The sequence below is a fragment of the uncultured Methylophaga sp. genome (assembly GCF_947259025.1).
Taxonomy (GTDB): Bacteria; Pseudomonadota; Gammaproteobacteria; order Nitrosococcales; family Methylophagaceae; genus Methylophaga.
Genome location: NZ_CAMYKO010000004.1, coordinates 453,745 through 509,581 on the forward strand (window position 1 = coordinate 453,745; position 55,837 = coordinate 509,581).

Here is a 55,837-nt window from a genome sequence, read left to right on the forward strand (position 1 = left end):
AGTACAAAGGCAGTGTGACCAATGCCGTGAAAGACTGGCATACTTCCTGGCCCCGTGTTTTGCCCATGCCACATCCCAGTCCCCGCAATCGGCGCTGGCTCAAACAGCATCCCTGGTTTGAGCAACAGGTGCTGCCCGTACTCAGACAGCGTGTTTCATTCATTTTGCATCACGATTAAGCATGGCGCTGTTCCAATCTGGCGCACGAAACCCTCATCTGCACCTATTCAGTTCATTAATCCTGCCCAATCTACGCCATAAAACCTAATAAGTTATTGATTAAAAGATAAAAAAAGAAATGGCATAAGTCTTTCATGGTTTCCTTGGGGTAAATTAAATTTCTTATTTAGCAACAGGAGCCAATAATGAAAATAGTGACTGCCATTATTCGCCCTCATGCCTTGGAAGTTGTGCGTTCGGCATTGCAGGAAGCCGGCGTTCAGGGGATGACGGTGACTGAAGTCAGGGGGTTTGGCCGGCAAAAAGGCCACCCGGCGCTTTATCGTGGTGCGGAATACAAGGTGGCATTCCAACCCAGAATTCAACTTGAGCTTGCGGTGGACGACGCGCGACTGGATGAAGTGACTGAGATTATTGCGACGCAGGCACGAACCGGTGAAGTCGGGGACGGCAAAATCTTTATTACCAGTCTGGACTCGGTGACCCGAATCCGTACCGGTGAAACCGGTATTGAAGCAATTTAAAGGAGTGGAAGATGGATACGATGGTGATTGAAGTCGGCTACGCACTGGATACTTTTTACTTCCTGATGTGTACCGCCTTAGTGATGTGGATGGCCGCTGGCTTTGCGATGCTGGAGTCCGGTCTGGTCCGTAGTAAAAATACGGTTGAGATCCTCAACAAAAATGCCCTGCTTTACGGCGTGGCCTGTATTGTCTACCTGCTGGTGGGCTACAACGTGATGTACCCCGGTGACCCGGTGAGTTCGGTGATTCCTGGCATTGATTTTCTGCTGGGAGGGGATAATAGCGTTGAGGCGGTCACTGCCGGTGGTGAGGGGGCGCCTTATTATTCGAGCATGGCTGACTTTATCTTCCAGGCTGTGTTTGCGGCAGCAACCATGTCGATTGTTTCCGGTGCAGTGGCGGAAAGAATGCGTCTGTGGCCATTCCTGATTTTTGCTGTCTTTATGGTCGGTTTTATTTATCCAGTAGAAGGTTACTGGAAATGGGGCGGTGGTTTCCTTGACCAGTTGGGCTTCCAGGACTTTGCCGGTTCCGTTGTTGTGCACATGGCGGGCGCCGCTGCGGCATTGGCTGCCGTGTTGATTATCGGCCCGCGCAAGGGTAAATACGGTAAAAACGGTGAAGTTCATGCGATTCCAGGCGCTAACCTGCCGATGGCGACACTGGGTATGTTTATCCTCTGGATGGGCTGGTTTGGTTTTAACGGCGGCTCTGAGCTCAAGATCGCCAACGTGGATGAAGCCAATGCGGTGGCGAAGATTTTCGTGAATACCAACGCGGCTGCCGCTGCAGGTATGGTTGCCGCAGCGTTGTTTTCTCGCTTTTGGTTTGGAAAAACCGACTTGACCATGACTATTAACGGGGCGCTGGCCGGCCTGGTGGCCATTACTGCTGAACCACTGATGCCAAGTGCTGGTGTCGCTTCACTGATTGGTCTTGGTGGTGGCCTGGTCGTGGTCTTGTCCGTGGTTGGTCTGGACAAGCTTAAAATCGACGATCCCGTGGGCGCGATTTCGGTACATGGTACCGCTGGTATCTGGGGTATATTTGCTGTGATGTTTACTAATCCGGCAGCGACCTTCACCGGTCAGCTGATCGGTACTGCAGTAACCTTTGCCTGGATGTTCGGTGTGTCGTTTATTGTGCTGACGGTGATTAACAAGATCATTAAACTGCGCGTCAGCGAGGAAGAAGAACAGGAAGGTATGGATGTCAACGAATGCGGCATGACAGCCTATCCAGAGTTCACCCCTGATAAGTAAATTCAGGTTCCGATCGCAGGGAAACGCCGGCTTTTGCCGGCGTTTTTCTTTGTCAGGTTCAGAAAAGCGTATGATAAGAACTACCCTGGTCGAATCCGAGGATTTATGCGTGACGCAGTTCGTATTACCCTGAGAGACTATTGTGAGGCAGATATTGATGCGATTCATCAGTTACTCAATAACTACGATGTAAGCCGTTTCCTTTCTTCCCGTATTCCTTTTCCCTACACCCGCGAAGATGCTGTCTGGTGGGTGAATACCGGCAGTCAAAACGAGATCACCCGCGTTATCGAGTTCAATCAGCAACTGGCTGGCATTATTGGTGTCGCTCGTGGCCCGCATGAGAATTATCGTTGCGGTGAACTCGGTTACTGGCTGGGCGAACCTTTCTGGGGCAGAGGCCTGGCAACGCTGGCTGTCAGCCGGATGACCGAGATGATCTTCAATGAGACCGATATCGTGCGCCTGTTTGCCCCGATCTACGACTGTAATAAAGCTTCGATGCGGGTTGTGGAAAAATGCGGCTACAAACTGGAGGGCGTTGCTAAAACGTCTATATTCAAAGACGGCCGTTTCTACGATGAACATATTTATGCCCGCCTGAAAGCAGATATTAAGCCTTAAGCAAGCGCTGTAGGTGATTAGCCAAGCCCCTTCACTAAGGGGAGTGTCACTAATTTTAGGGTGAAATAATCCCGTGATTAGCGGATTTGTCAGCCTCAACCTTTATAAGTAACTGATAAACAAAGATATGCCTTATATCTGAAGCCTTTCCTGTTTACAAGAATTTCACATATCCGGGCAAAATCTGTGTTCAGGAGGCTGCCCATGAAATTGAAGCGATACACCTTTATCACCATCACGCTGGCAGGATTGTGCCTGGCTGGTTGCGGCGAGGATGAGTTTTCTGAGTCGGGTTTCCAGCGAGATGATGGCGACTATACTGCTGTCGCCCCGGTCCCGGCAGACTTGCAGTCAGGCATGCCAGCAGAAAGACCCAAGGAAATGTTATCAGTGGCTGATCCGACGCCCCCTGAAGCCTGGTTGTTGTCGCTCTACCAGAAACGCGCTGATCATGATCCCGAACGGGATGTTTTCTATTACCAGGCATTGCTGGAAAAAGTCCTGGCTCACGTTCATGAGGATAAGCGCGTGGTGACGAACCGCCTAGTTCAGGTGACACGGCAGTTGGCGGATAAGGGTATTGAATCCGATCAGGAGCGCTTGTTAACAGACTTTGCAGCCTTGCTGCCCGAGGTCGATGAGACTTATGTCTTTGGCGAATTGACTGCCAATTACAGCAATCTCAGGCAGCAGAACATCGGCCACGAGCAGGCGATGCAGCAGCTGTTTGAAGATATCTGAGTGCAGGAGGAAAGCCATGGAAGCTTTAATACAAAGTCTGTTTGTCTGGGCGCTCACGCTGACCGCTTATCCGGATCCGGGCTCGCTGCCGAAAATCAGTGCCATCAGTCACGACACCCTGGCTAACAGTGTATGTGACTCCGATTACTGTACGGCTGTCGCCTATTACGATAAGGACACCGAAACCATTTTTTATGATAAGCGGATGGCGCTCAAGACCGACCATGGAGCCCGTGGCTTTGTTTTGCATGAAATGGTGCATTTTCTGCAGCATCAAAACGGTGAGCTGGATCAGCCTGAGCTTGATTGTGAGACCAGAATTGAAATTGAACGTGAAGCCTATCGCGTTCAGCAGTTTTTCCTGAAAGAGCATCAACAGGATACTTTTCAGATTGACCTTGCTGTTGCCGTCTTACCCAGCTTATGTGCTGAACATCAGCATTAAGCGTCGGCTTCGCTTTTTGCTGATGGCCATTTGGCACGAAACGGATAGTAACAATAGGCCAGCAGCAGTAAAGCCAGTGCGGCAGCAATAAAATTCAGCTGGGTCGGTTGTATCTGGCGTTCAACAAAGATGTCTTGTTTCATCGCCCTGGCCAGCCCGGCATTATCCTGCAAATGATGATAATTCATTTTCGCCAGCTCACCCAGTTTTTTCAGGTACTCTTCTCTGACATTGGAGAGGTGTTCAGTGCCGACCGCTTTCGATGTTCCCCAGGGGCCATTGCGCGGCACATAGCCTTCGATCTTGCTGGGATCGGCCGGTAGTCCGAATCGACTGGCATGGGGGACATCCTCAGCTTTGTAGTAGCCGATTTGCACACCATCTTCATTAAACTTGGGGATCTTGCTTTTATTATGCTGGCCGACGCCAACTATCAGGCCGTTGCGCCAGCTATCCTGCTTGTCTTTCAGTATTTCCAGGTAGCTGTAATCCGGTGCATAGCGAGGGTTAACCGGAGGCGCTTCATGGCCATCGGTAAAAAATACCAGCTTGGTGTCGTTCAGCACTTTGCCTGCCATGATTTCCAGAATGTTATACAGCGCCTGGCTGATGTTGCTGTCTGCCACCCAGGCCATACGCCAGTCCAGTTCATTGATGCTGGCTTCCAGCACCGGATAATCCTTGCACACATCAATCGGTGAATAGAGCAGGGCCGGACTGCGCTCAGTGAAAACCCCCAGGCCTACCCGTGAACCGCATGGCAGGCTGCGTGCCGCAGCCAGCATGGCGGCTTTACTGCGTTCCAGTCGGCTGATGGCACCACCATCGGCATCGCTGTAATCCTGTACATTCATGCTGCGGGTGATATCCAGCATATAGACAAAATCATAGGTTTTCGCCGGGAATGGCAAAGGCGGCATCACTATGGCGATTAAAGCCAATACTGCTGCGGCTATCAAGCTGACCAGTCGAGCCATGTCGTTACTCCTATGGCAGACCCAGTGGGAAACCAGGCATGGCGGACCAGAGTTCTTCCGAGCTTTCTTCAGCGCCACCGGATTCACGCAGCTCCCCCAGTGGTAGATCACGGGATAAGCGCTGGGCTGCTTCCAGGTTGTATTTAGCGGCCCAGAACTCGGGATCCTGCTGCAATGCCGTTTTGTACAAGTCCTTGGCGACATCAGCCAGCGCCGTGGCGCGATCGACGCCCATTTGCTCAGCGACCTCTATCGCCTGCTCCAGATAAAGGTTGCCCATGTTGTAATGCACAATTTTCTTTTTATCCGCAGCAACCACGCGTTCAGCTCTGCCATAAGCATCGACGGCTTGTTCAAACAGGCCCTGATGGTGCAGATGATAGGCATAGGCAAACTGGTTTTCAGGCTGGCTCAGATCAACATCTTCAGCATCAATAAACCGCCCGGTCTGTAATTGCTGCCAGGTCTGGTTAATGCCCGACAGTCGCTGTCTTTCCAGCACGGTCATTGTCAACATGACCAGCAGTACCAGTAACACCAGAATAAGCAAAGCGCGGATATGCGTACGCCGCAGAATCATGATTTTTTCTCCAGCAGTTTGACGGCAAGCAGCAAAAGAATGCTGAAAAATGCCAGGCTATATAACCAGGGTGACAGGCTTTGCCGCGGGATTTTTTCTTCGTAAATCAGGGGTAGGCTTTCTAGTTCATCCAACTCAGCAATGGATGCCTGCAGAGACTCGACGGTATCAACTTCGTAAGCGTGGTAAGGCACAGAGAGTGTGTTGAAGAACTGATGCAAATGGCGCTCGGGCATGACCCGCGGATTATCATCCTGGCTGGACTCCGGTTCACTGTAAATGCCCAGACCGTTTTCTGTTCTCAGGAAAAACCAGTAAAGGCTGACGCGATAGCGCTCAAACCACTCTCTGAGGGTCTTCTGAGCCCGATGATCGAGAGAAGCAGCGCCATCGGATACCAGTACAATCACCCGCGAACCGGTGTGCGGCTGATCCTTGAAATAACTCAGCCCCATACCCAGCCCCTTGGCCACATTGGTGAAAGCCAGACCCGGTGTTTCCATACTGTTAATAGCGGCCTGAATTGCGGTTTTGTGTTCTGTCAGCGGGCTGATATAAAACGGCTGGGTGCTGAAGCCAGCGACGCCAAACAAATCATGAGGGCGGTTGCTGACAAACTCGGATAACAGTCTTCTCGCTGCCTCAGCCTTGGACTGTTCGTTTTCACCCGGTGTTTTACCGCCAAAGGTTTCATTCATGCTGGCACTACGATCCAGTACAAAGACGATATGCGCGCCTTGCCCGGTGCGGGTCACGGTCTGTTCCAGAATATGCAGCCCCGCCATACCGGTGACCAGGCTGGCAATGGCCAGTACGGCAAAAATCCGGATAAGCCGGTTTAGCCAGCGGGTGGCGGTATTGAGGGCAATCAAGTTGCCACAAGCTGCGGCATTGCGCTCAAACAGACTGGCTGCCAGCGGCAGCAGGCAGAGTGGCAGCAGCAATAATAACCAGGGATGTGAAAATGCCAGATTCATTTGACGGCACTGACCTTATCTGCGGCAGCCAGTTGGCGGCATAAATTGAGGCAGTCACTGATGACTGAATCCCCGGGCCGTTTATCCATAAAAAAGGCGTCACGGGACAACTCAAAAAAGCGAGCCAGCTCCGGTTTTAAGCCGGCAAACTGGGGGAACTGTTCAATAAATTGTTCCAGTTGACTGGCAAACACCGTACCGTCGGCACGTTTGTTAATCGCTTTGTGCACTGCCTGAATAGAGGCAAGGTAGTCATCACCCTTCGCCTTGCTGCGTTTGATACGGCGGATTTCTCTGGCAGCCCGGGTAAATGGTGACAGACCCAGTTTGGGCAACATACCCTGCAGCCACAGCAACAACAGCAAAATCATAATGCTCGCTACAGCCAACAGGCTTGTCTGCTGGTTGAGTTCATTCAGGGAGAATTGTCTGGGGGCGATAGCCGGCTTCATAAACGCTTCAACCTGGTTGTCATGACCAACGCCGCGAGGAGTGATTTCCTTGATCGGTGACATGGTGAACTCCCACTTGGGCAGACTGAGCTGCGTCCGCTGTTCACCGGCCGAGAAATCAAGCGGGATAGCGGGAATTTCCAGCGCCCGCACATCAAGCGGCGCATAAAATGTCTGGTAACTCAGATCAATCAGATACAGGGTCCTGTCGTCGGCCTCTCTGCTGGTGACTGAGATATCACGCAGTTCCAGCCAGTAGGTCAGGTCACCGGGCTGTGGCAGTGAGGACTGAATAATGGTGTAAGGGTCGTCTACGGCTACCAGGAAGCGATGATGAATCTTATCGCCGACCATCACACCAAAACTGCGGCCCTGATCCTGTTGTAGAATTTTGGCTGGCGCATTTGCTTCATTAGCCACCAGGCTGCCTGAGCCCAGCAGCCAGATTGCCAACACGCTGAAAAATAGTCGCATTTTCATGATTCTGCCTCAGGCCGATGTTGCAAAATATTGATTCATTTGCGCCGCATCATAGTGATCCACTAACCAGAACGGTCGCTGATTGAAAGCACGGCATTGGGTATTCAGGTATTCCCGCCGCTGCTGATAGCGCTTTTTCAACAATTGGCGCTGGCTGCGGGTGACAAAAACCAGAGCGCTCTTGCCAGTTTCCAGATCGGTCATTTCTACGAAACGCCAGAGTGGATAGTCTTCATATTCGCGGCTTTGCCAGGTAATGACCGGCACAACCCGATGTGCTGACATCGCGGTCAACAGGCCATGAAGCTGTGTCTCCGGCCAGTGAAAGTCTGATATCAGAAAGATCAGAGACGGTCTGCCGGGCAAAGTTCGCTGAATGTCGGTGTAAGCGGATGCCCGGTTATGTTCCGGCGTGACAGAGCTGAACGCCTTTTTTAAAGATGCCGTGCTGTCGAGTGGACGTAATTGATCACTGATAAAAAACGCCGACATGTCATCGCCAGCTGCTTCAACGGAGCGGCAAATACTGTCGAAAAGCTGCGTCGTCAAAGCGACTTTATTGTCGTAAAGCATCGATGATGAGCCATCGACCAATACCACAATATCCAGTTTGCTGCGTTGGCGGTAGCTACGAACCTGAAGGTTTTCGAAAGGATCGGTGAGGCTGGCATTCAGATCGATCCGTGAAGGGTCGGGCTCATCCAGAAAATGCGTCTTGCGGTAAAAGTCTGATCCCGGGCCACGTTGGCGGCTTTTATGCCCACCCGGCATCAGGCTGCTGACCAATGCAGCCGTTTTGTAGTCGAACAACTGGCTCATGGTGAAGCGACGTTATCCAGGGCGGCCTCGATCAGGGTGTCGATAATTTCATCCCGGTTATAGTCATAAACCGGGTTCAGGAAGATACGGTGCTTGGCAATCTGTTTGAGAATAACGTGGAAGTCTTCCGGGATAATGGCTTCCCGTTGATTAAGCCAGGCGTTAACGCGGGCACCGCGGGCGAGATAACTGATGCCACGCGGCCCCATACCACCTTTAATCATCTTGTCGACCTCGACATCACTGATTTTGATGCCGTATTCAGCCGGTTCACGCAAAGCCCGGCACAGATGAAAACCATAGTCCTGTAATGTTGAACTGGCTTTAACCTGCTCCTGTATTAATGCGGCCACATCATTGAGCTGATCATAGGGCACGACCGCCTTATCAGCGCTGTCGACCAGTTTATCGGCATCGTGGAAGCGGGTATTGAACATCAAATCCTTGAGCTGTGCTTCAGCCTTAGGCTGTTCAACATGCAACTCCATCATAAAGCGATCCCGGGCTGCGGCCGGCAGTTCGAAGGTTTCGTCCTTTTCAATACGATTGCGATCAGCAAAAACCTGCAGGTGCGGGAAGTAATGGGTTTCATTAAAAGCATGCACACTGCGCTCGGCCATGATACGCAATAATAGCGAGTGTACCTGGGGCCGGGCACGGTTAATCTCATTGAAAAAGAAGATAGACAGGGCATCGCCATGTTTGAGCACAGGCCCTGCACTAACGCCCGGTTTGCCGTTTTCAGCGATGTAGGTGTAGTAAACCAGGTCATGTGGCATCAGGTCGATGGTACCCTCGATGCGTTCAAAATTACCGCCCAGTGTTTCAGCGACGGTTTTAAGCAAAGTGGTTTTACCGACGCCAACGTCACCTTCCAGCAGGATATGACCTCTGGACAGTGTCGCGATGACCATTTGTCTGACGATGGTTTCCTGACCCAGGATAGTCTGGTTAATGCTCTGTTCCATTTTCGCGATCAGATCATGCCAGTCTGACATGGCTGGAATCTGGCTATTAGCGGGCTGATTCATATAACTTTCCGGGCTTTAGAAAAAGGAAGACCGGCCTACAAGAGGCCGGTCACCACAGCGAGAGAATAGATTAATATTCCCATTTACCTGTTTTTTTGAAGTTAGCAACACGTTCTGCGTTACGTTGTTCCATTTCGTCCAGCGCAGTTTGTTGTTTATTCAGTTCTTTTTCACTGTGTTTAGGATCGTACTTAGTACCTTTGATTTTTTCAGGAAAACCTGGTTTTGCTTCCCAGCAGTCACCGGGTTTTTCACAGTTAGTACCATCATAAGCCATCACGGTTGCGCCACCTGACATCATCATCAGTGCAGAGCATGTGACTGCGATTGTTTTGAGTTTCATTTTTCTCTCCTTTTATTGCGACGACATAATGAATTGATGCGTTATCAGGGTGACAACGCATCACCCATTAATCTCTTGGTTATTTTTTAAAGTTTTCCAGCGCTTCTTTGTAGTCATCCGGAATCGGTGCCGGGGTAAAGTTGGCTTTCTGCTCTTCAGACAGCCATTCCGCTTTTTCAGGGTCACCCCAGTAGACACTGCGGATCCACGCCATGATTTCCAGCATTTCATCGATCGTCAGGTTGTTGTACTGCGGCCCCATCATGCTGCGGGCACCACCATAAATGGTTTCAAACAGACCCTTGTCCGTAGCGTTTTTGGGATAAGTATAATAATCATCCCCCAGCGCCGGACCCAGCTTGCCTTCAGCGTGGTGGCCATGACAGCCCGAGCAGGCGGTCATGAACAGGCTTTCACCATTGTGAATGGCCTCTTCATCTTCGTTGTAGAGATTTTCGCCGGTGTTTTTGAAGTGCTTGACGGCTTCAGTCTCTTTACCTTTTTTACCGAAAGAGAAATCCAGCACATCACCGGTTACCGTGTTACGGAACATCAGCTGTGACTGAACCACCGGAATCAGCGATATGGACAGCACTGAGGCTAGGAGCACCGCAGCTGTAGTGCGTGTTTTTTTCGGTAAGCGTTTTGTATCAGTCATGGTCTTAAATCTTTCCTGTTATTGTTCATCAAGCCAGGCTTACAGAAGGGGAACACCTTCATCTTTTAGAATGGCTTTCATTTCTGGTTCAGCCTTTTTCAGGGCTTTGTTGATTTCTTTGAGCAGTTTTTTATCATCACTGCGAACCGCAATGGACTGCGGGTAATGTTGCTTAACGCCTTCGCCATCACCGGTATCAGCAATTTCCTCTGACACCACCATCTCCAGTGGGACGGATGCAGATTTCACATAGCGTGCGGCTTCCGGTGCCCAGATATGAGCAATATCGGCTTTGCCGGAAACGACTTCAGAAACCAACAGATCGGGCGCGTAACGTACATATTGGTTACGTCTGGATTTGAAGCCAATCAGTGACATCGTGTAGTTGAAGTTGCCTTCGTACTTATCGATTTCACGCAACATGACTTCGGAGGGACTGCCCGGGACGACGGCAAATTTCGTCATATCCTGCAGGGCAGGGCTTTTCCATGTTTGGATATCCAGGCCTTTATTGGCCGGATAAATAAAGGCATAGCCTGATGTGTAATAGGGATCACTGGTGGCAACACGTGGGTCGTCCTGATCCACACCCATTACTACGTCACATTCGTTCTTGAGCAGTTTTTCGGTGACCAGAAAAATGGCGGCTTTGTCTGACCAGGTATATTGCAGGTCACGGTCCATTTCTTCTGCCAGTACTTCTGCCAGCTTGTTTTCGAAACCTTCCTGGTTCTGGTTTGAGTAGGGCATTTCGTCAGCGGCGGCGCAGACACGCAAAGTGTCGCTGGCTGCGTTGGCTGAACTGCTTAACATGATGCCGGTACCAATCAGCAGGCTCAGTGCTGATTTCAGTGTTTTGCTGCTTTGAATGTTCATTCTCATGGTGCTTCACTCTTTGATGGAAGGCCGGCAGCCAGATGACTGCCGGCCAGATTTCACAACGATTAAGCTTTTAGTGAATCGTTTGTAAGCAAGGCTTACATTTCGTATTCACCAACGCTCAGGTCGCTGGTATATGGGCTCTTACCATCAAGTGAGAAGACCATGACACCACCACCCATTTGGGTAGTTTTAGCCAGTTCTTTAAAGGCACCAACAGCGCCCAGACCGGCAGATGGGTCATTCAGGTCAAACACCAGACCAACCGCTGGCCAACCACCTACACCATAGTTGATAGCAACGTATTGCGTACCTTCATGAGTGTAAGTCATAGGGTGACCGATAGCGCCTGATGGCAGTTTGAATTTCCACAGCAGATCACCGTTGTCAGCGTCACGTGCTTTAATGAAGCCGTCCAGTGTGCCGTAGAACACAACGCCACCTTTAGTGACCATGGTGCCGCCCCAGATAGAGAATTTCTCCATTTTTTCCCAGGCGAAATCACCGGAAATGGCATTGTAAGCTTTGACTTGGCCAGAGCCGATACCATTTTGGCGGTCACCTTTAGGACCAGGGTAAGACCAAACGTTCGCACCTACGAAGAACTGACCTGCACGGTATGGCAGCATGAATGGCTCCCAGTCCATGCACAGGTGGTTCAGACCGAGGTAGAACAGTTCACGTTCTGGATCATACGAGTCGAAACCTTGGTTGTGGAAACCCATGGCTGACGGACATACGTCACGTGAACGGTGGCCCATACGTGTGCTGTACTCAGGGTCACGAATTGGCAGACCGGTTTCCAGGTCAACTTTTTTCACCCAGTTAGCGGTGTCATCCATTTTGTTGGCTGAAACCAGATCACCGGTTTCACGATCCAGCGTGTAAACGATACCGTTACGGTCAGGGTGAGTCAGCAGCTTGCGCATTTTGCCATCTTTGTCTTTCTGTTCAGAAAGCATCATGACGTTTACACCCGCATAGTCCCACTCATCGTGCGGTGTTTTCTGGTAACCGAACTTAGCCAGACCGGTGTCCAGATCACGACCCCAGATGGTCATGGTCCATTTGTTATCACCCGGACGCATGGTTTCGTTCCATGGTGCTGGGTTACCTGAACCGTAGTAGAACATGTTCAGATCAGGGTCATAGGCATACCAACCCCAGTTGGTACCACCACCGATTTTCCATGCATCATCTTCCCAGGTAGAAGTACCCAGGCCTTTTTGACCATAGTGTGGGTTTTCGCTGTTGAAGTTATCAGCCAGACCGACATCGCTGTCAGGACCGGTTGCATACCAGCGCCATGCCATTTCACCTGTGTGAATGTCATAAGCGGTGACATAACCACGAACACCCAGCTCAGCACCAGAAGAACCCTGGATAACCAGGTCTTTAGCAACGAATGGTGCAGCAGTTTCAGTTTGACCTACGCTGATGTCGGCATTTTCCACTTTCCAGTGAACTTCACCAGTTTCAGCATTCAGAGTGACAACGTGACCATCCAGCTGACTTTTTACGATCATAGCAGGGGTGTTTTCGTCACCAGGCCAGTAAGCCAGACCACGGTTAACCACGTCACAACAAGCAACAGCACGTGCTGCTGGATCTTGTTTTGGTTTATGTTCCCATACGATATCGCCTGGGTTATCCAGATCGATAGCGAAGGTGTTGTTCGGGAACGGCGTGTGGATGTACATCATGCCATCAACTACCAGCGGCGCACCCTCGTGGCCGTTCAGAACACCGGTAGAGAATGACCATGCAACACGCAGGTCTTCAACGTTTTTCTTGTTGATTTGAGCTTGCGTGCTGTAGTGAGTACCAGAGAAGTCCTTACCCTGCATGACCCAGTTTTCGTTGTTTTGCTGCAACTCAACCAGTTTGTCGTTTGCCATGGCAGTGCCGGAAATCATGCTAATTGCGGATGAAACAGCAAGCGCAGTTCCGACTTTGGACCATCGGCTAATATGCGTTTCTCTCATATATCCTCCTAATTGTTTTGAGTGTCAGCCGAAGCTGACTTTTTGGTGCTGCACCGAATACGTAACCCGGCTTAAAGCACGATTGCCATGATGCTGCTTTTGCAAAAGCGAAGGATAGAGAGAGAAGACTGAAAAGGTGCGGGAAGTTGTCCCAATTCATAAGGGGAGCGGGAAAGATATCCCGACTCCCCCAGCTGCGGTGTCAGGCAGGGGGGGACTGGATTAGCCCAGACTTCTGGGCCATGTAGATGATTTCTGCCAGATTACTGGTGCCCAGCTTTCGCATCATATTGGTTTTGTAGTTGGAGACGGTCTTGGGCGCCAGCGCCAGACTCTCTGCCATCTCATTGATGCTCTTGCCCTCCGCGACCATACGGAATACGGCAAACTCCTGATGAGATAAGGCGCTGACTTTCTGGTCACCGTTAACCAGCTTATCCATGGCGATAGCGCGGGCAATTTCGGTACTCAGGTAATGGCCCTTGTTGGCTATGGTTCTGACTGCCTCAATCAAGACCGATGAAGGACAGGATTTAGTGATATAGCCTCTTGCACCCATATCCATTGCCCGCATTGCCAGCGTTGAATCATCGTGCATGGTACAGACCAGAATGCGCGCTTTGCTGTCACGGGAACAGATACGGCGGATACACTCCAGTCCCCCGGCCCCCGGCATGCTGATATCGATAATGCAGACATCGGGATTGAGGTTCAGATACTGGCGGTAACCTTCCTCCGAATTGCTGGCCTGGGCGACCACACGGAAGCCGGCAGAATTCAATAGTTGCTGATAACCATCGCGGAGGATGGCGTGATCATCAATAAGCAGTACGGTGGGTTCTTGCATAATCGTCGCTTCAGTTTGAGGAGTTAAAAGGGAGGGTGATGGTCAACTGCGCGCCTCTGGGCTTGCGATTGCCGATCTCGAATCGGCCGCCAAGCGCATGACTGCGCTCGCGGATGCCAACCAGTCCCAAGCCACTGCCGGGACTCTGTTGCTGCTCGGGCAGTCCACGGCCGTTATCTTTAAGAGTCAGGTTGACCATCGCACTAGCGTTTTCCTGGCTGGACCAGAGCCGTATTTCCGCCATGCTGGCTTCCGCGTGGCGAGCAATATTGACCAGGCCTTCCTGCAAGGCCCGGTAGATCGCAAGCGACACCGCTTCGCAGGGCTGCTGATCGTCAAGCTCAATATCCATCTCGATCTCAATATCATCGTAGGTTTGCTGCCAGTCACTGACCAGTTCACGGACCGCGCCCGAGAGGCCGATGCTGTTGAGTGAGGGGGGCTTGAGCTGCCGCAGCTTGTTGCGTGTCAGTTCACGCAAATGTGTGGTGCTACTGATCACCGAATCCAGCACTTGCTGAAAGTTCTCATTATTGCCGGAGGCCAGATGCTTGGCGACGGTCAGATTGGCATCCATCGCCGCCAGATGCTGACCGAAGACATCATGCAATTCGGTGGCGAGGTAATGGCGCTCGGACTCACGCACCTCGGTCATATGATTAATCAGTGCCTGGTTTTCCTGTAGCAGACGACTGATATCGTTGTTGGTCTCACGCAGTGCCTGCTGCATCGTGATATTTTTCTGCAGCGTCGCTGCCTGCTCGCGCTGACGGCGGATACTGAACCAGATGAGTCCCAGGCAGCCCGCCAATAACACAAAGACAATTTCATCCAGCTGATAGATTTCCCCAAGCGCCGTCCAGTCGATATAACGTTCGGCCAGCTCGAAGTAGCCGGCGACCAGGTAAGTGGTCAGCGTCACTAACAGCACCACGATGGCATCGGCATAGACCCGCTGTTGTTTGCTGGTCTTATGCTGTGCCGCCGATCCGGTGTCGGGGTTTGTCTGGTCGGACGCTGTCATAAGCCTCATTGCATAGCGGTCAAAAACGAGAGTATTAACCAGTCACCGCTATCAATACAGGGGGGCGAGGCATAACGGGAGAATTTCACGCTAGCAAAAGTGAGCCTGTCCTGAGCAAATCCGCGGATAACTCTCTAACCCTGAAATCCCAGGCCTGCGTAGGATGATTAAGTTATCAACGAGAGGACAAACGAATGAAATTAATTTCCACTTTTTTCCTGCTGGCACTGACAGTCAGCGCCTCGGCTTTTGCACAGCAAAACCCTGCGCAGACCTATGAGGAACTGCCGTTTCTCAAAGAGTTCGCCGGCAAGAATGCTGAGTATATCCAGACCAAACTGGGTGAACCGGATTCCATTGTGAAAAAGGAAAACCAGGGCGGCACCGTTGAATTCTGGGTCTACCACGATCTGGTTCAACAAGGCAGCTCAGACAAGGTTTACCGTTTTACCCAGATCGGCATCGTCAATGATGCGGTTGAAACCCTGGGTCACACCAATCGCCAACCCCAATAAGCATCAAATCATAAATTAAGAGGTAAAGAATGAAGAAATTGGCAACCGTCTTCGTGGCCGGTCAAATCGCATTGACCAGTCTGGCTTTCGCACATGGCCCTACGCCGCAGAAAATCGATGAAACAGTGGTGATTTCTGCGCCGGTTGATGCAGTGTGGAACAAGGTCAGTGATTTCAGCACTATTGCTGATTGGCATCCAATGGTGGAAAAGGTGGAAGTACCCGAGGAAGGTACCCGTATCCTGACGCTCAAGGACAAAGGCAATATCACGGAAAGCCTGGATGATATGAATGCCGATGCGTACAGCATGAGCTATCGTCTTTATGAAGAAGATATCGAAGTCTTTCCAGTGAGCTTTTACAGTGTCAGTATTGAGCTGTCAGAAGGGGCTGAAGGCACTGAAATGAACTGGAAAGGTCGTTTCTACCGCGCCGATACCGGTAACTTTCCGCCTGAGCACTACAGCGATGAAGCGGCAGTGGCTGCGATGACAGAATTTGCCACGACCGGAATGGAATCACTGAAAACCCAGCTTGAAGGTCATAAGTAAGTGAAGCCGGTTCTGCGAAACATTTGTTCTGCGATGCTGCTGCTGACGGCTTTGCCGTTGGCAGCAGAGAGGGCCATCCTCAGTCACCAGGCGGTGGATACGGTCTCTGTCATCGATGTTGAAACGGCTAAGACGCTGGCGACTGTTCCGGTTGCGGCTGCGCCTGTGGGCGTCGCTTACGATCCCTTGCGTCATCGCATTTACAGTACACATCCGGAAAAAGGCCTGATCACGGTTATCGACAGTGAAACCTATGAAAAAATCGGTGAGATCAAGACCGGTGGTCAGCCTTTCGGCATCGTGGTCGATGACTCGGGTAAGCGTCAGGTCTTTGTCACTGACTGGGAGCGTGATGCGCTGCTGGTGATTAATGCCGAATCAATGCTGGTGGTCGACCTGCTGGCGGTCGGCAGCAAACCGGCTGGCATTGCGCTCGACAGCAAAGCCCGGCGGCTTTATATCGCAAACCGCGAATCCGACAGTGTGACGGTGCTGGATGCCGATACGCCGGATCAGTATGCCGAGGTAAAAACAGGCAAAGCGCCTTATGCAGTGGCTGTCAGTGAAGATGGCCAGCAGGTTTTCGTGGCCGGTATTCAGGACGATACGTTAACTGTTATTGAAACCGAGGAATATACGGTCAAAACTACGCTGAAGGTGGGTGATAAGCCCTATGGTGTCACCACTAGTCAGGATAACAAACATCTGTTAGTGGCCAACCAGGGTAGTAACGACGTGTGGTTGTTTGACCAGCAAAGCCTCAAGGAAATTGCCCGCATCAAAGTTGGAGAGATGCCGGAGAGTGTTTCTGTTTCCGCAGACAGCGAGCATGCTTATGTTACCAACTGGTTCAGTAACGATGTCTCAGTGATTGATTTACAGCAACGCAAAGAGACCAGCCGCTGGCCAGTCGCTGAAGCGCCACGCAGTCTGGGTAACTTTATCGCTGACTGAATCTTCATCCGGTTTTCAGCCGCGCTTTAGTCTGATTGAAGCGCGGCTGGATTCTGACCCGCCGAATACGCTCCCTCAATGGCCTGTCTGGCCACATAAACTCATTCACCTTTAACAAGGCATTCAGACTGGGCTGAGAGGCTTTAAGGCCGTGCCGGTTTAACTATCAGCGGTACGGGCACCGGGAAAACCCAGTTGCTGCCACGCCTGGTAAAGAATAATGCCGGTGGCGTTAGACAGGTTGAGGCTGCGACTGTCAGGCAGCATGGGGATGCGGATCTTATACTCATCCTCCAGCTCGTCAAGGATCGCACCAGGCAGGCCACGTGATTCAGGGCCGAACAACAGGACATCCTCATCCCGGTATTGCACTTGGTGATGGTGCTGACGAGCTTTGGTGGTACAGGCAAACACCCGACGTTGGTCTAGCCATTGGAGGAACGTCGGCCAGTCCTGGTGAGTCTCTACGTCGGCAAACTCATGATAATCCAGTCCGGCACGGCGCAGTCTTTTGTCATCGACGTCGAAACCCAATGGTTCGATCAAATGCAGACGCGCACCGCTGTTGGCGCAGAGACGAATGATGTTGCCGGTATTGGGCGGGATTTCCGGCTCGAACAAGGCGATATGCAGCACGCTGTCTCAGGTTTCTTCGAGGTACAGCCTCAGGTTCTGGCCGGGTTGAAGCATAGCGCGGTCACTAAGGCCATTCCATTCACGAACCTGGGCCACGCTGACATTGAACTTACGCGAGATGGCCCACAGTGAGTCACCGTTTTTGATGGTGTAACTGACTGATTTACGTTGTTCGGGCTGCGACCACAACACCAGTTGCTGGCCGGGTTGCAGCGTATCCTGAGCGGTCTTCTGGTTCCAGTCTGCTAAGGTTTGCACGTCGAGACCATGCTGACGGGCAATATCCCACCAGGTATCGCCTGACTGAACGGTATAAACCTGCTTTTGCCCCTCACCCTGAGCGGGTTCAGCGACTGCGGCGAGCCTGCCGGACTCTCCTGAGGCGACAGGGATCAGCAGATGATGGCCGGCGCGGATTTGATTATTACGCAGGTTGTTGGCTTGTTTCACCACTGCCACCGTGGTGTTGTAGTTGGTAGCAATGACGCTCAGCGACTCACCGCGACGAATTTTGTGCCGCGCCCATTGCACCCGTTTATTGGCAGGTAGTTCAGCCAAGGCGAGTTTGAAGCCTTCAATTTTATCCAACGGCAGCACCAGTTGGTGAGGCCCGTGAGGGGCCGTGGCCCAGCGGTTGAAGGCCGGATTGAGTTGGTGCAGCTCATCTTCGCTGATTTGCGCCATTTCCGCAGCCACAGCCAGATCGATTTGTGAGCCGATATCAACAACGCCGATATAGGCTTTGTTATCCACCGGGCTCAGGCTGATGTCATAGCGCTCGGGAAATTTCACCATATGACTGACGGCCATCAGCTTGGGCACATAGGCAGAGGTTTCTCTGGGCAGATCCAGAGACCAGAAGTCGGTGGGTTTGCCTGCCACTTGGTTGCGTTTTATGGCGCGACCAACCGTGCCTTCACCACAATTATAGGCTGCCAGCGCCAACTGCCAGTCACCAAAGTCATTATGCAGCTTTTCCAGGTAATCGAGCGCAGCGCGGGTTGACTGCACTACATCACGGCGGCCGTCATACCACCAGTTCTGATCCAGGCCATAGACTTTACCGGTGCCGGGTATAAACTGCCAGAGCCCGGCTGCATGACTGGGAGAATACGCATGCGGTTTGAATCCGCTCTCAACGACCGGCAGCAAAGCGACTTCCAGTGGCATGCCACGTTTAGTCACTTCCTCTACAATGTGATAAAGATAAGGGCGCGCGCGTTCAACAACCCGGTCAACATAAGCAGGGTGATCGATAAACCAGCGCAGGTGTTGTTGGGTATCCGCATGTAAGGTTTCATAATCAGAAATCTGAAAGCCGCTGCGTATACGGTCCCAGACATCGGTAATCTCTTCGGGAGCCGGGTCTTGTTTGCTTGCTTTACGGGGCGCAACAAGGTCTGGTTTGTGAGCTGCATGAGCCTGTTTTTTGCGCTGTGGACGCCAGTTTTGTGCCTGGGCTTTTTCCGCTTTACTGGCTTTGACCGACGGCGGCGTCGGCGTCGTCTCAGCGGCCTTGTCCGGCGTGCTGCTACATGATGCGACCAGTAACATTGTGGCTGCTACCAGCCCTGATTTGAAAAGGGCATTTTTTTGCATAATTCGAGCTATTATAAGGAAGGGAAAAGCGTCTGTCTTTGTTTTATTTAACAATAATGTCATTAGTCTCATGTCGGAAATAACAACAAACTGGTGGGGCCACTTTGAGCTGGCCGCAGAAGGACAGCGTCTGTTGCGCTGTGCTGACTTGTGTCTGCATATAAAAGCTCGCTCGCATCAATGGTGGCTGGGTTATGAGTGGCAAAATGAAGTCAATCAGTTCCTGCCGGTGCTGGAGCAGGTCGAAAAAGAGGCCGATAAGGAAAACGAACAGCGCTTTGTGTTTGAGTCGCTGCCTCAGGCGATGATTGTGCAGCCAGCACTGGCCGACCGGCCGGTGGTGTGCAGACCGGAAGTGTCAGTCACATTGCTGCCATTTCAGGAAGTCACCCTGTTTGTCTGCCTGCCGCTTTGGATCAAGCTGGGAACCAGTGAAAGTGAGGATATTGTGTTGGATATTCCGACGGTTCGTGTCTGTGATTCCTGGTTCGGGCCCAACACCCGTGAAGGGGTGATCAGTTATGCCTCTCAGGTCAGCGAACAACTGGACGTCATTCCCATCGCCAACAACAGAGCGCGGGCAGCAATAGAGGTACGAATCCAGAATCAATCCGATCAAAAATTAACGCTCGATAAAATCAGTGTGCCGGCACCCAACCTGAACCTTTATGCCGATCAGCAGGGCCAGTTGTGGACACCAAGGATCACGCTGGTTCGTCGCGATAACGAGGATGCCATCCTCAGTATTGATGAAGTGATGAGTGGCGGACTGGATGAAAAAGATCTGACGCTGGTTTGCGGTGCCCGCGAGGATATCGGCCGCAGCAAGATCACCAAGGCGATTTCCGCCCTGTTCGGTTGAGGAGAACACAGCATGAATGAATGGTTGGCAAAAATTGATGCAGCTCTGGTGACCTCGATTGCAGAAGCCTTGATCTATTTTATTGTGGGTCTGATTCTGGCGCGTCTTGCCAGTCGCGGCATCAAGCGCTGGAGCCGACACCGCTTTGATGTTCACCGTCAGCTGTTAATGGCACGGGTTGCCACTTATCTGGTGCTGCTGGTGTTTGTGGTGATGGGGCTGAATGCCATTGGTTTCAATCTGGGCGTGCTGATTGGCGCCGCCGGTATTTTATCAGTGGCTATCGGCTTTGCTTCGCAAACCTCGGCTTCCAATATCATCAGTGGACTGTTCCTGGTGGCGGAAAGACCGTTCTCAGTGGGGGACTTGATCCGGGTCGGTACCACGACCGGTGAGGTACTGTCGATTGACTTGCTGTCAGTGAAGTTGCGCACTTTTGATAATCTTTTTGTGCGCATTCCCAACGAGACGCTGATTAAATCGGAAGTGACCACGTTGACACGCTTTCCGATCCGACGCATCGATCTGGCGATTGGTGTGGCCTATAAGGAAGACATTAAAAATGTGCGTCAGGTGCTGGAACAGGTGGCCGGCGCTAACCCCCTGTGTCTGGACGAGCCCAAGCCCATTTTTGTATTTCTGGGTTTTGGCGAATCGTCACTGGATATGCAGTTTTCGGTCTGGGTCAAAAGGGAAAACTTTATCGATCTCAAAAACAGCATTCACGAGGAAATCAAGGAAGCTTTCGATGCCGAAGGCATCGAGATTCCGTTCCCGCACCGTTCGCTCTATACCGGCTCGGTGACTGAGCCTTTTCCCATCCGTATTATCGACGAGACAACCCAAAGCCAGTGAACTGCCCGGCGGCATGCGCTAACATAGCCCAGTTAAAGCTAATACCGAGGTAAATCGTGACAGTAATCAGCGGACAGCTGACCAAGATGGCCGTCTCCCTGGAGGAGAATCAGGCACAGTATGCAATGCGGCTGGGGGAGCAGCAGATGGCGATGAATCCGCTGCTGGGCGAACAATTCACCCTGCGCTTTTTGGGTGAGATCAACTGCCTTTACTGCAACCGCAAAACCAGGAAAAGCTACAGCGGCGGCTATTGCTTCCCCTGTGCCCAGCGCCTGGCTCGCTGTGATATCTGTTTTGTAAAACCTGAGCTATGCCACTTTGAACAGGGCACCTGTCGCGAACCGGACTGGGGTGAATCGGTGTGTATGCAGGATCACATTGTTTATCTCGCCAACAGTTCGGGGCTGAAAGTCGGTATTACCCGTATTAACCAGATCCCGACCCGCTGGATTGACCAGGGCGCGACTCAGGCCCTTCCCATTTTTCGGGTGAAGAGCCGTTACCAGTCAGGGCTTGTCGAAGTGTTGTTTAAAGACCATGTTTCTGACCGCACTGACTGGCAGAAAATGCTCAAAGGCGAGGCTGAGCCCATGGACCTGGCCGCCGAGCGTGATCGGCTGCAGGCCCAGTGTGAAGCTCAGGTTGCAGAGCTTAAACAGCAGTTCGGCGATGATGCTATCAGGCTGTTGCCTGCCGAAAGTATGCAGACAATAACTTACCCGGTGGAACAATACCCAGCCAAAGTTTCATCGTTAAACTTTGATAAAACGCCGGAAATCACCGGGCAGTTGCAGGGCATCAAGGGCCAGTACCTGATATTTGATAAAGGCGTGATTAACATGCGTAAATTCAGTGGCTATCAAGTGGAGATGGAGATTTGAAACAGCTTTATCGCTTATTGCGGAACCTGATGTTCCGTCTCGACGGGGAAAAATCCCACCACCTCGGACTCAATGCGCTCAAGCTGATGGAGATGACCGGATTGTCCTGGCTCTTGTATCACAAGATAGCGGCACGGCCGGTCCGGGTGATGGGGCTTGAGTTTCCCAATGCCGTAGGCCTGGCCGCGGGCCTGGACAAGAACGGTGATTATATCGAGGCGATGTCAGCTTTGGGTTTCGGCTTTGTGGAAGTGGGGACGGTCACGCCGCGACCGCAGCCCGGCAATCCCAAACCACGTTTGTTCCGGGTGCCGGAGGCGCAGGGCATCATCAATCGAATGGGCTTTAATAATCTGGGTGTGGCACACCTGGTAGAGCAGGTACGGGCCGCGGATAGTAAAAGTCTGATTGGCATAAACATTGGCAAAAACTTTGACACCCCGGTGGAAAACGCCGTTGATGATTACCTGCTGGGGCTCAATCGGGTCTATCCTTACGCCGATTACGTGACCATCAATATCTCTTCGCCCAACACGCCGGGGCTGCGTACGTTACAGTTTGGCGAGTCGCTGGATGCGCTCTTATCAGCATTGAAACAGGAGCAGGCCAAGCTCACCGAACAGTATCAGCGTTATGTGCCCATGGCAGTCAAAGTGGCGCCGGATTTGAGTGAAGAGGAAGTACAGCAACTGGCGCAGGCCTTTAGCACCCATCATATCGATGCCGTGATTGCTACCAATACCACGATGTCGCGTGAGGATGTTGAGGGGCTGCCCAATGCCGATGAGGCGGGCGGTCTGAGTGGTGCGCCGGTATTTGAAAAATCGACCGAGATTGTCCGCCAGTTCCGTGCGCAGTTGCCGGAAGACTTGCCGATCATCGCGGCAGGTGGAATTATGTCAGCTGAGGATGCCCTGGCGAAACTGGATGCCGGGGCTGCTTTGGTGCAACTATACAGTGGCCTGATTTACCAGGGACCGTCTCTGGTAAAAGAAGTTATCGAAACTATCGCAAAGAGGAGTTGATATGGAAACTACAAGCCTGGTCGGGTTCTGGCTGATGAATATCTTGTATGCCGCCCTGATCGTTCTGGTCGGTCGCGTGGTGGTGAAATGGCTGGTCAAGTTGTCGCGCAAACTGATGGTGCGCTCCAACCTGGATCCGATGCTGATTAATTTCCTCAGCGTCATTGCCAATGCGGTACTGATGCTGTTTGTGTTGATTGCTGCGCTGGATCAGCTGGGTGTCGATACCACCTCAATGATTGCTGTACTGGGTGCTGCTGGTCTGGCTGTCGGTCTGGCATTGAAAGATTCTCTGCAGAATTTTGCCGCCGGTGTAATGCTGGTCATGTTCCGCCCGTTCAAAATCGGTGACTTCGTTGATGCCGCTGGCGTGATGGGTATTGTCGAACACATCAGCATCTTCAACACCATTATGAAAACCGGTGATAACCGCGAAGTGATTGTGCCTAACGGGCAAATCTATTCAGACACCATCACCAATTATTCGGCCCGTGATACCCGCCGTATTGATATGAGTTTCGGCATTGGTTATGGCGATGATCTGCTCAAGGCCAAAAACCTGCTGACTGAAATTGTGACCGGTCATGAGAAAGTGATGGCTGATCCGGCACCAGTGATTCGTGTGTCGGAACTGGCTGACAGTAGTGTCAATTTTGACGTGCGTCCTTGGGTCAATGCCGATGATTACTGGCCGGTACGTTCAGAGCTGATTGAAACCATCAAACTGGCCTTTGACGAAAACGGTATTTCCATCCCATTCCCGCAAATGGATGTGCACCTGGATAAACCGGAAAACTGATTTATTGTGTAGCGGATGACGGCTTTAAAAGCCGTCTTTCCAGCTGCGCAGTGCGGTGAATACCGCCTCGTCATTCAGCAAAGGGCGGCCGGCATATTGTTCGGCCGCCTTTTTTATCTGCGGCAGATCACTGCGTAGAAACGGGTTAGTGGCCAGTTCCTCACTCATCACCGATGGAACCGTTGCCTTTTGGGCATCGCGCAATTGCTCTACCTTGCGAATACGCCGCTGCAGCGCCTCGCTATCGGCTTCAACGGCATTCGCAAAACACAGATTGGCCTGTGTGTATTCATGGGCGCAATAGATTTCAGTATCGGCTGGCAATTGTTTCAGCTTTTGCAGAGACTGGAACAACGCTGGCGCCGTGCCTCCCAGCAAGCGGCCGCAGCCACCGGCAAACAGGGTATCGCCGCAAAACAGTTTGTTTTCCGTCAGGTAGCAGATATGGCCCGGAGTATGGCCCGGTGTGTCGATGACTTTAAACAGCGGAAAGTCCGGTTCCACCATCAGGCTTTCGGTTTCTGTCAGTGGATCGGTAAGCGCCGGAATCGTCTCGCTGGCGGGACCGAATACCGGCACGGGATAGCGTTCAAGCAAGTCGCTGACCCCGCCGACATGATCGGCATGATGATGGGTGATCAGGATTGCGGCAGGTGTTAGCTCAAGCTGCTTAAGATGCTGGAGAACCGGATCGGCATCACCGGGATCGACAATCAGCACTTTGCGGCTGTTTTCAGACTGAACCAGCCAGATATAATTATCCTTAAATGCCGGTACCGCATGAACCTTGAGCATAAAACCTCCCATAGGACGAAAACATGAATCAGCATAACGGCAGGGAAATGGAAAACTGGTGGCAATCGCCACCGGGACTACATTTGCTGGCCAGCGAGCGTGACATCATCAGCCAGCTGAATACGCCGCTGATTGGCTATTTCTACCTCCAGCTGGGCGGTAATGAGTTGTGTCTGCCTGCCGCTAAACGCGCCGCCAGCCATTGCTTGGTCTCAGCATCGGGCAATATCAACGCCAATCCAGAAGCGCTACCGTTTAAGTCTCATAGTATAGACAATATGCTGATCCTGCATGTTCTGGAGCAGGCCCGTGACCCGCACCAGCTATTGCGCGAAACCGAACGGGTACTGGCGGCAGACGGTAAATTGATCCTTTGTAGCTTCAACCCGTTCAGCCTCTGGGGGTTACGGCGACTGCTTTCCTGGCAGGATAAGGCACCATGGGATGGTATGTTTTTCAGCCAGACCCGGATTCGCGACTGGCTGGCTTTGCTTAATTTTGAAGTGGTAGAACAACACAAAATTTTCTTCCGACCGCCCCTCAAACACGCCCGCTGGCTTGAGCGCAGCCGCTTCATGGAGCGCTGGGGCCGACGCTTGTGGCCTTGGTTGGGCGGCGTTTCTGTTATGGTAGCCTGCAAACGCACCATCCCGCTGACGCCGGTCAGGGAAAGCTGGCGTAAACGCCGTTTATTTCCTACGCCCGGTCTGGTGAATAAACCCCTGACCCGAGAACACAAAGATGCAACACGTTGAAATTTTTACCGATGGCGCCTGCAGTGGCAATCCCGGGCCCGGTGGCTGGGGTGCGATATTGCGTGCCCAGGACAAGGAAAAAGAACTCTCCGGCAGTGAAAAACAGACCACCAATAACCGCATGGAACTGATGGCCGTCATTGCCTCGCTGGAAGCCTTGAAACGGCCCTGCCGTGTTACGATTACTACCGATTCCCAGTACGTCATGAAAGGTATGACCGAATGGCTGCCGGGCTGGAAAAAGCGTAACTGGAAAACCGCCGCTAAAAAGCCGGTTAAGAATGTCGAACTCTGGCAACGGCTGGAAAAGGCCATTGCCGGCCATGAAGTCGATTGGCAATGGGTTCGGGGACACAGCGGCCATCCGGAAAATGAACGGGCTGACGAACTGGCAGTGGCGGCCAGAGAAAATATTGCAGGTTAAATTGAGATGGCGGATATAAAGCAGAAAAGACAGGTCGTGCTCGATACCGAAACCACCGGTATCAGTACCGCGGATGATCACCGTATTATCGAGATCGGCTGCGTGGAAATGGTGGGCCGCCGGCTGACCGGGCAGACTTTTCATCAGTATATTAATCCCGAACGCGATATCGATGACGGCGCGATCGAAGTGCACGGCATTACCAATGAATTTCTGGCCGATAAGCCGCTGTTTGCCGATATCGCCCAGGACTTTCTGCAATTTATCGATGGCGCCGAGCTGATTATCCACAACGCGCCATTCGACGTTGGCTTTATTGACCACGAACTGGCCAAGCTGGAAGGTGAGAGCCGCCGTACCGACACCATCGCCACGGTGCTTGATACCCTGCAAATGGCGCGGGAGAAACACCGCGGCCAGAAAAACAGCCTCGATGCTTTATGTAAGCGCTACGATGTTGATAATTCCAACCGTGAACTCCACGGCGCATTGCTTGATGCCGAGATCCTCGCCGATGTCTATTTAGCCATGACCGGCGGTCAGGTCAGTCTGACCCTGACTGCTGAAGAGACAGCAACCGTATCCGACAAAACCAGCGATGCCGATCTGGGCAAGCTGGAACGTCAGCCTTTAACCGTGTTGAAAGCCACAGATGAAGAACTGGCGGCGCATGAAGCCATGCTGGAGAAAGTTAACAAAGCCAGTGATGGCAATTGTGTCTGGTTGAAAGGTTCTGTTAACGAGGCTGCTGAATAAGATTCCGCCCCGCCCAATCTTTTTGGGCAATCGCGCTGCCGCTGGGCGTTCATTTATTTTGCGTGCCCAAAATAAACGAACCAAACAAAAGGGCAGCCCATGCTCGCCCTTCGGGTTCCCTGCGCTTCTCAAATAATTCGGGCATGACGAAACTCGCTGCGCTCACACAGCCGTCATGCTTGATCCGAATCATTTTCCGATGCTCGGCATCGCATCAGGGCACTATGGCCTGATCCACAGCGGCGTTTAGCCTTGTTGATTAATAATTACTTTTTCCCCTTGAAAACCATTTTTTTAACCCCAAATTGGGGTTCTGTTAGAAGCAAACCGGAATGATGACATCATGAGCAACGAAGAAATCGAAAAGCCTGAAGACACTCAGGAAGCGGTCAACGATGCTGAAGAGCCGCAAGCACAAGCTGAGCCTGAACAGGACAGTGAAAAGCTGCTTGAGGATGCACGCAACAAAGCCGATGAGCACTGGAATGAGCTGCTGCTCGCCCGTGCCGATCTGGAGAATATGCGTCGTCGTCATGCTCGGGATCTGGAAAATGCGCACAAGCATTCTCTGGATAAATTCGTCAATGAATTGCTGCCCATCTGCGACAGTCTGGAACTGGGCCTGAGCGCAGCACATAAAGACGAGGCCACGCTGGAAACCGTGCGTGAAGGCATGGATATGACGCTGAAAATGCTGCTCGGCAATATCGGCAAACTGGGTTTGGAGCAGATCAACCCGGAAGGTGAGACCTTTGATCCGGAACTGCACCAGGCGGTGTCCATGCAGCCGGCCGAAGGCACTGAAGCCAATACCGTGATCAGCGTGATGCAGAAAGGCTACAGCTTTAACGGCCGCGTTATCCGCCCCGCCATGGTGGTGGTCGCGCAATAAATCCTCGGGCGGACTTGAATTTTTCAATTTGTCCCCCAATTAATCAGTCAAGGGCTAGAAACAGCCAGCAAGCTATAAGAATGATGGAGTGATAACTATGGGTAAAATTATTGGTATCGACCTGGGGACCACCAACTCCTGTGTCGCAGTAATGGAAGACGGTAAGCCACGCGTAATTGAAAACAGCGAAGGCGACCGCACCACACCTTCAATCGTTGCCTTTACCAAGGACGACGAAGTTTTGGTCGGCCAGTCTGCCAAACGTCAGGCGGTCACCAACCCCAGCAATACCCTGTACGGTATTAAGCGTCTGATCGGCCGTAAATTCAAAGAGAAAGTCGTTCAGCGTGATATCGACATGGTGCCTTACAAAATTATCGAAGCTGATAACGGCGATGCCTGGGTATCAGTGAATGATAAGAAAATGGCGCCGCCGGAAATTTCTGCCCGCGTTCTGATGAAAATGAAGAAAACTGCGGAAGAATTTTTGGGCGAAGAAGTCACCGAGGCGGTCGTGACCGTACCGGCTTACTTCAACGACTCACAGCGTCAGGCGACTAAAGACGCCGGTAAGATCGCGGGTCTGGAAGTCAAACGTATTATCAACGAGCCGACTGCGGCCGCACTGGCCTACGGCATGGACAAAAAACGCGGTGACTCAACCGTTGTGGTTTATGACCTGGGTGGTGGTACTTTCGACGTATCAATCATCGAAATCGCCGACATCGAAGGTGAGCATCAGTTCGAAGTACTGGCGACCAACGGTGATACTTTCCTGGGTGGTGAAGACTTTGATCAACGCATCATCGACCACCTGGTAGAACAGTTCAAGAAAGATCAGGGCGTCGACCTGGGTAAAGATCCTCTGGCGCTGCAACGTCTGAAAGACGCGGCAGAAAAAGCCAAGATCGAGCTGTCATCAAGCCAGCAGACCGATATCAACCTGCCGTATATCACGGCTGATCAGAGCGGTCCCAAACATATGGAACTGCGCCTGACTCGTGCCAAGCTGGAATCTTTGGTCGAAGACCTGATTACCCGCAGCATGGAACCCTGCAAAATGGCACTGAAAGACGCCGGCCTTTCGACCTCGGAAATTGACGACGTGATTCTGGTCGGTGGTCAGACCCGTATGCCGAAAGTGCAGGAAGCGGTGAAGGACATGTTCGGCAAAGAGCCGCGCAAAGACGTTAACCCTGACGAAGCGGTTGCTTTGGGTGCTTCTATCCAGGCTGCGGTACTGGCCGGTGACGTTAAAGACGTGCTGCTGCTAGACGTAACCCCACTGAGCCTGGGTATCGAAACTATGGGCGGTGTCATGACTAAGCTGGTCGACAAGAACACCACCATCCCAACCAAGGCCAACCAGGTGTTCTCGACTGCCGAAGACAATCAGCCTGCGGTAACCATCCATGTACTTCAGGGTGAACGTGAAATGGCGTCAGCGAATAAATCTCTGGGTCGTTTCGACCTGGCTGATATTCCGCCAGCACCACGTGGCGTGCCGCAGATTGAAGTGACCTTCAATATCGACGCCAACGGTATCCTGCACGTGTCGGCTAAAGATAAGGCGACCGGCAAGGAACAGTCTATCGTCATCAAGGCTTCAAGTGGCCTGAGCGACGACGAAGTTGAGCAAATGGTGAAAGATGCGGAAGCCCACGCCGAGGAAGATAAGAAATTCCACGAGCTGGTCACCGCCCGTAACCAGGCTGACGCGCTGATCCACGCGACCAATAAGTCGCTGAAAGATCTGGGCGATAAAGTCGAAGACGACGAGAAAGCCAATATCGAATCAGCTGTCGAAGCCCTGCAGGAAGCCATTAAGGGTGAAGACAAAGACGATATCGACGCCAAGACTCAGGCGCTGAGCGAAGCGTCTGCCAAACTGGCTGAGCGGGCTTATGCTGAAAACGCAGAAGCCGGTGAAGGTGCTGCCGCTGAAGACAGTGCCCAGTCAGGCGACGATGTGGTTGACGCCGAGTTCGAAGAAGTCGACGAAGACAACAAAAAATAATACCCGACAGGGGTATGCGTAACGAGGCAAACAGGCGTCAGGTCACACCGGCGCCTGTTTTGTCGTTTCAGAAGTTGGGATAATGACAACAATGGCCAAAAGAGACTTTTACGAGGTTTTAGGTATCTCGAAAACGGCGACTGAAGCCGAAATTAAGAAAGCCTATCGTCGCATGGCGATGAAATATCACCCGGATCGCAACCCGGATGACACCGAAGCAGAAACCAAGTTCAAGGAAGCCAAAGAAGCCTACGAGATCCTCTCCGACAGCCAGAAGCGGGCCGCTTACGATCAGTTCGGCCATGATGGCGTCGATCAATCCATGGGTGGCGGCTTCGGCCGCGGTGCAGGCGCCGGTGGTTTCAGCGATATTTTCGGCGATGTTTTCAACGATATCTTCGGTGGCGGCGGTGCCCGTCAGCAGGCTTTCCGTGGTGCTGATCTCCGTTACCGGCTGGAACTGTCTCTGGAAGAAGCCGTTGCCGGTACCACGGCGAAAATCCGTATCCCGGTCAATATCGAATGTGAAACCTGTGATGGCAGTGGTGCCAAGAAAGGCACTGAACCAGTTACCTGTACCACCTGTGGTGGCCATGGTCAGGTCCGCATCCAGCAGGGCTTTTTCACCATGCAACAGGCTTGTCCGCATTGTCGCGGTACCGGCAAGATGATCAAAGATCCTTGCCCGGACTGTCACGGCGAAGGATTAGTACAGGAACACAAAACCCTGTCGGTCAAAGTCCCGGCCGGTGTCGATACCGGCGATCGCATTCGTCTGCAGGGCGAGGGCGAACCGGGCATGAATGGCGCGCCTGCAGGTGATTTGTTTGTTGAAGTGGCGGTCAAACGCCATGACGTCTTTACCCGTGACGGCACCAACCTGTTCTGCGATGTGCCATTGGGTTTTGTCACTGCAGCACTCGGTGGTGAAGTCGAAGTGCCAACGCTTGAAGGTAAAGCCAGTCTCAAGATCCCTGAAGGCACGCAAACCGGCCAGCAGTTCCGCCTGCGCGGTAAAGGCGTCACTTCGGTACGTGGCGGTGCAACCGGTGATTTGATGTGCCGCGTCATTATCGAAACCCCGGTCAAACTCTCCAAGAAACAAAAAGAACTGCTGCAACAATTTGATGATGATATCGAGGGCAGTGGCACCAAGCACAGTCCCAAGCGCTCATCGTGGCTGGATGCGGTCAAGCGTTTTTTTGAGTAATCTTGACGGCTGAACCGGCTCGAAAGCGGGCGAGATAACAAAACGTAAGAAGGAAGGCAGATGACAATCAATATCGCGATTAACGGGGCCGCCGGCCGAATGGGCCGTTGTCTGATTCAGGCCGTGGAACAGACCGAAGGATTGGCGCTGAGCGCCGCGATTGATCGGGCCGAATCATCGCTGATTGGCGCCGATGCCGGTGAACTGGCCGGCGTCGGTAAACTTGATGTCACTATCAGCAGCGATGTGGAACAGGCCACTAAAAACAGCGATATCATCATTGATTTCACTTTGCCCGAAGTCACCATGGCCCTGTTGCCGCATTGCGTGGCGAACAACTGCCGGCCGGTGATTGGCACCACCGGTTATGATGAGTCGCAGAAGCAGGCCATTACCGAAGCCGCCGACAGAGTGGCCACCGTGCTGGCACCCAATATGAGCGTCGGCGTCAATCTGTCGCTGAAACTGCTGGATATTGCTGCCCGCGTTTTGGGTGATGATGTCGATATCGAGATTGTCGAAGCTCACCACCGCCATAAAGTGGATGCGCCATCCGGTACTGCTTTGCGTATGGGTGAAGTGGTGGCCGATGCCCTGGGCCGCGATTTGAAACAATGTGCTGTCTACGGCCGTGAAGGCCGTACCGGCGAACGGGACCGTGACACGATTGGTTTTGCCACCGTGCGCGCCGGCGATATCGTTGGCGATCACACCGTGATGTTTGCCGCCGAAGGTGAACGCGTCGAAGTCACGCATAAAGCCTCAAGCCGCATGACCTTTGCTTTTGGTGCGATGCGCGCATCAAAATGGCTGATGCAGCACGATAGCGGTCTGTTCGATATGCAGGACGTATTAGGGCTTTGAGCCTAAGCTATCCCCTGACTACCCGCTTTAAGCTTAATTAATAGCGGGCAGCCTTGTCATTGGCGGCCTGTGAGCCAGCGGGATCGCCGGCGCGCAGCCGGATTTTGGCCAGCAGGTTCCACAGGCGTTTCAGCTCTGTGTTATTGCCCTGTGCGACGGACACGCCCTTGAGTGCAACCTGCTCCGCCAGCTCATAGTCTTCCAGCTCCATATGCGTTAAAGCCAGCGAATAGTATACTTCCGCGTCTCTGGGATCGATGCGCTGGGCGCGTTGCAGACTACCTTGGGCGCCACGGTAGTCGCCTTGTGCCCGTGACTGTTCCGCATTGCTCAGCAAGGCCAGCACCGCGGGTTTTTGTCTGCTTTCGGCTCTGGGAGCGGGCTGCGGCGAAGACGGCGCCGGTTCAGCGCTAGGCCCCGAGTCGGGTAGAGGCGTAGCCACGGCAGGTTCAGAGGATTCGGGGTCGGCAGCAGGTGGTGGTGCGGGCTCGGCGCTGGCACCGCGATCATCTACCGGCGGTTGTGGCGCCTGGGTCGGGGCAATACTACAGCCTGCCATGACTGCCATTAATGCAGCCATTAGCAGGAATCGTGTTGAAGATAAAAGCATAAGCCTTCCTTATTGAAACCAGTCCTTGATCCAGTCAATTGAGCGCGTCACCGGGTCATCTCCCTCATCGGCCTGATAACAGTCGGCAGTCTGTTGCGGCGCAGTGCCTTCAACAAACGGCAGTTGCCGGGCATTATCACATTGTGCTGCCGATAATTTGCCATTGTCGCGGTTTACCCACAGCCATTCAACGTCTTCCGGCGTCGGGGCATCAAAGCTCTGTAATGGCTGATTGTCCATAAACCGGGTCCAGGCTCTTAAAGCACCGCCGGAGCCGGTAAAGGGCAAAGGTGAGTTGTCATCCTGTCCCATCCAGACCACGGCAAGACGGTTATGGCTGAAACCGGCAAACCAGCTGTCGCGCTGATCATCGGAAGTACCGGTCTTGCCGGCAACATTGATATGGGCAGGCAGAGAGCGGTAAATACTGGCGGCAGTACCCCGGCGGGTGACTTCCTGCATGGCGGTCTGCAGCAGGAAAACATCGTCGGCATTAACGGTTTGCTTGAGCTGGAACGGATAACTGGACAAGGCTTCGCCGGCACTATCGGTGACCGTGCGGATAGCACGGGCCGGCATCTGGAAGCCATTGGCCGCGATAGTCTGATACATAGTGGCGACTTCCAGCGGTGATAAACCCTGCGCGCCCAGTAATAAGGAAGGATAAGGATCCAGTTTGCGGCGCACACCCAGCCGCACCAGGGTATCGATCACATTATCCAGTCCGACATCCATCCCCAGCCTGGCGGTGGAAATATTATAGGAATGGGTCAGACCCTCAATCAGGGTCACCTCATCATGGGACTGTTTATCAAAGTTCTGCGGTTGCCAGGTCTGACCATTGGGCAAAGACAAGGAATAAGGCGAGTCGTCCAGCGGCGAGCTCAGGGTGTAGCCCTGTTCCAAAGCGGCCAGGTAGACCGCGGGCTTCACCAGTGAGCCGATTGGCCGCAGAGCATCCAGTGCCCGGTTAAAGCCCTTGTAACGAGTATTGCGGTCGCCGATCACGGCCATAACCTCACCGGTCTGCGGATCGGTTACCACCATACTGCCCTGCAACTTGTCGACCCCTTGGTAACCCTGCTCCAGGCTGTCGATGGTTTGTGTCAGCGCCTGCTCAGCCTGGTTCTGCACAATCGGATCGAGGCTGGTAAACACCCGCAGACCTTCTGAGCTAAGATCTTCATCACGGTAGTGACGACGAAGTTGACGCTTAACCAGATCCAGATAGGCCGGATAGGCCTCTTTAAGCAGGGTGCCTTTTTTCACCACATCCAGCGGCGCGGTTGAGGCCTGCTGGTATTGCTGCTGTGAAATCTGGCCTTGATCCAGTAACACTCTCAGTACCAGGTTCCGGCGTCGGGTGGCCCGCTCCGGATGTCGGCGCGGATCATAATAAGAAGGGCCTTTGACCATGCCGGCCATCAAGGCCACCTGATGCAGCTTGAGTTCCTGTATCGGTTGGGCAAAGAAATAGTGGGCGCCAAGTCCGAAGCCGTGTATGGCACGCGAACCGTCCTGCCCCAGATAGACCTCGTTGAGATAAGCTTCAAGGATTTCATCTTTGCTGTAATGCAGCTCCAGCAGCATCGCCATCGGCATTTCCAGCAGCTTGCGGATCAGCGTTCGGTCAGAGGTCAGGTAAAAGTTTTTGATCAATTGTTGGGTCAGTGTACTGCCGCCCTGCACAAATCCGCCGGCCTTGATATTGGCGACCATGGCGCGGGCAATCCCCTTGGGAGAGATGCCTAAGTGATCATAAAAGTCACGGTCTTCTATGGCGATCAGCGCTGCCACCAGACTGTCAGGGGCATCTTCCAACTGAATCAGATCGCGATCTTCATTGTTGAGCGGATAAATGCCGCCGATCAGCACCGGCTCCAGACGCACCAGGGCCAGTTCGTTACCCTGGTAGTCACTGATACCGGAAATGCCTTCGCGGTTGAAGTCGAGCACCAGTCGCCGGGCGGGTTCCGAACCATCGGTGAACTCAAACCCGCGACTGGCAATAATGGCACGCGAGGCCGAAAACGCCGCCTGCCCGGGCTTGGAGGCACGACTGACAAACTGGTAACCAAGCCCACGCAGTTCGACTTTCAGATCCTGCATTGATAACGGCGAACCGGCATAAAGCTCCAGCGGACGCGCATAGACTTTGGCCGGTACCGCCCAGCGCTTACCTTCAAACTGGTGACGAATCTGCACATCAAGGAACAGCAACAACAAACCCAGCAAGACCAGCGCGGTAAAGAGAATTTTGAACAGCGTCGCTTTGCTGATAAAACCACGATGGTTTTTGGGGCTATTACGGCGTTGCCGGCGCTTGGCCGGGGTGGCTTTTTTGGTGGTTTTGCTGGTTTTTTTACGGGCCATATATAATGTTGTCTGGGTTGAATTCTGGTGGAACGGACGAAACAATAAAGCATCCGCCGACTGATTTCTGTTAATCAGCTTGCAGGCTGATGGATTCAGTGGACACTAGTCTCAGCGTCATCACCATAAAGCCAGTATTATGCGCCAGCAGACATTTTTTTGCTTGTTGCTGCCCTTAACACCAACGCGATCTCAGCAGGCTGCGGGCATGCATTGCAGCGATGGTTTTTTGACTTGATACAAAGACCTGCGCGAGTTGGACTGAGTCTGCGGCCTGATTTCGCATTATGCAAATTGTCTGGTAATATGCTCAACTCCAAACGGGTTTCATGCGTTTTTTTGCAGCTGAAACCGCGAGAAAAGCAACTGAAGTGAGCGTTTATGGCTTTAGAGACCCCAGTCTGTGATTTCGGCCAGCCTGCCATCGATTTTTCGCTGCCAGGCACAGACGGCAAAATCTGGACATTGGATGATTGTCGCGGTGAAAATGGCCTGCTGGTCATGTTCATCTGCAACCATTGTCCCTATGTGCAGGCGGTACTCGATCGACTGGTTCGCGACACCGCCGAACTCAAGCAACTCGGCATCAACGCGGTTGCCATCATGGCCAATGATGTGGATGACTATCCGGAAGACTCGTTCGACAATATGCAAAAGCTTGCCGAGCAGCAGGGGTTTTCCTTTCCTTATTTATATGACGAAACACAACAGGTTGCCCAGGCCTACGGGGCAGTCTGTACACCTGACTTTTTCGGGTATAACAAAGACCTGCAACTGCATTACCGTGGTCGTCTGGATGCCAGCCGCAAGCAGGCGGCAGAGCCGGATGTCAGGCGGGACCTGTTTGAAGCAATGAAACAGGTCGCTGAAACAGGCCACGGCCCGGAAAATCAAATACCTAGTATGGGTTGCTCGATCAAGTGGCGAGCGGCTTAATTTTTTTTAATAGGAGAATGTAGAAAATGGCTACACGTAGACATTTAGCTAATGCAATCCGTGCCTTGAGTATGGATGCAGTACAAAAGGCGAATTCTGGTCACCCGGGTGCGCCTATGGGTATGGCGGATATCGCCGAAGTCCTGTGGAACGATCACCTGAAACACAATCCTAACAACCCGGAATGGGCTGACCGTGATCGCTTTATCCTGTCTAACGGCCACGGTTCTATGCTGATTTATTCATTGCTGCACCTGACCGGTTACGACCTGCCAATGGATCAAATCAAGACATTCCGTCAGCTGCACTCTCAATGTGCCGGTCACCCTGAATACGGTTATGCGCCGGGCATCGAAACCACCACTGGTCCTCTGGGTCAGGGCATCACCAACGGTGTCGGTTTCGCCATGGCTGAAAAACTGATGGCTGACCAATTCAACAAACCAGGTCACGACATCGTTAACCACCACACCTATGTGTTCATGGGCGACGGCTGCCTGATGGAAGGCGTGTCTCACGAAGCTTGCGCGCTGGCTGGTACCTGGGGTCTGGGTAACCTGATCGCATTCTGGGATGACAACAACATCTCTATCGACGGTCACATCGATGGCTGGTACACCGATGACACTGCCAAGCGTTTCGAAGCTTACGGCTGGCACGTAGTCTCTGTTGACGGTCACGATTCTGACGCTATCAATAAAGCGATCGAAGAAGCCAAGTCGGTTAAAGACAAGCCTTCTCTGATCTGCTGTAAAACCATTATCGGTTTCGGTTCACCTAACAAATCAGCCAGCCACGACTGCCACGGTGCAGCACTGGGTGAAGAAGAAGTGGCACTGACCCGTAAAGAACTGGGTTGGGATGCTGAGCCATTTGTTATCCCAGAAGACGTTTATGAAGGTTGGGATGCCAAGGCTAAAGGTGAAGCGGCTGAAGCAGAATGGAACAAGAAGTTCGACGCTTATGCAGCGGAATACCCAGCAGAGGCGGCTGAGTTCAAACGCCGTATGGCCGGCGAACTGCCAGCTAACTGGAAAGAAGCCACTGACAAGATGATCGCTGATATCAACGACGAAGCACCAAGCGTGGCTTCTCGTAAAGCATCTCAACAAGTCATTTCTGCGCTGGCTCCAACCCTGCCGGAATTCCTGGGCGGTTCTGCAGACCTGACCGGTTCTAACCTGACCAGCTGTTCAAGTTTCAAACACGTTTCCGGTAAAGAGCCAGGTAACTACATCTCTTACGGTGTCCGTGAATTCGGTATGTTTGCCATCATGAACGGTATGGCGCTGCACGGTGGTCTGCTGCCATTCGGCGGTACTTTCCACATGTTCTCTGACTATGCCAAAAACGCGCTGCGTATGGCGTCACTGATGAAGCAGCGCACCATCGCTGTTTTGACTCATGACTCTATTGGTCAGGGTGAAGATGGTCCGACTCACCAACCTATCGAACAGTCTGCCGGTCTGCGTTACATCCCGAATATGGATGTGTGGCGTCCGTCTGATGCCACCGAGGTTGCCGTGGCCTGGACTGCTGCCATTGAACGTAACGATGGTCCTTCAAGCCTGGTGTTCAGTCGTCAGGGTATCCCGGGTCGTAAACACGACGCAGCTGACTTTGACGCCATCCGTAAAGGCGGCTACGTGCTGTCTGAAGCTGAAGGCGGCGACGCTGACGTTATCCTGATTGCGACCGGTTCAGAAGTGGATCTGGCTGCGAAAGCTCAGGAAGCGCTGAAAGCCGACGGTATCAAGGCACGCGTTGTTTCCATGCCTTCTACCACTGTGTTTGACCGTCAGGACCAAGCATACAAAGACAGCATCCTGACACCAGGTGTCAAACGTGTGTCTGTTGAAGCGGGTGTAACTGACTTCTGGCGTAAGTATGTCGGCCTGGAAGGCGGCACTGTGGGTATCGATACCTTCGGTGAATCTGCTAAAGGTCCCGACCTGTTTGAACACTTCGGCTTTACTGTCGATAACGTGGTCAAAACTGTTAAAGCAACCCTGTAATCGGATTGATTTAATAGTACCGAAAATGACCAGCGGGCTTCTGCCCGCTGGTTTTTTTTCGCCTGAGACTTTAAAGTTTAAGAAGTAATTGCTTGCGCACGAGTTTTTAGTTCTTAAACAGCTATTCAGTTCAGAGAGGAAATCGTATGACTATTAAAGTAGGTATCAATGGATTCGGCCGTATCGGTCGTATGGCTTTTCGTGCCGCGGTCAAGGACTTTGCCGATATTGAAGTGGTCGCCATCAATGATCTGCTTGACCCAAAATACCTGGCCTACATGCTGAAATACGATTCGGTTCATGGCCGCTTTGACGGTGAAGTGGATGTTAAAGACGGCAACCTGGTGGTCAATGGCAAAACTATCCGCGTGACCGCAGAGCGCAACCCCGCCGATCTCAAATGGGATGAAGTGGAGGCCGAGCTGGTGATTGAGTGTACCGGCTTTTTCCTAACTGAAGACAGCTGCCAGGCTCACCTTGAGGCCGGTGCCAAAAAAGTCGTGCAATCGGCCCCCTCAAAAGATCACACACCGATGTTTGTCTATGGCGTCAATCACAAAGACTACAGTGGTGAGGCGATTGTCTCCGCCGCTTCCTGCACCACCAATGCGCTGGCGCCTGTGGCCAAAGTGCTGCATGACAGCTTCGGCATCAAGCGTGGCTTGATGACCACCGTGCATGCCGCGACTGCGACTCAGAAAACTGTTGATGGCCCATCGATGAAAGACTGGCGCGGTGGCCGCGGTATCCTGGAAAACATTATTCCATCGTCAACCGGTGCCGCCAAAGCAGTGGGTAAAGTCCTGCCTGATCTGAACGGCAAGCTGACCGGCATGGCGTTCCGCGTCCCCACCTCGGATGTGTCAGTGGTCGATCTCACGGCGGAGCTCAACAAAGGTGCCAGTTATGATGAAATCTGCACGGCAATGAAAGCCGCTGCTGGCGGTGAACTACAAGGTGTGTTGGGATACACCGATGAAAGCGTGGTATCGACCGACTTCCGTGGTCACACCGCACCATCCAACTTTGATGCCGGCGCTGGCATCGCGCTCGATAGCACATTCGTCAAAGTGGTCGCCTGGTATGACAATGAATATGGATATACCTGCAACATGATGCGCATGGTGCAGCATGTGGGACAGTAATCGTACCTTCACAAATTGAGGGCACAATCAAAAGGCCTCCTCTGGTCGGGAGGCCTTTTTTATGCCTGCAACGCTATACTGGTGTTGATGCACAAGCATTAAAAAAGAGAGGAAATCTGCATGTCCGTAATCAAGATGGCTGATTTAGACCTGGCCGGTAAACGGGTCTTAATTCGACAGGATCTCAACGTGCCCCTAAAAAGAGGCGTCGTCGCCGACGGCACACGTATTCATGCCTCATTGCCGACCATTAAAATGGCACTTGAGAAAGGCGCCAAGGTCATGATTATGTCGCATCTTGGCCGTCCTACCGAGGGCGAATACGTGCATCAGTATTCAATGGCGCCGGTTGCTAACTATCTGTCGGCCTTGCTCGAACAACCGGTCAGGCTTGAGCAGAACTGGCTGGAGCCGGACTTCATTCCGGTCGAAGACGGTGAAGTCGTGCTCTGTGAAAACGTTCGCTTCAATATTGGTGAAAAGAAAAACGACGATGCCTTGTCACAACGTATGGCGAAAATGTGCGATGTGTATGTAATGGATGCGTTTGGCACCGCCCATCGCGCCCAGGCATCGACTCATGGTGTAGCAAAATATGCTCCGATCGCCTGTGCCGGCCCTCTGCTGGCGGGTGAGCTGGAAGCATTGGGTAAAGCGCTGGATAATCCGGCCCGTCCTATGATCGCCATTGTCGGTGGCTCCAAGGTTTCAACCAAACTGACCGTGCTGGAAACGCTGTCCAAACAGGTTGATCAACTGATTGTCGGTGGGGGGATCGCCAATACCTTTATTGCTGCCGAGGGTCATAACGTCGGTAAGTCACTTTATGAAGATGATTTGATCGACACCTGTAAAGGCCTGCGCGCTGCTGCCCAGTCCAAGGGCGGCGATATCCCGGTGCCCAGTGATGTGGTCTGTGGTAAGGAATTTGCCGAAAACGCCGAGGCCGAAACCAAGAGGGTTTCCGAGGTCGAAGACGATGATATGATATTTGATATTGGCCCCAAAACGGCTGAGCAACTCGCCGAGATTCTCAAATCGGCGGGCACCATCGTCTGGAACGGCCCGGTCGGTGTGTTTGAGTTCAGCCAGTTTGGTGAAGGCACCAAGGAGATCGCGATGGCGATAGCCGAATCCGATGCTTTCTCTATCGCCGGCGGTGGCGACACGCTGGCGGCAGTGTCCAAGTACAAAATCTGCGACGATATTTCTTATATTTCCACTGGTGGCGGTGCTTTCCTGGAGTTCCTGGAAGGCAAAAAGCTGCCTGCGGTTGAAATACTGGAGCAACGCGCATTAGGTTAAATCAGGCTTAACAAAAAGGGAGTGCTTTGTGACGGCCATTCGACGCACCAAAATTGTGGCAACACTGGGACCGGCTTCACATAGCACGGAAGTGCTGGACGCGATGTTCGAAGCCGGCATGAATGTAGTCAGGCTGAACTTCTCACACGGCGAACCCTCGGCCCATATCAGCCTGGCGGGCCGGGTCAGGGAGCGAGCCCGTATCTGTCACAAACCAGTCGGTGTACTGGCGGACTTGCAAGGCCCCAAGATCCGTATCGCACGCTTTTATCAAGGCAAGGTGCTGCTGGAACCCGGACACAGCTTTGTGCTTGATGCCGGACTGGGTGCTGATGACGGTGATGAGCATCAGGTCGGGATTGATTACAAGGCCTTGCCAAGTGATGTGGCGGCGGAAGATACTTTATTGCTGGATGATGGCCGTATCATTCTGCGGGTCGAGTATGTAGAAGAACAACGCATCATGACCCGAGTCATCGTCGGCGGGTTGTTGTCCAATAACAAAGGCATTAATCGACAGGGCGGCGGTTTATCGGCCGGCGCGCTGACCGATAAGGACAAGAAGGATATTATTACTGCCGCCCGCATGCAGGCCGATTACCTGGCAGTGTCATTTCCACGCAGCGCTGCCGATATTGAAAAGGCCCGCTATCTGTTGCGCGCCGCCGGTGGTCATGGCGCTATTGTGGCCAAGATCGAGCGTGCGGAAGCGGTTGAAGCCATTGATGAAATCATTGAAGCTGCTGATGCCATCATGATCGCCCGCGGTGATCTGGGGGTGGAAATGGGCGATGCCGCCCTGCCGCCAATCCAGAAACGCATTATCAGCGAGGCGCGGCGCAGAAACCGGGTCACCATCACCGCGACGCAAATGATGGAATCGATGATTGAAAACCCGATTCCGACCCGGGCTGAAGTGTTTGATGTGGCCAATGCCGTGCTTGATGGCACTGACGCCGTCATGTTGTCGGGCGAGACCGCGATGGGCAAGAACCCCATCAAAACCATTGCCGCCATGCACCGTATTTGTCTGCAGGCCGAACAGGAACGGGAAATCCGGGTTTCGCGACATCGCATTGATTCCCATTTTGAGCGAATGGATGAAGCCATTGCGATGGGAGCGATGTATATGGCCAATCATCTGAATGTCAAAGCTATCGCAGCGCTGACTGAATCAGGGGCGACTGTGTTATCGATGTCGCGGATCAGTTCCGGTATTCCGATCTTTGCCCTTACGCCACATGAAGACACCGCCCGGCTGGTCACGCTTTACCGGGGCGTCTATCCGATAAAATTCACCGGCGGCCAGGGTGACCATGCCGCGCTGAATCGGGAAATGGTGGCGGAACTGGCACGTCGCGGTGTCGTCAGTGATGGTGATATAGTGATTATTACCAAGGGCGATCTGGAGGCCGCCGGCAGTACCAATGCACTCAAGCTGGTTCGTGTCGGAGATATGGTCTAGCCCGGGTCAATGGTCAAAGCTGTGAATTAGGCAGCGCTCAGGCTTGCGTTAGCGCCTTCGTTATGACTGATAAAGCATCAAACAAGGCGTAATATATGCTCTGTAGAATGACTACATCGCGTGCTCTCCATGCTTGCGAGGTAAAAAGTCCTCAAGCCGTGGCGGAGAGAAAAGCAAGCCCTAATAAAGGAGAGGAATTATGGCTCTCATTTCATTACGTCAATTACTGGATTATGCGGCTGAAAATGAATTCGGTGTGCCGTCATTCAACGTCAATAACCTGGAACAGGTACAGGCGATTATGGATGCGGCCGTGGCAGCAGACAGCCCGGTTATTATGCAAGCCAGCGCCGGTGCCAGAAGTTATGCCGGTGAGCCGTTTCTCAGACATCTGATTCTGGCCGCTTTGGAAACCTATCCGGATATTCCGGTGGTCTTGCACCAGGATCATGGTGCCTCACCCAGTGTCTGTGCCCGATCGATCCAATCCGGCTTCAGCTCGGTGATGATGGACGGTTCGCTGCAGGAGGATATGAAAACCCCGGCAGAATATGAATATAACGTCAGAGTCACCCGTGAAGTCGTTGATATGGCCCATGCCTGCGGCGTCTCGGTCGAGGGCGAACTGGGCTGCCTTGGCTCGCTTGAGTCTGGCATGATGGGCGAAGAAGATGGACATGGTGCTGAAGGCAAGCTGGACCGAGAGAAACTGCTCACCGATCCGGACGAGGCAGTGGACTTTGTTAAACGCACCGAAGTTGATGCGCTCGCAGTGGCGATCGGTACCAGTCATGGTGCCTACAAATTCACCCGGCCGCCGACCGGGGAGATTCTGGCTATCGATCGTATTCGCGAATTACGTCAGAAACTGCCCAATACCCATTTTGTCATGCACGGCTCCAGCTCGGTGCCGCAGGACTGGCTGAAGATCATCAATACCCACGGCGGTGACCTCGGTGAAACCTACGGGGTACCGGTGGAAGAAATTGTCGAAGGCATCAAGTCCGGTGTGCGCAAAGTCAATATCGATACTGACCTGCGTATGGCCTCAACCGGGGCAATACGACAGTTTATGACTGATGAAAAAAACAAGTCGGTATTTGACCCACGCAAATTTCTCAAAGCCTCAACAGCAGCGATGCAGGCCATTTGCCAGGCTCGCTACGAGGCCTTTGGCAGTGCGGGCCATGCAGGCCGGATCAAGCCGATACCGTTAAGTAAAATGGTTGACCGTTATCAGAGCGGTGAGCTGAAACCGGTCTTATCCTGAGCATTGCACATGGCGGCCGCCATACCGCCTTTTTTGTCTCAAACCAATCAGTTGCGAGCTAAAGGCCGGAATGCGGTAAACTACAGGTTTTGGTTATAGGGACAGGCTAGTGCAGCAACTGGTAGCGATTGCAATTGGCGGTGCCGTGGGGGCCGTGCTCAGGTTCAGCGTTTCCACCGGTGTTCACCGCATGATGGGCAAAGACTTTCCCTATGGCACATTAACTGTTAACGTGCTCGGTTCGCTGCTGATGGGGTTTTTCTTCATTATGCTGGTGGAGCGCCAGATCAGCTCTGTTGAATTGAGATCGGGCATTTTGTTCGGGGTGCTGGGGGCGTTCACTACTTTTTCCTCATTCTCGTTTGAGACACTGGCGTTACTGGAAAGCGGCGACTGGGGCAAAGCGCTTATCAATGTCTTTTTGAGCGTAAGCTGCTGTCTGCTGGCTACCTGGATAGGCTTAAGCATAGGAAGACAGTTATGAGTCAGGCTGTAACCATGGCACGCATCTACCTGATTGAGGGTAGAGACGATATCAATAAAATCATTACCCGGCTGGTAGATCTGAAAGCAAACGGTTTTACCGTTTTTAAAGGTGTTGCCGGCCTGGGCAGTGATCACCGGTTGCACAAGGCATCTTTACTGGCATTGTCATCGGAGCTGCCGATTATCATCGAGTTTTTCGACAAGCCCGAGCGCGTCACCGAGATTATTGAACAACTGGGAGATTTGGTGAAGCCCGAGCTGGTAATCAGCTGGTCTGCACAATCTGGAATTTGAGAACAACATGTTAGATCCGAAGTTACTGAGAAACGATACTGAACAAGTGGCGCAACAACTGGCGCGCCGTGGATTTGAACTGGACCTGGAACAACTGGCGCAACTGGAGCAGGAACGCAAGCAGGCGCAGCAGCAAGCCCAGGAGTTGCAGACTGAGCGAAACAGCCGTTCTAAAAATATTGGTAAAGCCAAGGCGGCCGGCGAAGACATCACCCCGCTGCTGAAAGAGATTGAAGATCTGGGCGATCGCCATAAAGCAGCCGAAGCCCGGCTGGCGGAAGTGCTGGAAAAGCTCAATGATATCGCGCTGGGTATCCCCAACCTGCCTCAGGATGACGTGCCTGCCGGTCAGGATGAATCTGAAAACGAGGAAGTGTCTCGCTGGGGCGAGCCACGCCAGTTTGATTTTGAGCCTAAAGATCACGTTGATCTGGGGGCAGCGCTGAATGGCATGGACTTTGAGACCGCAGCCAAAATCAGTGCCGCGCGTTTTGTCACGCTCAGCGGTCCGCTGGCCCGGCTGCAACGGGCTTTAACCCAATTTATGCTCGATATGCACAGTGAGCAACACGGCTATACCGAAACCTATGTGCCCTTTCTGGTGAATGCGGATTCACTGCAGGGCACCGGTCAGTTACCCAAGTTTGAAGAAGATCTGTTCAAGGTCGACGATGGCCAGTTTTATCTGATACCGACCGCAGAGGTCCCGGTCACCAATATTGTTCGTGACCATATCAGCGAAGCTGCTGAGCTGCCGCTCAAGTTTGTAGCGCATACGCCCTGTTTCCGCAGTGAAGCCGGCTCTCATGGCCGGGATGTGCGCGGCCTCATTCGCCAGCATCAGTTTGAAAAGGTAGAGCTGGTACAGGTCGTCAAACCACAGGACAGCAATGCGGCGCATGAGGAGCTCACCGCGCATGCCGAAAAAATTCTGCAACTGCTGGAGCTGCCTTACCGCAAGGTTAATTTGTGTACCGGTGATCTGGGCTTTTCTTCCACCAAGACTTACGATCTGGAAGTCTGGCTACCCAGCCAGCAGACCTATCGCGAGATTTCTTCCTGCAGTAACTTTGGCGATTTTCAGGCGCGTCGCTTGCGGGCCCGCTGGCGTAACCCGGAAACCGGTAAACCGGAACTGGTGCATACCCTCAATGGTTCCGGGCTGGCAGTCGGCCGCACCTTGCTGGCATTGATGGAAAATCACCAGCAGGCTGATGGAACCATCGCCATTCCCGAAGCTTTACGGCCGTATCTGGGTGGTCAGGATCTGATCAGTGCTTGAATTCAGTCTGGTCCAGAAGATTATTATCTGGGCGATTCCGGTTCTGTTTGCCATCACCGTGCATGAAGTGGCCCATGGCTGGGTGGCGCTCAAGCTCGGCGACCGTACCGCACAGATGATGGGACGGCTGACGTTGAATCCCTTTAAACACATCGATCCCGTCGGCACCTTGCTGGTGCCGGGGATATTACTGGTACTGGGCGGCTTTATTTTTGGCTGGGCCAAGCCGGTGCCGGTCAGCTTTCAGAACCTGCGCAGGCCCAAGGCTGATATGGCCTGGGTAGCTTTGGCCGGGCCCATGGCGAATCTGATCATGGCCTTGATTTGGGCACTGGTGGCCAAAATCGGTTTATCGCTGGCGCAGACCGGCAGTGGCATCGGTGAACCCATGCTTTTTATGGGCGTGGCCGGCATTTTGATTAATGCCATGCTGATGATGCTGAACCTGTTACCGTTGCCGCCGCTCGATGGCGGACGGGTGCTGGTCAGCGTGTTGCCCGGTCCGCTTAGCTGGCAGGTCAGCCGGCTTGAACCTTATGGTTTCGTCATTTTACTGGCGTTATTGTTCTTCGGTCTGCTGGGGCTTATTCTGTGGCCGTTGGTCAGTGCCTTGCTTAATGTGCTGGCATGGGGCTTTAATCTGCCACCGCAAATATTCAGTATTTTATCAACAGCTTGATAGCCAATATCGGGAGATCACTTTGGATACGGTAGCTTTACAGTCACGACGCATTGTTTCAGGCATGCGCCCCACCGGGCAATTGCACCTGGGGCATTACCACGGCGTGCTGAAAAACTGGGTCAAATTACAGCATGAGTTCGATTGCTTCTTTTTTGTCGCGGACTGGCATGCCCTGACCACCCACTACGAAGACAGCGGTGTGATCGAAGACAGTGTCTGGGAAATGGTGATTGACTGGCTGGCTGCCGGCATTGAACCTTCTGCCGCATCGTTGTTTTTGCAGTCCAAGGTCCCTGAACATGCTGAGCTGCACCTGCTGCTGTCGATGATGACGCCGCTGTCATGGCTGGAAAGAGTGCCGACCTACAAGGATCAGCAGGAAAAACTCAAAGAGAAAGATCTCTCAACCTATGGCTTTCTCGGTTATCCACTGCTGCAAAGTGCCGATATTCTGATTTACCGTGCCGGTCAGGTGCCGGTGGGTGAAGATCAGGTGGCTCACGTTGAACTGACCCGCGAGGTCGCACGTCGCTTTAATCATCTTTACGGTCGCGAGAAAGACTTTGAAGAAAAGGCGACCGCTGCCATTAAGAAAATGGGTAAGAAAAACGCCAAGCTCTACAACAACCTGCGTAAATCCTACCAGGAACAGGGGGACGCAGAAGCACTGGCGACCGCCCGTGAACTGCTGAAAAACCAGCAAAATCTGGCTTTAGGCGATATGGAACGCCTGTTTGGCTACCTGGAAGGGGCCGGTAAGGTGATTCTGCCCGAACCCACTTCATTACTGACACCGGCTTCAAAAATGCCGGGGCTGGATGGCCAGAAAATGTCCAAATCCTATGGCAATACAATTTCATTGCGTGAGCCGGAAGATTCACTGGCTGACAAAATCAAGCGTATGCCCACGGATACCAACCGGGTGCGGCGCAGTGACCCTGGTGATCCTGACCGCTGTCCGGTGTGGCAGTTGCACGAGGTCTATGCCGATGAAGATCAAAAACAATGGGTGCAGGAAGGCTGCCGCAGTGCGGGTATTGGCTGCCTGGACTGTAAAGGGCCATTGATCGACGCGGTCAGTGCTGAATTACGGCCGATGCGTGAGCGCGCCAATGATCTCAGTGAACATCCCGAAGACGTGCGCCGTATTATCGATGACGGCACGGCCAAAGCCCGTGAGGTCGCGCAGGAAACCCTGACTGAAGTCAGAACGGCCATGGGCCTCACCTACAAGTAAACAACAGGTTTTATATGGCAGAACGTATTCAAAAAGTCCTGGCCCGTGCCGGTTACGGCTCGCGCCGCCAGGTTGAAGCCTGGATCAAGGAAGGGCGGGTCAGTTGCAACGGCGAGACCGCAAGTCTGGGTGACCAGATCAGTGAGGGTGATCGTCTGCGTCTCGACAACAAACCGTTGTCGCCCAAACGTTTGTGGCAACAACCGCAGCAGGTGATCCTCTACAACAAGCCGATGGGTGAGGTCTGTACCCGCCGTGATCCGGAAGGCCGTCGCACCATTTTCCAGTCTCTGCCCAAGCCTGAACAGGGGCGCTGGGTCAGCGTTGGTCGTCTGGATTTGAATACCAGTGGTCTGATTATTCTGACCACTGATGGCGAACTCGCTAACCGTCTGATGCATCCGGCCAATGAAATGGATCGGGAATACGCAGTGCGGGTTTTGGGGGATGTCAGCAAGGAAATGATGCAGACCCTGCGTGACGGCGTCATGCTCGACGATGGTGAAGCCAAGTTTAACGATATCCAGGAAGCCGGCGGTGATGGGGCCAATAAATGGTTCCATGTCGTCATCCAGGAAGGCCGTAACCGCGAAGTGCGCCGCTTATGGGAAAGCCAGGGCGTGCAGGTCAGCCGCCTGATGCGGGTGCGTTACGGACCGATCATCATGCCGCAGAATCTGCGCATTGGTCACTGGACTAAATTGGAAGGTGGTGATCTGGATTATCTCTACGAACAGGCCGGCATGAAGCCGCAATCGTCAGCGAAAAGAGGCGCGCCTTCGGCTAAGTCACCCCAGTCTCAGGCCAATGCCAAGAAAGATAGCGGTAGTAAAAAAGCCGCTTCACCTTATAAAGGCAAACAGACCAGTGCGGAAAAACCGGGCCGCCGGCCCCGCATTCGCGGACGCTAGGCTAAAATCGCGCGAGCAGTGCTGGCGAGAAAAACAGGCAGCCTTAGTCAGCTAGAGTAATGCCGGCCGGTGCGCAGACTGTGACATTACGACCGGTTTGTTTAGCCCGGTACAGTGCCATATCAGCACGCTCAAACAAATGGTAGCTTTGCTCATCGGCCTGAAGCTGTGCCAGGCCCAGACTGATGGTGAAGTTAAAGCCATGTTTGCCGTCGTGGCAGAGTGTTTCCGCCACCGCAACACGCAGTCGCTCAGCGACCATACCGGCAGCTCCAATGTCGGTATTGCTGAGCAGCAATACAAACTCTTCGCCGCCAAAGCGAAAAGCCAGATCACTGCGGCGCAGGGTTTGATTGATGGTGTTAGCCAGCGTTTTCAGGGCGCGGTCACCCCCTTGGTGGCCGTAGCGATCATTAATCGCCTTGAAGTTATCAATATCCACGATCACCATAGACAAGGCGGTTTTCTGGCGCTCTGCCAGCTCTATCTCACGCTGCAGATTACTCTCGTAAGCGGCGCGATTACCCAGCCCGGTCAGTTTATCCAGCATCGCCGAATCGAGCGCCTGTTTGTACAATAAACAATTGCGCAGCGGGTACACCAGCAGGCAGAGTAAGTCTTCCAACAGTGTGATTTGAGCTTCGGTGAATTTATGGCGACGGGTGAGGGTCAGATCTCCCAGGTATTCACCATTCATCTCCAGTTTGTAATGACAGCGATGATGACGCTGCTCCCCCTCATCAATCTGGCTGCCCAGCGCCTTATTAAGATAATGAAAACTGTCAAAATGCAAAACCTGACCGATCTGCTTTTGGAAAAGTGGTAAAAGTTCATCCAACAGCAGTGTGGTTTGCAGTTTGCCCGGTAATTCTGCCGCGATCTGATCGGCTTTCTTCGGCTGCGATTTCGGCGCCTGCCGGATACGGTTTTGTCCGCCTTTGAGCAGTGTCAGTTTATTGTTATTGACTTGTTGCTGTTCCATGAGCACATCCTTTGATAGGCATGTACGTGGATTAGCGATATTTGTGCCAACATAAAAAACTGTTTAATTTCAGATATTTATAACAGGTGTGTCAGGCTTTTGACAGATCCGGTATGTTGCTTACAGAAAGCAGGCGATATATTGCGGCGCTACTACTTGAGGTTCTGGCAGATGACTGGGATCGGCAGCGGGGAAGGCTCGGGCATAAAATTCAGTTTGTACTGCGCCCGGGTCAACACAATGAACGTGGACGTTGCCCTGCGCTTCCAGTTCATCGGCGAGTTGGGCGGCAAACGCTTCGATGCCGGCTTTACTGATACCGTAAGCGCCCCAGTAAGCTTTATGGCTGTGGTCGTCAGAGGAAAAAATGATATGGCTGCCGGCTTGCTGTTTGAGCAGAGGCAAACAGACCTGAGTCAGCAGGTAAGCGGCAGTCAGATTGATATGCAGGGTTTCCAGCCAGGTTTTGTTGTCTTGGTGTTCGACCGGCGCTAACTGACCCAGACTGGCGGCACAATGTATCAGCCCGTCGAGGCGACAAAACTGCTCGCGTATGGTGTCAGCCAGTTGCTGGTAGTCGGGCAGGCTGGCACCCTTGAGATCAAGCGGATAGATAGCAGGGGCGATGCCACTGCTTTGCTCTATCTCATCATAAACCGTTTCCAAGCCTTTCAGGTTTTTATCCAGCAGGATAACGGTAGCGCCCTGTGCAGCGCAGGCATGAGCCACTGAGGCACCGATGCCGCGAGCGGCACCGGTGATCAGAATAATGCGATCATTGAGCTGATCAGCCTCAGCATTGACTGGCATCAGCCTTATTCAACAGGGATGTTCTGAGTGAACTTGGCGACGCCATCCTGGAATTGCACAGCAGTGATGCTGTCTTCACCATGCCATTCATGATGTGTCATGGACAGCGCATCAAGGGTACGGGTCTGAGTCAGATCCGGTTCACCCATTTTGGCAATGACTTCTTCTTCAGTCATACCGATGATTGAACCACTGTCAGCCTGTTCGGCAGCAGGGGCTTCTTCTTCGGCCATTTCTTCAGAAGCCATTTCTGTTGGTGCAGCAGTTTCAGTGTCTTCCATTGCTTCCTGCTCGGCACTGTCGTTGCCGCAGGCAACCAGAAACAGCCCCATGAACAAGGCAGCAAACATCAAACGAATATGATTCAACATGGCATTCCCTATTTGTTATTTTGTCAAAAATTAAGTATAGCAAGGGATCACGATATTAGCGACTGACCGCGGCCTCTGCTATTAACTGGCTCGCAGTTTGCTCACCATTAATAACAGCGCCTTCCAGAGTGGCCGGGTATGGATTGGTCACATAATCGCCGGCCAGCCACAGGCCTGTGATCTCAGTGCGATTGTTGGGTCTTTGCTGCTGAATGTCAACGGTGCAGGCAAAAGTCGCTTTTTTCTCCCTGATCACCAGGGCGTCGCTGAGTGTCCCTCGTTGTGCTGGCAGGTGGGGCGTAATTTCTCTCGCAATAATATCAATCAAAGCAGCCTTGCTCAGTTTTTCATGATAACCAGGACCGCTTATCACTACAGCGACCAGGCCGGGTCTCAGATCACTGCGATCAAACAGCCACTGGGCGATGGTGCCGCTGAGCCCGGTGATGGGGGCTGACAGGCGCATGGCACTGGAATATTGCAGGTAGACTGTGGCGATAGCATGGTGGGAGGGCTCGGGTAGCGACTGATGTGTTGCCAGTAATTGGCGGCTGACGCCGGGCGGGGTGGCAAGGATGATCTCATCTGCCTCGATCTGCGCGCCTTTATTGGTCACAAGCCCATGCACCCTGCCGTTTTCAACCAGCAGCTCACGACCACGGATCTGCAGGCTGATTTGTCCACCGTGCTGGCGAATATAACGGGCAGCTGATTCAGGCAAAACCTGGCCCAAAGGCCGCCTGGGAATCAACAGATCACTATCGCTGCGGCGACGGAATGTATCGGTCAGCACGCGTGCAAACAGGGCTGCAGAGGCGGTTTCAATCGGCGTGTTAAGCGTGGCGAGACACAAGGGCTGCCATAATTGCCGGATCAGTCTGTCGGATTGGCGCTGGTTTTTCAGCCACTGCTGCACGCTGATGTCCTGATGCGGATTAAAGCGGCGTGCCTGCAGTGCCAGCCTTGCTAGCTGACGGGATACCTGCCAGCCGTTATCAGCCAACACCCGCCAGACCAGCGACAGCGGCCAGGGCAGAAGGCGTCCGGCATTGAGCTGCAAAGGCGGATAGGCAGGATCATGCACAGTCAGTGATAAGGGCAACCTGTCAAACAAACTGTCGGGGCTTTGATCCAAATCAGCGAGTAAAGCCAGCGTCCGCCGGTAGGCACCGATTAGCAGATGCTGACCGTTATCAACTTCCAGTCCATGCCAGTCTATGCTGCGGGCCCGGCCACCCAGTTGTCTGGCTGATTCAATCAGGTGTACTTGGCGACCTTGCTGACACAGTCGAACTGCTGCTGCCAGTCCACTCCAGCCACCGCCGACGATCAGCGTGGTCATCGGGCGCGTTTTCTTTCCCGGCGCGCTGTGGTCCAGGCCAGCCAAAGTTTGCGCAGTGGTGTCAGTGACACGCGTTGCTGCATCACGCGGAAGCCGTCGCGCTCTACTTCTTCCAGCGTCGCCTGGTAAATGGCGGCCATAATCAGACCGGTACGTTGATTAAGCCGATCCTGTTCAGGCAGGGCATTGAGCGCCTGCTGATAAAAGTCACGGGCACGGTCGGCCTGGAATTTGAGCAGGGCTTCAAGCTCAGGTGTTTGCTTGAAGTTGAGCAGATCCTGTTCGCCGACATGGAAACGCTCAAGCTCATCCTGTGGCAGATAAATACGGCCCCGTTCTGCATCTTCTCGCACGTCACGGATGATATTGGTCAGTTGAAAAGCAATGCCCAGCTTCTCTGCGTAGTTGAGGGTTTTGCGGTTCTGATAACCAAAAATTTCTGCTGCCAGCAGCCCCACCACGCTGGCCACCCGATGGCAGTACAAAGCCAGATGTTTGAAACTGGCATAACGCTGCTGTTGCAGATCCATTTCCATGCCATCAATGATTTCCACAAAGTATTCCTGGTGCAGTTCGAAGTGCTGCAGCGCGGTCTGCAAGGCTTTGCCTACCGGGTGGCTGGGTGTGCCGTTGAAGGTCTGTTCAATTTCGAAGCGCCACCAGGCCAGAGTCTGGGCAGCGACATCGGGATCGGCAATCTCATCGACAGCATCATCCACTTCCCGGCAAAAGGCGTAGAGCGCGATAATGGCCTGGCGTTGCTGCTGGGGCAGAAACATAAAGCTGTAATAAAAACTGGAGCCGCTTTTTGCTGCCTTGTCCTTGCAGTATTCGTCTGGTGTCATCGTTGCAGTCTTTCTACAATTTTGCCCTGGATTAGGTGGGAGTCGATAATTTCATCGATATCGGCTTCATTCTCATAGCGATACCAGGTGCCTTCCGGATAAATCACCAGCATTGGCCCCAGCTTGCAGCGGTTAAGACAGCCGGCATTATTGACCCGAACTTTTTTCAGCTTGAGCGCTTTGACCCGTTGCTTGGCATAGTCACGCAGGGATTGCGCACCGTGTTCCTCACAATGGGCAGAGCCGTCATCGCGCTGGTGAGTGCAGAAAAACAGATGATATTTGTATATTTGTGCCATGGCGGTAAAGGATAGCTGACCCGACGCTCAGGACAAAGCCTTTTACCAAACTTGCTTAAGCTGATTCGGCCTGCCGGGAAAAATGATCAAGGTGGGCGGCGCGGTATGCCAATACTTCGTCCATGATAGTGTCAAACAAATCGACCAGTGCCGGGTCGAAATGGCGGCCTTTCTGCTGATGCAGCAGGGCGATGGCCTCTTCAACCGGCCAGGCCTTTTTATAGGGGCGCTCCGAGGTCAGGGCATCAAACACATCACAGATGGCACAGATGCGACCTTCAATGGGAATCGCCTCGCCGGCGAGGCCATGGGGGTAACCACTGCCATCCCATTTTTCGTGATGGGTCAGGGCAATATTCCGGGCCATGGTTAACAGCGGGATATCCGTGCCTGCCAACAAATCAGCACCTATAGTGACATGGGATTTCATGATTTCCCATTCATCCGGATCCAGTTTGCCCGGTTTGAGCAGAATGCTGTCGGGAATGCCGATTTTACCGATATCGTGCATGGGCGCTGCCAGCAGAATATTATCGGCCTGCTCCGCACTGAGGCCGGCAGCACGGGCCAGCATTTGCGCAAAATGACTCATGCGCAGGATATGGTTGCCGGTTTCATTATCCTTGTATTCGGCGGCGCGGCCCAGCCGTCTGATGATCTCCAGCCGGCTCTGTTCCAGTTGTCGGGTGCGTTGCTGAACCTGCTGTTCCAGGGTCTCGTTTTGCAAGCGGATCTCTTTGTGCAACAGCCTGACTTCCAGCATGTTATGAATACGCTGCAGCACTTCCGCCTGGTCAAAAGGCTTGGTAATAAAGTCTTTGGCACCGTTGCTCAAGGCACGTTCACGGGTCTGGCTGGTGAGCTCGGCAGTCACCACCAGTACCGGCAAGTAGTCATTTTCGATTTCTGCCTGCAAGCCCGCCATCACATCAAACCCGTCCATATCGGGCATGCGGATATCAAGCACGATCAGATCAATTTCATTATCGAAATAAAGTGATTTAACTTCCTGGGGCCGGGTCGTCGAAAAAATGGCTGAATAGCCGGCGTGGCGCAGCATTTTTTCCAGCAGTTTGATATTCACCAGCTGATCATCGACCAGCAGAATATTGGCATTGAGAATGTCTTGCTTGGAAATCATACAACCACGACTATCATTATCAGCACAGGCCCACCCTGTCAGTGAAGCATTATCATAGCCATGTTATCGGTAAATATGAAAGTGGCTTGAATTAATAATCGCGATTAACAGAAAAATCGGCCAAGCCGATCAGGGCCTGCCTGTAGTCACTGTCTGGCAGGATTTCTAGGGCCGCCTTGGCATAAGCGACCTCCTGCGTGGCGGCGCGGGCGGTGTAGTCGATAGCCCCGGTTTCATTGATGATGCTGACAATGTCATCAATACGATCGCGTTCGCCTTTTTCAATGGCGTGACGGATGATAGCGGCTTGTGATTCATCCCCCTGACGCATGGCATAAATCAAAGGCAGAGTCGGCTTGCCTTCGGCCAGATCGTCGCCGATATTCTTACCGATGGTTTCACTGGACTGGCTGTAATCCAGCAGATCATCAACCAGCTGGAAAGCACTGCCCAGATGCATCGCGTACAAGGCCATGGCGTTTTCAATGTCCGGGGATGCATCAGAAATGACCGCACCTAACTGACCGGCCGCTTCAAACAGTTTGGCCGTTTTGTGGTGGATGACTTCCAGGTAACGCGACTCGGTCGTATCAGCATCATGGCAGTTAAGCAGTTGCAACACTTCGCCTTCGGCGATGATATTGGTGGTGTGTGACAGGATATGCATCAGCCGCATCGATTCCATTTCCACCATCATTTCGAAAGAGCGTGTGTAGAGAAAGTCGCCGACCAATACGCTGGCTTCATTGCCCCACAGGTTATTGGCGGTTTCCTGGCCACGGCGCATTTCGGAATTATCCACCACATCGTCATGCAGCAGGGTAGCGGTATGAATAAACTCAATGATGGTAGCCAGGTTGATATGTTTATCAGCCTGATAGCCGCAGGCTCTGGCACTGAGAATGGCAATCGCCGGGCGCAGGCGTTTACCACCGCTGTTGATGATGTAGGTGCCGAGCTGGTTGATCAGTGCCACATCGGATTGCAGCCTTGCCTGGATCAGCTTATCGACTGCGGCCAGGTCGTCTTGTATCAGGGAGTAAATGGATTGTATATCCACAGCGCCAGAATCTGCCTATAATATGGTTTGTTAAAACGCGTACTTTCTCATGCACGGGACATGCGCGCAAATATTAAGCGCTGGCTGCAGAGGCTGTGATCTGACAAATCTGCAGGCAAGGATATTCTGATTTGATCTCCTATAAGAAAGGCGCTACAATCTCCCGTCTTTTGTTGGGTAACCTGCATTAATTAATTCTATTGGAGACAGCGATGTACGCTATTGTCGCGACAGGCGGTAAACAGTACCGGGTTAAAGAGGGCGAAAAGCTCCGCGTTGAGAAATTGAATGCTGAAGCCGGTGAAACGGTAGAACTGGATAAAGTGCTGCTGGTAGGTGAAGGTGACGATGTGAAAGTGGGCGCACCTTACCTGGATGGCGCCAAAGTGACTGCGAAAGTCGCTGCCAACGGTCGTGGCGATAAAGTCAAAATCGTCAAATTCCGTCGCCGTAAGCACAGCCGCACACAGATGGGGCACCGTCAGGCTTACACTGAAATCGAAATTACAGGCATTTCAGCCTAAGACTGTTAAAGAGGTTTAATCATGGCTCATAAGAAAGCTGGTGGTAGTACGCGTAACGGACGCGATTCCGAGTCGAAACGACTGGGCGTGAAACGCTACGGCGGTCAGGTCGTTACTGGTGGCAACATTATCGTTCGCCAACGTGGTACACGTTATCACGCAGGCCGTAACGTTAGTATCGGTAAAGATCACACTTTGTTTGCAACCGCTGAAGGTAAAGTATTGTTTGAGACCAAAGGTCCGCACAAACGCACCTTCGTCAGTGTTGTTGCTGACTAAAATATTTTGTTAGCCCGTTGGGGCAAACAGCCGAAAGCCCCGCTGATGCGGGGTTTTTTGTTTCTGGCGTATGAGTTATATAGACGACTAAATGGCTGACTATTAACTGGAGTTGAGCTTTTTCAACTGTTCCCGCGAGTGTTAAACTTAGTACAGTTTTATACTAAAAGTTAGTACAGTAATTACTGACTAAAAGTTAGTACAGTAATTACTGAGCAATTCACCACCCGCGCGACATTGGAGGGCATCAATGACTGTCACCATTAAAATACAGAAAAGCACTGCGGATTTGCGCAAGGAAATATGGGTAAAGAATGATATGTACCCTTACCCTGCGTATCTGACCTTGCTGGAAATTCTAGGTCTACCCGTTTAACCGCCAACAAACCTGTACCTGGTGTACACGTTTTGATGCGGAAGATAACGACGGGACCCCCCGTTAAGACTAGGTTCCCGCCGATTTCATCAGTGTTCATAATGAAACACTATGGTGAACTAGAAGTCCTCGTCAGCATCCCACAGTGACAATGACCAGCGCTTCATCTCGCCCTCCGCACCGCATGACTTCAAGTGGTCATTCAGCCTCTCCGCGAGTGCCGCCACAATCATCTCTTGAACGTCGACAGGGTGCTTAACGATGGATTCGCCGATGTTGTAAGCGATTGATGCCGCAAAAGGTGCTGTTGGCGCATCCTCTTGTCCATCGTCGTCGGGCTGCTTTGCGTAAATCTTCCAGTTCGCCAGCTTCTTGGGTAACTCTCCTCCGTTACTGCGCTTGAGCTTGCAGATTACCTTGTTGAAGTTCGAAGCCGTACCCGCGCTGATCCCGAAGGTTTGCGCCATGTGCTTCACGGTTGGTGCTTCTTCGATACGCTCAAGACGGCACCTCTCCACCCAGGCGGCTTCAATACGCTCTGCGGCGGTGTAGCCCAGCTTACCGCGAGAGTTC

Annotated in this window: 61 protein-coding genes (2 of these 61 running past the window's edge); 35 read left to right on the plus strand and 26 right to left on the minus strand. The window is 52.7% G+C overall.

The features are described 5' to 3' along the window. The 6 genes from Q0X64_RS05470 to Q0X64_RS05495 all read left to right on the plus strand — a co-directional run. Nucleotides 1-179, plus strand: the 3' portion of a protein-coding gene (locus Q0X64_RS05470) for a uracil-DNA glycosylase family protein (RefSeq protein WP_297809888.1). It extends 406 nt beyond the left edge of the window; the window shows 179 of its 585 coding nt (coding positions 407-585); the start codon falls outside the window, past its left edge; it ends in the stop codon at nt 177-179. Nucleotides 180-365: 186 nt separating this feature from the next. Further along, nucleotides 366-704, plus strand: a complete 339-nt coding sequence (locus tag Q0X64_RS05475; RefSeq protein ID WP_297809602.1) for a P-II family nitrogen regulator — start codon at nt 366-368, stop codon at nt 702-704. Between the two features lie 11 nt (nt 705-715). Continuing rightward, nucleotides 716-1,969, plus strand: a complete 1,254-nt coding sequence (locus Q0X64_RS05480) for an ammonium transporter (protein ID WP_297809604.1) — start codon at nt 716-718, stop codon at nt 1,967-1,969. 105 nt (nt 1,970-2,074) lie between these two features. Further along, on the plus strand, nt 2,075-2,593 hold the full coding sequence (locus Q0X64_RS05485) for a GNAT family protein (RefSeq protein ID WP_297809606.1): 519 nt from the start codon (nt 2,075-2,077) through the stop codon (nt 2,591-2,593). A gap of 204 nt (nt 2,594-2,797) precedes the next feature. Beyond that, a complete protein-coding gene (locus tag Q0X64_RS05490) occupies nt 2,798-3,334 on the plus strand; it encodes a hypothetical protein (RefSeq protein ID WP_297809608.1) in 537 nt (178 codons plus the stop codon). Between the two features lie 16 nt (nt 3,335-3,350). Next, the gene (locus tag Q0X64_RS05495) at nt 3,351-3,779 is read left to right on the plus strand and encodes a DUF6647 family protein (protein ID WP_297809610.1); all 429 of its coding nucleotides are present in this window, start codon (nt 3,351-3,353) and stop codon (nt 3,777-3,779) included. Here the strand turns inward: Q0X64_RS05495 and Q0X64_RS05500 are convergent. The 12 genes from Q0X64_RS05500 to Q0X64_RS05555 all read right to left on the minus strand — a co-directional run bounded on the left by Q0X64_RS05500 (nt 3,776) and on the right by Q0X64_RS05555 (nt 14,831). Further along, nucleotides 3,776-4,756: a vWA domain-containing protein gene (locus tag Q0X64_RS05500; protein ID WP_297809612.1), complete on the minus strand. Its 981-nt coding sequence runs from the start codon at nt 4,754-4,756 to the stop codon at nt 3,776-3,778. The genes Q0X64_RS05495 and Q0X64_RS05500 overlap by 4 nt on opposite strands. 10 nt (nt 4,757-4,766) lie before the next feature. Then, nucleotides 4,767-5,336, minus strand: a complete 570-nt coding sequence (locus Q0X64_RS05505; RefSeq protein ID WP_297809614.1) for an MxaK protein — start codon at nt 5,334-5,336, stop codon at nt 4,767-4,769. Continuing rightward, nucleotides 5,333-6,313, minus strand: coding sequence for a vWA domain-containing protein (locus tag Q0X64_RS05510; protein ID WP_297809616.1), 981 nt, complete (start codon nt 6,311-6,313; stop codon nt 5,333-5,335). The genes Q0X64_RS05505 and Q0X64_RS05510 overlap by 4 nt, the downstream gene beginning before the upstream one ends. Beyond that, complete coding sequence (locus tag Q0X64_RS05515) at nt 6,310-7,245, minus strand: hypothetical protein (RefSeq protein WP_297809617.1); 936 nt, start codon at nt 7,243-7,245, stop codon at nt 6,310-6,312. Before Q0X64_RS05515 ends, Q0X64_RS05510 begins: the two co-directional genes overlap by 4 nt. Nucleotides 7,246-7,254: 9 nt before the next feature. Next, nucleotides 7,255-8,064 carry a hypothetical protein gene (locus Q0X64_RS05520; protein WP_297809619.1) on the minus strand — a complete coding sequence of 270 codons (810 nt, stop codon included), beginning with the start codon at nt 8,062-8,064 and terminating at the stop codon, nt 7,255-7,257. Continuing rightward, a complete protein-coding gene (locus tag Q0X64_RS05525; RefSeq protein ID WP_297809621.1) occupies nt 8,061-9,095 on the minus strand; it encodes a MoxR family ATPase in 1,035 nt (344 codons plus the stop codon). The genes Q0X64_RS05520 and Q0X64_RS05525 overlap by 4 nt, the downstream gene beginning before the upstream one ends. Nucleotides 9,096-9,165: 70 nt before the next feature. Then, nucleotides 9,166-9,438, minus strand: coding sequence for a methanol dehydrogenase (locus Q0X64_RS05530; RefSeq protein WP_297809623.1), 273 nt, complete (start codon nt 9,436-9,438; stop codon nt 9,166-9,168). A gap of 79 nt (nt 9,439-9,517) precedes the next feature. Then, nucleotides 9,518-10,096, minus strand: a complete 579-nt coding sequence (gene moxG, locus Q0X64_RS05535) for a cytochrome c(L), periplasmic (protein WP_297809625.1) — start codon at nt 10,094-10,096, stop codon at nt 9,518-9,520. A 39-nt stretch (nt 10,097-10,135) separates the two neighbouring features. After that, on the minus strand, nt 10,136-10,978 hold the full coding sequence (moxJ, locus tag Q0X64_RS05540) for a methanol oxidation system protein MoxJ (RefSeq protein ID WP_297809627.1): 843 nt from the start codon (nt 10,976-10,978) through the stop codon (nt 10,136-10,138). Nucleotides 10,979-11,073: 95 nt separating this feature from the next. Then, nucleotides 11,074-12,960, minus strand: coding sequence for a methanol/ethanol family PQQ-dependent dehydrogenase (locus tag Q0X64_RS05545; protein ID WP_297809629.1), 1,887 nt, complete (start codon nt 12,958-12,960; stop codon nt 11,074-11,076). A gap of 202 nt (nt 12,961-13,162) precedes the next feature. After that, on the minus strand, nt 13,163-13,807 hold the full coding sequence (locus Q0X64_RS05550; protein WP_297809631.1) for a response regulator transcription factor: 645 nt from the start codon (nt 13,805-13,807) through the stop codon (nt 13,163-13,165). Between the two features lie 10 nt (nt 13,808-13,817). Next, on the minus strand, nt 13,818-14,831 hold the full coding sequence (locus Q0X64_RS05555; RefSeq protein ID WP_297809633.1) for an ATP-binding protein: 1,014 nt from the start codon (nt 14,829-14,831) through the stop codon (nt 13,818-13,820). 194 nt (nt 14,832-15,025) lie between these two features. Between Q0X64_RS05555 and Q0X64_RS05560 the strand changes: the two genes are divergently transcribed. The 3 genes from Q0X64_RS05560 to Q0X64_RS05570 are packed head-to-tail and all read left to right on the plus strand — an operon-like array spanning nt 15,026 to nt 16,851. Further along, complete coding sequence (locus Q0X64_RS05560) at nt 15,026-15,346, plus strand: hypothetical protein (protein ID WP_297809635.1); 321 nt, start codon at nt 15,026-15,028, stop codon at nt 15,344-15,346. A 29-nt stretch (nt 15,347-15,375) separates the two neighbouring features. Then, entirely contained in the window at nt 15,376-15,897 is a 522-nt protein-coding gene (locus tag Q0X64_RS05565) for an SRPBCC family protein (protein WP_297809637.1), read from the plus strand. 33 nt (nt 15,898-15,930) lie between these two features. Next, entirely contained in the window at nt 15,931-16,851 is a 921-nt protein-coding gene (locus tag Q0X64_RS05570; RefSeq protein WP_297809639.1) for a YncE family protein, read from the plus strand. Between the two features lie 159 nt (nt 16,852-17,010). On the opposite strand, the gene trmL is transcribed toward Q0X64_RS05570, so the two are convergent. Continuing rightward, entirely contained in the window at nt 17,011-17,487 is a 477-nt protein-coding gene (gene trmL, locus Q0X64_RS05575; RefSeq protein WP_297809641.1) for a tRNA (uridine(34)/cytosine(34)/5-carboxymethylaminomethyluridine(34)-2'-O)-methyltransferase TrmL, read from the minus strand. Between the two features lie 6 nt (nt 17,488-17,493). After that, a complete protein-coding gene (locus tag Q0X64_RS05580; RefSeq protein WP_297809643.1) occupies nt 17,494-19,041 on the minus strand; it encodes a LysM peptidoglycan-binding domain-containing protein in 1,548 nt (515 codons plus the stop codon). A 115-nt stretch (nt 19,042-19,156) separates the two neighbouring features. Between Q0X64_RS05580 and Q0X64_RS05585 the strand changes: the two genes are divergently transcribed. From Q0X64_RS05585 to Q0X64_RS05605, 5 genes are all read left to right on the plus strand, one after another. Beyond that, complete coding sequence (locus Q0X64_RS05585) at nt 19,157-19,948, plus strand: hypothetical protein (RefSeq protein ID WP_297809645.1); 792 nt, start codon at nt 19,157-19,159, stop codon at nt 19,946-19,948. 12 nt (nt 19,949-19,960) lie between these two features. Beyond that, nucleotides 19,961-20,803 (plus strand): mechanosensitive ion channel family protein, encoded by an 843-nt coding sequence (locus Q0X64_RS05590; protein ID WP_297809647.1) that lies wholly within the window; start codon nt 19,961-19,963, stop codon nt 20,801-20,803. An 86-nt stretch (nt 20,804-20,889) separates the two neighbouring features. Next, nucleotides 20,890-21,687, plus strand: coding sequence for a DUF2797 domain-containing protein (locus Q0X64_RS05595; RefSeq protein WP_297809891.1), 798 nt, complete (start codon nt 20,890-20,892; stop codon nt 21,685-21,687). Next, entirely contained in the window at nt 21,684-22,712 is a 1,029-nt protein-coding gene (locus Q0X64_RS05600; RefSeq protein WP_297809649.1) for a quinone-dependent dihydroorotate dehydrogenase, read from the plus strand. Before Q0X64_RS05595 ends, Q0X64_RS05600 begins: the two co-directional genes overlap by 4 nt. A 1-nt stretch (nt 22,713) precedes the next feature. Beyond that, entirely contained in the window at nt 22,714-23,511 is a 798-nt protein-coding gene (locus tag Q0X64_RS05605; RefSeq protein ID WP_297809651.1) for a mechanosensitive ion channel domain-containing protein, read from the plus strand. Between the two features lie 24 nt (nt 23,512-23,535). Here Q0X64_RS05605 and gloB read toward each other — a convergent pair whose 3' ends face one another. Continuing rightward, nucleotides 23,536-24,306, minus strand: coding sequence for a hydroxyacylglutathione hydrolase (gene gloB / locus Q0X64_RS05610; RefSeq protein ID WP_297809653.1), 771 nt, complete (start codon nt 24,304-24,306; stop codon nt 23,536-23,538). Nucleotides 24,307-24,329: 23 nt separating this feature from the next. On the opposite strand from gloB, the gene Q0X64_RS05615 reads away from it, so the two are divergent. The 7 genes from Q0X64_RS05615 to dapB all read left to right on the plus strand — a co-directional run bounded on the left by Q0X64_RS05615 (nt 24,330) and on the right by dapB (nt 31,224). Continuing rightward, a complete protein-coding gene (locus tag Q0X64_RS05615; RefSeq protein ID WP_297809655.1) occupies nt 24,330-25,061 on the plus strand; it encodes a methyltransferase domain-containing protein in 732 nt (243 codons plus the stop codon). Beyond that, nucleotides 25,048-25,485: a ribonuclease HI gene (gene rnhA, locus Q0X64_RS05620; protein WP_297809658.1), complete on the plus strand. Its 438-nt coding sequence runs from the start codon at nt 25,048-25,050 to the stop codon at nt 25,483-25,485. The genes Q0X64_RS05615 and rnhA overlap by 14 nt, the downstream gene beginning before the upstream one ends. A gap of 6 nt (nt 25,486-25,491) precedes the next feature. Further along, entirely contained in the window at nt 25,492-26,241 is a 750-nt protein-coding gene (gene dnaQ / locus Q0X64_RS05625) for a DNA polymerase III subunit epsilon (RefSeq protein ID WP_297809661.1), read from the plus strand. A 343-nt stretch (nt 26,242-26,584) separates the two neighbouring features. Then, a complete protein-coding gene (grpE, locus tag Q0X64_RS05630) occupies nt 26,585-27,133 on the plus strand; it encodes a nucleotide exchange factor GrpE (protein ID WP_297809663.1) in 549 nt (182 codons plus the stop codon). A 97-nt stretch (nt 27,134-27,230) separates the two neighbouring features. Continuing rightward, nucleotides 27,231-29,150, plus strand: a complete 1,920-nt coding sequence (gene dnaK / locus Q0X64_RS05635) for a molecular chaperone DnaK (protein WP_297809666.1) — start codon at nt 27,231-27,233, stop codon at nt 29,148-29,150. Nucleotides 29,151-29,241: 91 nt separating this feature from the next. Next, nucleotides 29,242-30,360: a molecular chaperone DnaJ gene (gene dnaJ / locus Q0X64_RS05640; protein ID WP_297809668.1), complete on the plus strand. Its 1,119-nt coding sequence runs from the start codon at nt 29,242-29,244 to the stop codon at nt 30,358-30,360. Nucleotides 30,361-30,420: 60 nt separating this feature from the next. Next, nucleotides 30,421-31,224: a 4-hydroxy-tetrahydrodipicolinate reductase gene (dapB, locus tag Q0X64_RS05645; RefSeq protein ID WP_297809671.1), complete on the plus strand. Its 804-nt coding sequence runs from the start codon at nt 30,421-30,423 to the stop codon at nt 31,222-31,224. 37 nt (nt 31,225-31,261) lie between these two features. On the opposite strand, the gene Q0X64_RS05650 is transcribed toward dapB, so the two are convergent. Then, complete coding sequence (locus tag Q0X64_RS05650) at nt 31,262-31,834, minus strand: tetratricopeptide repeat protein (protein WP_297809674.1); 573 nt, start codon at nt 31,832-31,834, stop codon at nt 31,262-31,264. A gap of 9 nt (nt 31,835-31,843) precedes the next feature. Further along, a complete protein-coding gene (gene mrcB / locus Q0X64_RS05655) occupies nt 31,844-34,207 on the minus strand; it encodes a penicillin-binding protein 1B (RefSeq protein ID WP_297809677.1) in 2,364 nt (787 codons plus the stop codon). A 381-nt stretch (nt 34,208-34,588) separates the two neighbouring features. Between mrcB and Q0X64_RS05660 the strand changes: the two genes are divergently transcribed. From Q0X64_RS05660 to rluB, 12 genes are all read left to right on the plus strand, one after another. Beyond that, on the plus strand, nt 34,589-35,143 hold the full coding sequence (locus tag Q0X64_RS05660) for a thioredoxin family protein (protein ID WP_297809680.1): 555 nt from the start codon (nt 34,589-34,591) through the stop codon (nt 35,141-35,143). Nucleotides 35,144-35,169: 26 nt separating this feature from the next. Further along, complete coding sequence (gene tkt / locus Q0X64_RS05665) at nt 35,170-37,158, plus strand: transketolase (RefSeq protein WP_297809683.1); 1,989 nt, start codon at nt 35,170-35,172, stop codon at nt 37,156-37,158. A 146-nt stretch (nt 37,159-37,304) separates the two neighbouring features. Then, nucleotides 37,305-38,303 (plus strand): type I glyceraldehyde-3-phosphate dehydrogenase, encoded by a 999-nt coding sequence (gene gap / locus Q0X64_RS05670; RefSeq protein WP_297809686.1) that lies wholly within the window; start codon nt 37,305-37,307, stop codon nt 38,301-38,303. Nucleotides 38,304-38,423: 120 nt separating this feature from the next. After that, nucleotides 38,424-39,608 carry a phosphoglycerate kinase gene (locus Q0X64_RS05675; RefSeq protein WP_297809689.1) on the plus strand — a complete coding sequence of 395 codons (1,185 nt, stop codon included), beginning with the start codon at nt 38,424-38,426 and terminating at the stop codon, nt 39,606-39,608. A 28-nt stretch (nt 39,609-39,636) separates the two neighbouring features. Beyond that, a complete protein-coding gene (gene pyk, locus Q0X64_RS05680; protein ID WP_297809692.1) occupies nt 39,637-41,073 on the plus strand; it encodes a pyruvate kinase in 1,437 nt (478 codons plus the stop codon). A 199-nt stretch (nt 41,074-41,272) separates the two neighbouring features. Next, complete coding sequence (gene fba, locus Q0X64_RS05685) at nt 41,273-42,343, plus strand: class II fructose-bisphosphate aldolase (RefSeq protein WP_297809694.1); 1,071 nt, start codon at nt 41,273-41,275, stop codon at nt 42,341-42,343. Between the two features lie 109 nt (nt 42,344-42,452). Continuing rightward, complete coding sequence (gene crcB / locus Q0X64_RS05690) at nt 42,453-42,827, plus strand: fluoride efflux transporter CrcB (RefSeq protein WP_297809696.1); 375 nt, start codon at nt 42,453-42,455, stop codon at nt 42,825-42,827. Then, nucleotides 42,824-43,123 (plus strand): DUF190 domain-containing protein, encoded by a 300-nt coding sequence (locus Q0X64_RS05695; protein WP_297809699.1) that lies wholly within the window; start codon nt 42,824-42,826, stop codon nt 43,121-43,123. The genes crcB and Q0X64_RS05695 overlap by 4 nt, the downstream gene beginning before the upstream one ends. A 7-nt stretch (nt 43,124-43,130) precedes the next feature. Beyond that, nucleotides 43,131-44,405 carry a serine--tRNA ligase gene (gene serS / locus Q0X64_RS05700; protein WP_297809702.1) on the plus strand — a complete coding sequence of 425 codons (1,275 nt, stop codon included), beginning with the start codon at nt 43,131-43,133 and terminating at the stop codon, nt 44,403-44,405. Further along, nucleotides 44,398-45,084, plus strand: a complete 687-nt coding sequence (locus Q0X64_RS05705; RefSeq protein WP_297809704.1) for a site-2 protease family protein — start codon at nt 44,398-44,400, stop codon at nt 45,082-45,084. The genes serS and Q0X64_RS05705 overlap by 8 nt, the downstream gene beginning before the upstream one ends. Before the next feature lie 22 nt (nt 45,085-45,106). Next, nucleotides 45,107-46,324 (plus strand): tryptophan--tRNA ligase, encoded by a 1,218-nt coding sequence (locus tag Q0X64_RS05710; protein WP_297809706.1) that lies wholly within the window; start codon nt 45,107-45,109, stop codon nt 46,322-46,324. Between the two features lie 14 nt (nt 46,325-46,338). Beyond that, the gene (rluB, locus tag Q0X64_RS05715; protein ID WP_297809709.1) at nt 46,339-47,235 is read left to right on the plus strand and encodes a 23S rRNA pseudouridine(2605) synthase RluB; all 897 of its coding nucleotides are present in this window, start codon (nt 46,339-46,341) and stop codon (nt 47,233-47,235) included. Between the two features lie 43 nt (nt 47,236-47,278). Here the strand turns inward: rluB and Q0X64_RS05720 are convergent, their stop codons facing one another. The 8 genes from Q0X64_RS05720 to ispB form a co-directional block, all read right to left on the minus strand. After that, nucleotides 47,279-48,217, minus strand: a complete 939-nt coding sequence (locus Q0X64_RS05720; RefSeq protein ID WP_297809712.1) for a GGDEF domain-containing protein — start codon at nt 48,215-48,217, stop codon at nt 47,279-47,281. A gap of 120 nt (nt 48,218-48,337) precedes the next feature. Further along, a complete protein-coding gene (locus tag Q0X64_RS05725) occupies nt 48,338-49,027 on the minus strand; it encodes an SDR family NAD(P)-dependent oxidoreductase (RefSeq protein WP_297809715.1) in 690 nt (229 codons plus the stop codon). A 5-nt stretch (nt 49,028-49,032) separates the two neighbouring features. Further along, nucleotides 49,033-49,398, minus strand: coding sequence for a hypothetical protein (locus tag Q0X64_RS05730; protein ID WP_297809718.1), 366 nt, complete (start codon nt 49,396-49,398; stop codon nt 49,033-49,035). A 55-nt stretch (nt 49,399-49,453) separates the two neighbouring features. Then, nucleotides 49,454-50,740: a hydroxysqualene dehydroxylase HpnE gene (gene hpnE / locus Q0X64_RS05735; protein ID WP_297809721.1), complete on the minus strand. Its 1,287-nt coding sequence runs from the start codon at nt 50,738-50,740 to the stop codon at nt 49,454-49,456. Further along, nucleotides 50,737-51,585, minus strand: coding sequence for a presqualene diphosphate synthase HpnD (hpnD, locus tag Q0X64_RS05740; RefSeq protein ID WP_297809724.1), 849 nt, complete (start codon nt 51,583-51,585; stop codon nt 50,737-50,739). Before hpnD ends, hpnE begins: the two co-directional genes overlap by 4 nt. Beyond that, complete coding sequence (locus Q0X64_RS05745; RefSeq protein WP_297809727.1) at nt 51,582-51,884, minus strand: (2Fe-2S) ferredoxin domain-containing protein; 303 nt, start codon at nt 51,882-51,884, stop codon at nt 51,582-51,584. Before Q0X64_RS05745 ends, hpnD begins: the two co-directional genes overlap by 4 nt. A 55-nt stretch (nt 51,885-51,939) precedes the next feature. Then, entirely contained in the window at nt 51,940-53,025 is a 1,086-nt protein-coding gene (locus Q0X64_RS05750; protein ID WP_297809730.1) for an HD domain-containing phosphohydrolase, read from the minus strand. A gap of 91 nt (nt 53,026-53,116) precedes the next feature. Beyond that, nucleotides 53,117-54,085 carry an octaprenyl diphosphate synthase gene (gene ispB, locus Q0X64_RS05755; protein WP_297809733.1) on the minus strand — a complete coding sequence of 323 codons (969 nt, stop codon included), beginning with the start codon at nt 54,083-54,085 and terminating at the stop codon, nt 53,117-53,119. 212 nt (nt 54,086-54,297) lie between these two features. On the opposite strand from ispB, the gene rplU reads away from it, so the two are divergent. Beyond that, the gene (rplU, locus tag Q0X64_RS05760; RefSeq protein ID WP_297809736.1) at nt 54,298-54,609 is read left to right on the plus strand and encodes a 50S ribosomal protein L21; all 312 of its coding nucleotides are present in this window, start codon (nt 54,298-54,300) and stop codon (nt 54,607-54,609) included. A gap of 21 nt (nt 54,610-54,630) precedes the next feature. Beyond that, nucleotides 54,631-54,888, plus strand: a complete 258-nt coding sequence (gene rpmA / locus Q0X64_RS05765; protein WP_297809739.1) for a 50S ribosomal protein L27 — start codon at nt 54,631-54,633, stop codon at nt 54,886-54,888. 495 nt (nt 54,889-55,383) lie between these two features. On the opposite strand, the gene Q0X64_RS05770 is transcribed toward rpmA, so the two are convergent. Beyond that, nucleotides 55,384-55,837: the 3' portion of a ParB/RepB/Spo0J family partition protein gene (locus Q0X64_RS05770; protein ID WP_297809742.1), read on the minus strand. Its footprint extends 344 nt past the window's final position; only the last 454 of its 798 coding nucleotides appear in the window; its start codon lies beyond the right edge, outside the window; the stop codon is at nt 55,384-55,386.

What these genes read in the sequence shown, in the direction of transcription:
- Q0X64_RS05475 (WP_297809602.1), top strand. Translation starts at nt 366, where the DNA reads ATGAAAATAGTGACTGCCATTATTCGCCCTCATGCCTTGGAAGTTGTG.
- Q0X64_RS05480 (WP_297809604.1), top strand. Translation starts at nt 716, where the DNA reads ATGGATACGATGGTGATTGAAGTCGGCTACGCACTGGATACTTTTTAC.
- Q0X64_RS05485 (WP_297809606.1), top strand. Translation starts at nt 2,075, where the DNA reads ATGCGTGACGCAGTTCGTATTACCCTGAGAGACTATTGTGAGGCAGAT.
- Q0X64_RS05490 (WP_297809608.1), top strand. Translation starts at nt 2,798, where the DNA reads ATGAAATTGAAGCGATACACCTTTATCACCATCACGCTGGCAGGATTG.
- Q0X64_RS05495 (WP_297809610.1), top strand. Translation starts at nt 3,351, where the DNA reads ATGGAAGCTTTAATACAAAGTCTGTTTGTCTGGGCGCTCACGCTGACC.
- Q0X64_RS05500 (WP_297809612.1), bottom strand. Translation starts at nt 4,756, where the DNA reads ATGGCTCGACTGGTCAGCTTGATAGCCGCAGCAGTATTGGCTTTAATC.
- Q0X64_RS05505 (WP_297809614.1), bottom strand. Translation starts at nt 5,336, where the DNA reads ATGATTCTGCGGCGTACGCATATCCGCGCTTTGCTTATTCTGGTGTTA.
- Q0X64_RS05510 (WP_297809616.1), bottom strand. Translation starts at nt 6,313, where the DNA reads ATGAATCTGGCATTTTCACATCCCTGGTTATTATTGCTGCTGCCACTC.
- Q0X64_RS05515 (WP_297809617.1), bottom strand. Translation starts at nt 7,245, where the DNA reads ATGAAAATGCGACTATTTTTCAGCGTGTTGGCAATCTGGCTGCTGGGC.
- Q0X64_RS05520 (WP_297809619.1), bottom strand. Translation starts at nt 8,064, where the DNA reads ATGAGCCAGTTGTTCGACTACAAAACGGCTGCATTGGTCAGCAGCCTG.
- Q0X64_RS05525 (WP_297809621.1), bottom strand. Translation starts at nt 9,095, where the DNA reads ATGAATCAGCCCGCTAATAGCCAGATTCCAGCCATGTCAGACTGGCAT.
- Q0X64_RS05530 (WP_297809623.1), bottom strand. Translation starts at nt 9,438, where the DNA reads ATGAAACTCAAAACAATCGCAGTCACATGCTCTGCACTGATGATGATG.
- moxG (WP_297809625.1), bottom strand. Translation starts at nt 10,096, where the DNA reads ATGACTGATACAAAACGCTTACCGAAAAAAACACGCACTACAGCTGCG.
- moxJ (WP_297809627.1), bottom strand. Translation starts at nt 10,978, where the DNA reads ATGAGAATGAACATTCAAAGCAGCAAAACACTGAAATCAGCACTGAGC.
- Q0X64_RS05545 (WP_297809629.1), bottom strand. Translation starts at nt 12,960, where the DNA reads ATGAGAGAAACGCATATTAGCCGATGGTCCAAAGTCGGAACTGCGCTT.
- Q0X64_RS05550 (WP_297809631.1), bottom strand. Translation starts at nt 13,807, where the DNA reads ATGCAAGAACCCACCGTACTGCTTATTGATGATCACGCCATCCTCCGC.
- Q0X64_RS05555 (WP_297809633.1), bottom strand. Translation starts at nt 14,831, where the DNA reads ATGACAGCGTCCGACCAGACAAACCCCGACACCGGATCGGCGGCACAG.
- Q0X64_RS05560 (WP_297809635.1), top strand. Translation starts at nt 15,026, where the DNA reads ATGAAATTAATTTCCACTTTTTTCCTGCTGGCACTGACAGTCAGCGCC.
- Q0X64_RS05565 (WP_297809637.1), top strand. Translation starts at nt 15,376, where the DNA reads ATGAAGAAATTGGCAACCGTCTTCGTGGCCGGTCAAATCGCATTGACC.
- Q0X64_RS05570 (WP_297809639.1), top strand. Translation starts at nt 15,931, where the DNA reads ATGCTGCTGCTGACGGCTTTGCCGTTGGCAGCAGAGAGGGCCATCCTC.
- Q0X64_RS05580 (WP_297809643.1), bottom strand. Translation starts at nt 19,041, where the DNA reads ATGTTACTGGTCGCATCATGTAGCAGCACGCCGGACAAGGCCGCTGAG.
- Q0X64_RS05585 (WP_297809645.1), top strand. Translation starts at nt 19,157, where the DNA reads ATGTCGGAAATAACAACAAACTGGTGGGGCCACTTTGAGCTGGCCGCA.
- Q0X64_RS05590 (WP_297809647.1), top strand. Translation starts at nt 19,961, where the DNA reads ATGAATGAATGGTTGGCAAAAATTGATGCAGCTCTGGTGACCTCGATT.
- Q0X64_RS05595 (WP_297809891.1), top strand. Translation starts at nt 20,890, where the DNA reads ATGGCCGTCTCCCTGGAGGAGAATCAGGCACAGTATGCAATGCGGCTG.
- Q0X64_RS05605 (WP_297809651.1), top strand. Translation starts at nt 22,714, where the DNA reads ATGGAAACTACAAGCCTGGTCGGGTTCTGGCTGATGAATATCTTGTAT.
- gloB (WP_297809653.1), bottom strand. Translation starts at nt 24,306, where the DNA reads ATGCTCAAGGTTCATGCGGTACCGGCATTTAAGGATAATTATATCTGG.
- Q0X64_RS05615 (WP_297809655.1), top strand. Translation starts at nt 24,330, where the DNA reads ATGAATCAGCATAACGGCAGGGAAATGGAAAACTGGTGGCAATCGCCA.
- rnhA (WP_297809658.1), top strand. Translation starts at nt 25,048, where the DNA reads ATGCAACACGTTGAAATTTTTACCGATGGCGCCTGCAGTGGCAATCCC.
- dnaQ (WP_297809661.1), top strand. Translation starts at nt 25,492, where the DNA reads ATGGCGGATATAAAGCAGAAAAGACAGGTCGTGCTCGATACCGAAACC.
- grpE (WP_297809663.1), top strand. Translation starts at nt 26,585, where the DNA reads ATGAGCAACGAAGAAATCGAAAAGCCTGAAGACACTCAGGAAGCGGTC.
- dnaK (WP_297809666.1), top strand. Translation starts at nt 27,231, where the DNA reads ATGGGTAAAATTATTGGTATCGACCTGGGGACCACCAACTCCTGTGTC.
- dnaJ (WP_297809668.1), top strand. Translation starts at nt 29,242, where the DNA reads ATGGCCAAAAGAGACTTTTACGAGGTTTTAGGTATCTCGAAAACGGCG.
- dapB (WP_297809671.1), top strand. Translation starts at nt 30,421, where the DNA reads ATGACAATCAATATCGCGATTAACGGGGCCGCCGGCCGAATGGGCCGT.
- Q0X64_RS05650 (WP_297809674.1), bottom strand. Translation starts at nt 31,834, where the DNA reads ATGCTTTTATCTTCAACACGATTCCTGCTAATGGCTGCATTAATGGCA.
- mrcB (WP_297809677.1), bottom strand. Translation starts at nt 34,207, where the DNA reads ATGGCCCGTAAAAAAACCAGCAAAACCACCAAAAAAGCCACCCCGGCC.
- Q0X64_RS05660 (WP_297809680.1), top strand. Translation starts at nt 34,589, where the DNA reads ATGGCTTTAGAGACCCCAGTCTGTGATTTCGGCCAGCCTGCCATCGAT.
- tkt (WP_297809683.1), top strand. Translation starts at nt 35,170, where the DNA reads ATGGCTACACGTAGACATTTAGCTAATGCAATCCGTGCCTTGAGTATG.
- gap (WP_297809686.1), top strand. Translation starts at nt 37,305, where the DNA reads ATGACTATTAAAGTAGGTATCAATGGATTCGGCCGTATCGGTCGTATG.
- Q0X64_RS05675 (WP_297809689.1), top strand. Translation starts at nt 38,424, where the DNA reads ATGTCCGTAATCAAGATGGCTGATTTAGACCTGGCCGGTAAACGGGTC.
- fba (WP_297809694.1), top strand. Translation starts at nt 41,273, where the DNA reads ATGGCTCTCATTTCATTACGTCAATTACTGGATTATGCGGCTGAAAAT.
- Q0X64_RS05695 (WP_297809699.1), top strand. Translation starts at nt 42,824, where the DNA reads ATGAGTCAGGCTGTAACCATGGCACGCATCTACCTGATTGAGGGTAGA.
- serS (WP_297809702.1), top strand. Translation starts at nt 43,131, where the DNA reads ATGTTAGATCCGAAGTTACTGAGAAACGATACTGAACAAGTGGCGCAA.
- rluB (WP_297809709.1), top strand. Translation starts at nt 46,339, where the DNA reads ATGGCAGAACGTATTCAAAAAGTCCTGGCCCGTGCCGGTTACGGCTCG.
- Q0X64_RS05720 (WP_297809712.1), bottom strand. Translation starts at nt 48,217, where the DNA reads ATGGAACAGCAACAAGTCAATAACAATAAACTGACACTGCTCAAAGGC.
- Q0X64_RS05725 (WP_297809715.1), bottom strand. Translation starts at nt 49,027, where the DNA reads ATGCCAGTCAATGCTGAGGCTGATCAGCTCAATGATCGCATTATTCTG.
- Q0X64_RS05730 (WP_297809718.1), bottom strand. Translation starts at nt 49,398, where the DNA reads ATGTTGAATCATATTCGTTTGATGTTTGCTGCCTTGTTCATGGGGCTG.
- hpnE (WP_297809721.1), bottom strand. Translation starts at nt 50,740, where the DNA reads ATGACCACGCTGATCGTCGGCGGTGGCTGGAGTGGACTGGCAGCAGCA.
- hpnD (WP_297809724.1), bottom strand. Translation starts at nt 51,585, where the DNA reads ATGACACCAGACGAATACTGCAAGGACAAGGCAGCAAAAAGCGGCTCC.
- Q0X64_RS05745 (WP_297809727.1), bottom strand. Translation starts at nt 51,884, where the DNA reads ATGGCACAAATATACAAATATCATCTGTTTTTCTGCACTCACCAGCGC.
- Q0X64_RS05750 (WP_297809730.1), bottom strand. Translation starts at nt 53,025, where the DNA reads ATGATTTCCAAGCAAGACATTCTCAATGCCAATATTCTGCTGGTCGAT.
- rplU (WP_297809736.1), top strand. Translation starts at nt 54,298, where the DNA reads ATGTACGCTATTGTCGCGACAGGCGGTAAACAGTACCGGGTTAAAGAG.
- rpmA (WP_297809739.1), top strand. Translation starts at nt 54,631, where the DNA reads ATGGCTCATAAGAAAGCTGGTGGTAGTACGCGTAACGGACGCGATTCC.